Origin of the sequence: Aeromonas sp. s8 (genome assembly GCF_040907785.1) — a bacterium.
In the GTDB taxonomy this organism is placed as follows: Bacteria; Pseudomonadota; Gammaproteobacteria; order Enterobacterales; family Aeromonadaceae; genus Aeromonas; species Aeromonas veronii.
Genome location: NZ_JBFOCL010000047.1, coordinates 1 through 56,248 on the forward strand (window position 1 = coordinate 1; position 56,248 = coordinate 56,248).

General features: G+C 58.8%; 50 protein-coding genes, 2 tRNA genes and 1 riboswitch (1 of these 53 cut by a window edge). Of the genes, 36 read left to right on the forward strand and 16 right to left on the reverse strand.

Annotated elements, in window-relative coordinates; genetic code table 11:
* Nucleotides 1-85 (reverse strand) — tRNA-Tyr (locus tag AB5Y86_RS16065).
* 34 nt (nt 86-119) lie between these two features.
* Nucleotides 120-204, reverse strand: a tRNA-Tyr gene (locus tag AB5Y86_RS16070).
* Between the two features lie 124 nt (nt 205-328).
* On the opposite strand from AB5Y86_RS16070, the gene AB5Y86_RS16075 reads away from it, so the two are divergent.
* Entirely contained in the window at nt 329-838 is a 510-nt protein-coding gene (locus AB5Y86_RS16075) for a VC2046/SO_2500 family protein (RefSeq protein WP_368193413.1), read from the forward strand.
* A gap of 111 nt (nt 839-949) precedes the next feature.
* Here AB5Y86_RS16075 and raiA read toward each other — a convergent pair whose 3' ends face one another.
* Nucleotides 950-1,288 carry a ribosome-associated translation inhibitor RaiA gene (gene raiA, locus AB5Y86_RS16080; protein ID WP_005334257.1) on the reverse strand — a complete coding sequence of 113 codons (339 nt, stop codon included), beginning with the start codon at nt 1,286-1,288 and terminating at the stop codon, nt 950-952.
* A 368-nt stretch (nt 1,289-1,656) separates the two neighbouring features.
* Here raiA and AB5Y86_RS16085 point away from each other — a divergent pair, with 368 nt between their 5' ends.
* The 3 genes from AB5Y86_RS16085 (at nt 1,657) to AB5Y86_RS16095 (ending at nt 7,338) form a co-directional block, all read left to right on the forward strand.
* Nucleotides 1,657-4,161: a putative bifunctional diguanylate cyclase/phosphodiesterase gene (locus AB5Y86_RS16085; protein ID WP_368193414.1), complete on the forward strand. Its 2,505-nt coding sequence runs from the start codon at nt 1,657-1,659 to the stop codon at nt 4,159-4,161.
* Between the two features lie 99 nt (nt 4,162-4,260).
* Entirely contained in the window at nt 4,261-6,162 is a 1,902-nt protein-coding gene (locus AB5Y86_RS16090) for a transglycosylase SLT domain-containing protein (RefSeq protein WP_040066126.1), read from the forward strand.
* 177 nt (nt 6,163-6,339) lie between these two features.
* Nucleotides 6,340-7,338 carry a LacI family DNA-binding transcriptional regulator gene (locus AB5Y86_RS16095; RefSeq protein WP_040066127.1) on the forward strand — a complete coding sequence of 333 codons (999 nt, stop codon included), beginning with the start codon at nt 6,340-6,342 and terminating at the stop codon, nt 7,336-7,338.
* A gap of 77 nt (nt 7,339-7,415) precedes the next feature.
* Here the strand turns inward: AB5Y86_RS16095 and AB5Y86_RS16100 are convergent, their stop codons facing one another.
* The gene (locus AB5Y86_RS16100) at nt 7,416-8,480 is read right to left on the reverse strand and encodes a 3-deoxy-7-phosphoheptulonate synthase (RefSeq protein ID WP_368193416.1); all 1,065 of its coding nucleotides are present in this window, start codon (nt 8,478-8,480) and stop codon (nt 7,416-7,418) included.
* Between the two features lie 125 nt (nt 8,481-8,605).
* Entirely contained in the window at nt 8,606-10,558 is a 1,953-nt protein-coding gene (locus tag AB5Y86_RS16105; RefSeq protein WP_368193418.1) for a TonB-dependent receptor, read from the reverse strand.
* Between the two features lie 266 nt (nt 10,559-10,824).
* Between AB5Y86_RS16105 and AB5Y86_RS16110 the strand changes: the two genes are divergently transcribed.
* The 11 genes from AB5Y86_RS16110 (at nt 10,825) to AB5Y86_RS16160 (ending at nt 24,536) form a co-directional block, all read left to right on the forward strand.
* Complete coding sequence (locus AB5Y86_RS16110; RefSeq protein WP_335848566.1) at nt 10,825-11,973, forward strand: isochorismate synthase; 1,149 nt, start codon at nt 10,825-10,827, stop codon at nt 11,971-11,973.
* Nucleotides 11,970-13,616, forward strand: coding sequence for a (2,3-dihydroxybenzoyl)adenylate synthase (locus tag AB5Y86_RS16115; protein ID WP_368193419.1), 1,647 nt, complete (start codon nt 11,970-11,972; stop codon nt 13,614-13,616). The genes AB5Y86_RS16110 and AB5Y86_RS16115 overlap by 4 nt, the downstream gene beginning before the upstream one ends.
* Nucleotides 13,613-14,545 carry an isochorismatase family protein gene (locus AB5Y86_RS16120; RefSeq protein WP_368193420.1) on the forward strand — a complete coding sequence of 311 codons (933 nt, stop codon included), beginning with the start codon at nt 13,613-13,615 and terminating at the stop codon, nt 14,543-14,545. The genes AB5Y86_RS16115 and AB5Y86_RS16120 overlap by 4 nt, the downstream gene beginning before the upstream one ends.
* On the forward strand, nt 14,542-15,309 hold the full coding sequence (gene dhbA, locus AB5Y86_RS16125; RefSeq protein WP_368193422.1) for a 2,3-dihydro-2,3-dihydroxybenzoate dehydrogenase: 768 nt from the start codon (nt 14,542-14,544) through the stop codon (nt 15,307-15,309). The genes AB5Y86_RS16120 and dhbA overlap by 4 nt, the downstream gene beginning before the upstream one ends.
* A 125-nt stretch (nt 15,310-15,434) precedes the next feature.
* On the forward strand, nt 15,435-19,424 hold the full coding sequence (locus AB5Y86_RS16130; RefSeq protein WP_368193424.1) for an amino acid adenylation domain-containing protein: 3,990 nt from the start codon (nt 15,435-15,437) through the stop codon (nt 19,422-19,424).
* Entirely contained in the window at nt 19,421-20,290 is an 870-nt protein-coding gene (locus AB5Y86_RS16135; RefSeq protein WP_368193425.1) for a hypothetical protein, read from the forward strand. The genes AB5Y86_RS16130 and AB5Y86_RS16135 overlap by 4 nt, the downstream gene beginning before the upstream one ends.
* A gap of 267 nt (nt 20,291-20,557) precedes the next feature.
* Nucleotides 20,558-21,646 carry a pyruvate dehydrogenase (acetyl-transferring) E1 component subunit alpha gene (gene pdhA, locus AB5Y86_RS16140; RefSeq protein ID WP_368193427.1) on the forward strand — a complete coding sequence of 363 codons (1,089 nt, stop codon included), beginning with the start codon at nt 20,558-20,560 and terminating at the stop codon, nt 21,644-21,646.
* Complete coding sequence (locus AB5Y86_RS16145; RefSeq protein WP_041209833.1) at nt 21,639-22,625, forward strand: alpha-ketoacid dehydrogenase subunit beta; 987 nt, start codon at nt 21,639-21,641, stop codon at nt 22,623-22,625. Before pdhA ends, AB5Y86_RS16145 begins: the two co-directional genes overlap by 8 nt.
* Entirely contained in the window at nt 22,622-23,722 is a 1,101-nt protein-coding gene (locus tag AB5Y86_RS16150; protein ID WP_335817746.1) for a dihydrolipoamide acetyltransferase family protein, read from the forward strand. Before AB5Y86_RS16145 ends, AB5Y86_RS16150 begins: the two co-directional genes overlap by 4 nt.
* Before the next feature lie 208 nt (nt 23,723-23,930).
* Nucleotides 23,931-24,140 carry a cold-shock protein gene (locus AB5Y86_RS16155; RefSeq protein ID WP_005302803.1) on the forward strand — a complete coding sequence of 70 codons (210 nt, stop codon included), beginning with the start codon at nt 23,931-23,933 and terminating at the stop codon, nt 24,138-24,140.
* A gap of 90 nt (nt 24,141-24,230) precedes the next feature.
* Complete coding sequence (locus tag AB5Y86_RS16160; RefSeq protein WP_021231075.1) at nt 24,231-24,536, forward strand: hypothetical protein; 306 nt, start codon at nt 24,231-24,233, stop codon at nt 24,534-24,536.
* Here AB5Y86_RS16160 and AB5Y86_RS16165 read toward each other — a convergent pair.
* On the reverse strand, nt 24,523-24,771 hold the full coding sequence (locus AB5Y86_RS16165) for a TIGR02647 family protein (RefSeq protein ID WP_368193428.1): 249 nt from the start codon (nt 24,769-24,771) through the stop codon (nt 24,523-24,525). The genes AB5Y86_RS16160 and AB5Y86_RS16165 overlap by 14 nt on opposite strands.
* 245 nt (nt 24,772-25,016) lie before the next feature.
* On the opposite strand from AB5Y86_RS16165, the gene AB5Y86_RS16170 reads away from it, so the two are divergent.
* Both AB5Y86_RS16170 and AB5Y86_RS16175 read left to right on the forward strand, forming a co-directional pair.
* The gene (locus AB5Y86_RS16170; RefSeq protein ID WP_368193429.1) at nt 25,017-25,565 is read left to right on the forward strand and encodes a hypothetical protein; all 549 of its coding nucleotides are present in this window, start codon (nt 25,017-25,019) and stop codon (nt 25,563-25,565) included.
* A 159-nt stretch (nt 25,566-25,724) separates the two neighbouring features.
* Nucleotides 25,725-26,117: a DUF2750 domain-containing protein gene (locus AB5Y86_RS16175; RefSeq protein ID WP_005334204.1), complete on the forward strand. Its 393-nt coding sequence runs from the start codon at nt 25,725-25,727 to the stop codon at nt 26,115-26,117.
* 94 nt (nt 26,118-26,211) lie between these two features.
* Here AB5Y86_RS16175 and AB5Y86_RS16180 read toward each other — a convergent pair whose 3' ends face one another.
* From AB5Y86_RS16180 to AB5Y86_RS16195, 4 genes are all read right to left on the reverse strand, one after another.
* Nucleotides 26,212-28,062, reverse strand: coding sequence for an extracellular solute-binding protein (locus AB5Y86_RS16180; RefSeq protein ID WP_368193430.1), 1,851 nt, complete (start codon nt 28,060-28,062; stop codon nt 26,212-26,214).
* 127 nt (nt 28,063-28,189) lie between these two features.
* Nucleotides 28,190-28,936, reverse strand: a complete 747-nt coding sequence (locus AB5Y86_RS16185) for a DNA-binding transcriptional regulator YciT (protein ID WP_368193432.1) — start codon at nt 28,934-28,936, stop codon at nt 28,190-28,192.
* 94 nt (nt 28,937-29,030) lie between these two features.
* Nucleotides 29,031-31,463, reverse strand: coding sequence for a formate C-acetyltransferase/glycerol dehydratase family glycyl radical enzyme (locus tag AB5Y86_RS16190; RefSeq protein ID WP_368193433.1), 2,433 nt, complete (start codon nt 31,461-31,463; stop codon nt 29,031-29,033).
* Nucleotides 31,464-31,467: 4 nt separating this feature from the next.
* Nucleotides 31,468-32,364: a glycyl-radical enzyme activating protein gene (locus tag AB5Y86_RS16195; protein ID WP_368193434.1), complete on the reverse strand. Its 897-nt coding sequence runs from the start codon at nt 32,362-32,364 to the stop codon at nt 31,468-31,470.
* Between the two features lie 128 nt (nt 32,365-32,492).
* On the opposite strand from AB5Y86_RS16195, the gene fsa reads away from it, so the two are divergent.
* Together fsa and AB5Y86_RS16205 are read left to right on the forward strand one after the other, a co-directional pair.
* Entirely contained in the window at nt 32,493-33,146 is a 654-nt protein-coding gene (fsa, locus tag AB5Y86_RS16200) for a fructose-6-phosphate aldolase (RefSeq protein ID WP_064338299.1), read from the forward strand.
* Between the two features lie 134 nt (nt 33,147-33,280).
* The gene (locus AB5Y86_RS16205; RefSeq protein ID WP_128816504.1) at nt 33,281-33,460 is read left to right on the forward strand and encodes a hypothetical protein; all 180 of its coding nucleotides are present in this window, start codon (nt 33,281-33,283) and stop codon (nt 33,458-33,460) included.
* Between the two features lie 18 nt (nt 33,461-33,478).
* Here AB5Y86_RS16205 and AB5Y86_RS16210 read toward each other — a convergent pair whose 3' ends face one another.
* Complete coding sequence (locus AB5Y86_RS16210) at nt 33,479-34,678, reverse strand: HD-GYP domain-containing protein (protein WP_019446125.1); 1,200 nt, start codon at nt 34,676-34,678, stop codon at nt 33,479-33,481.
* 168 nt (nt 34,679-34,846) lie between these two features.
* Here AB5Y86_RS16210 and rsuA point away from each other — a divergent pair, with 168 nt between their 5' ends.
* Nucleotides 34,847-35,539, forward strand: a complete 693-nt coding sequence (gene rsuA, locus AB5Y86_RS16215; protein WP_128816503.1) for a 16S rRNA pseudouridine(516) synthase RsuA — start codon at nt 34,847-34,849, stop codon at nt 35,537-35,539.
* 18 nt (nt 35,540-35,557) lie between these two features.
* Here rsuA and AB5Y86_RS16220 read toward each other — a convergent pair whose 3' ends face one another.
* On the reverse strand, nt 35,558-36,457 hold the full coding sequence (locus tag AB5Y86_RS16220; protein WP_368193435.1) for a DMT family transporter: 900 nt from the start codon (nt 36,455-36,457) through the stop codon (nt 35,558-35,560).
* A 156-nt stretch (nt 36,458-36,613) separates the two neighbouring features.
* Between AB5Y86_RS16220 and AB5Y86_RS16225 the strand changes: the two genes are divergently transcribed.
* Nucleotides 36,614-38,251, forward strand: coding sequence for a peptide ABC transporter substrate-binding protein (locus AB5Y86_RS16225; protein ID WP_368193437.1), 1,638 nt, complete (start codon nt 36,614-36,616; stop codon nt 38,249-38,251).
* 10 nt (nt 38,252-38,261) lie between these two features.
* Nucleotides 38,262-38,804: a phosphodiesterase gene (gene yfcE, locus AB5Y86_RS16230; RefSeq protein WP_368193438.1), complete on the forward strand. Its 543-nt coding sequence runs from the start codon at nt 38,262-38,264 to the stop codon at nt 38,802-38,804.
* 36 nt (nt 38,805-38,840) lie between these two features.
* Here yfcE and AB5Y86_RS16235 read toward each other — a convergent pair whose 3' ends face one another.
* The 3 genes from AB5Y86_RS16235 to flgA all read right to left on the reverse strand — a co-directional run bounded on the left by AB5Y86_RS16235 (nt 38,841) and on the right by flgA (nt 40,349).
* Nucleotides 38,841-39,257, reverse strand: coding sequence for a flagella synthesis protein FlgN (locus AB5Y86_RS16235; RefSeq protein WP_368193440.1), 417 nt, complete (start codon nt 39,255-39,257; stop codon nt 38,841-38,843).
* Complete coding sequence (gene flgM / locus AB5Y86_RS16240; RefSeq protein ID WP_005334177.1) at nt 39,254-39,574, reverse strand: flagellar biosynthesis anti-sigma factor FlgM; 321 nt, start codon at nt 39,572-39,574, stop codon at nt 39,254-39,256. Before flgM ends, AB5Y86_RS16235 begins: the two co-directional genes overlap by 4 nt.
* Before the next feature lie 91 nt (nt 39,575-39,665).
* Nucleotides 39,666-40,349, reverse strand: coding sequence for a flagellar basal body P-ring formation chaperone FlgA (gene flgA, locus AB5Y86_RS16245; RefSeq protein WP_081042809.1), 684 nt, complete (start codon nt 40,347-40,349; stop codon nt 39,666-39,668).
* Nucleotides 40,350-40,493: 144 nt separating this feature from the next.
* On the opposite strand from flgA, the gene AB5Y86_RS16250 reads away from it, so the two are divergent.
* The 14 genes from AB5Y86_RS16250 (at nt 40,494) to mgtE (ending at nt 55,127) form a co-directional block, all read left to right on the forward strand.
* Complete coding sequence (locus AB5Y86_RS16250; RefSeq protein ID WP_005334174.1) at nt 40,494-41,405, forward strand: chemotaxis protein CheV; 912 nt, start codon at nt 40,494-40,496, stop codon at nt 41,403-41,405.
* Nucleotides 41,406-41,422: 17 nt separating this feature from the next.
* The gene (locus AB5Y86_RS16255) at nt 41,423-42,247 is read left to right on the forward strand and encodes a protein-glutamate O-methyltransferase CheR (RefSeq protein WP_005350656.1); all 825 of its coding nucleotides are present in this window, start codon (nt 41,423-41,425) and stop codon (nt 42,245-42,247) included.
* A gap of 296 nt (nt 42,248-42,543) precedes the next feature.
* Nucleotides 42,544-42,942 (forward strand): flagellar basal body rod protein FlgB, encoded by a 399-nt coding sequence (gene flgB, locus AB5Y86_RS16260; protein WP_368193442.1) that lies wholly within the window; start codon nt 42,544-42,546, stop codon nt 42,940-42,942.
* The gene (flgC, locus tag AB5Y86_RS16265) at nt 42,942-43,361 is read left to right on the forward strand and encodes a flagellar basal body rod protein FlgC (protein WP_005350658.1); all 420 of its coding nucleotides are present in this window, start codon (nt 42,942-42,944) and stop codon (nt 43,359-43,361) included. The genes flgB and flgC overlap by 1 nt, the downstream gene beginning before the upstream one ends.
* Before the next feature lie 15 nt (nt 43,362-43,376).
* Nucleotides 43,377-44,117 carry a flagellar hook assembly protein FlgD gene (locus tag AB5Y86_RS16270; RefSeq protein WP_368193443.1) on the forward strand — a complete coding sequence of 247 codons (741 nt, stop codon included), beginning with the start codon at nt 43,377-43,379 and terminating at the stop codon, nt 44,115-44,117.
* 10 nt (nt 44,118-44,127) lie between these two features.
* Entirely contained in the window at nt 44,128-45,489 is a 1,362-nt protein-coding gene (flgE, locus tag AB5Y86_RS16275; RefSeq protein ID WP_368193444.1) for a flagellar hook protein FlgE, read from the forward strand.
* A 145-nt stretch (nt 45,490-45,634) separates the two neighbouring features.
* Nucleotides 45,635-46,381, forward strand: a complete 747-nt coding sequence (gene flgF / locus AB5Y86_RS16280) for a flagellar basal-body rod protein FlgF (protein WP_005334159.1) — start codon at nt 45,635-45,637, stop codon at nt 46,379-46,381.
* Nucleotides 46,382-46,395: 14 nt separating this feature from the next.
* A complete protein-coding gene (flgG, locus tag AB5Y86_RS16285) occupies nt 46,396-47,184 on the forward strand; it encodes a flagellar basal-body rod protein FlgG (RefSeq protein WP_005334158.1) in 789 nt (262 codons plus the stop codon).
* A 14-nt stretch (nt 47,185-47,198) separates the two neighbouring features.
* Entirely contained in the window at nt 47,199-47,870 is a 672-nt protein-coding gene (gene flgH / locus AB5Y86_RS16290) for a flagellar basal body L-ring protein FlgH (protein WP_005350662.1), read from the forward strand.
* Nucleotides 47,871-47,878: 8 nt separating this feature from the next.
* Nucleotides 47,879-48,976: a flagellar basal body P-ring protein FlgI gene (locus tag AB5Y86_RS16295; RefSeq protein WP_005350664.1), complete on the forward strand. Its 1,098-nt coding sequence runs from the start codon at nt 47,879-47,881 to the stop codon at nt 48,974-48,976.
* A gap of 43 nt (nt 48,977-49,019) precedes the next feature.
* A complete protein-coding gene (gene flgJ / locus AB5Y86_RS16300) occupies nt 49,020-50,093 on the forward strand; it encodes a flagellar assembly peptidoglycan hydrolase FlgJ (protein ID WP_257690201.1) in 1,074 nt (357 codons plus the stop codon).
* 3 nt (nt 50,094-50,096) lie between these two features.
* Nucleotides 50,097-52,100 (forward strand): flagellar hook-associated protein FlgK, encoded by a 2,004-nt coding sequence (flgK, locus tag AB5Y86_RS16305; RefSeq protein WP_368193446.1) that lies wholly within the window; start codon nt 50,097-50,099, stop codon nt 52,098-52,100.
* A 4-nt stretch (nt 52,101-52,104) separates the two neighbouring features.
* Entirely contained in the window at nt 52,105-53,310 is a 1,206-nt protein-coding gene (gene flgL, locus AB5Y86_RS16310) for a flagellar hook-associated protein FlgL (protein ID WP_257690203.1), read from the forward strand.
* A gap of 181 nt (nt 53,311-53,491) precedes the next feature.
* A riboswitch (M-box (ykoK) riboswitch) is annotated at nt 53,492-53,661 on the forward strand.
* Nucleotides 53,662-53,783: 122 nt separating this feature from the next.
* On the forward strand, nt 53,784-55,127 hold the full coding sequence (gene mgtE, locus AB5Y86_RS16315) for a magnesium transporter (RefSeq protein ID WP_368193448.1): 1,344 nt from the start codon (nt 53,784-53,786) through the stop codon (nt 55,125-55,127).
* Nucleotides 55,128-55,187: 60 nt separating this feature from the next.
* On the opposite strand, the gene ppx is transcribed toward mgtE, so the two are convergent.
* Nucleotides 55,188-56,248, reverse strand: partial view of an exopolyphosphatase gene (ppx, locus tag AB5Y86_RS16320; protein ID WP_042052939.1) — the 3' portion only. 430 nt of this gene lie beyond the right edge of the window; only the last 1,061 of its 1,491 coding nucleotides appear in the window; the start codon falls outside the window, past its right edge; it ends in the stop codon at nt 55,188-55,190.

The following is a 56,248-nucleotide window of genomic DNA, read 5'->3' on the forward strand; positions in this document are numbered from 1 at the left end:
TGGTGGAGGGAGAAGGATTCGAACCTTCGAAGGCAGAGCCGTCAGATTTACAGTCTGATCCCTTTGGCCGCTCGGGAACCCCTCCACGGGGTATTGCTTTCAACTTGTCGCACTTGAAATGGTGGAGGGAGAAGGATTCGAACCTTCGAAGGCAGAGCCGTCAGATTTACAGTCTGATCCCTTTGGCCGCTCGGGAACCCCTCCACAAGTGCGAGGCGCATACTAACAGATCTTCCGGTTTTGTGAACCCCCAAGCAGGATTTTTCCATTAAAAGAATTGGATTTGTGGCCGATAACCAGTGAAATCGCCATTTTCGAGAGTTATCTCATGCTGCCCAGTTCAATCCGTAATCACCTGCTCGTCGATGAGGGCCAGTTGGGGCAGCGCCTCAACCGTGACCTGCAGCATGGGGATCGGGCGGATTTCCGGTTGCATCTGGCCCTGCTGACCGACGCGGTGGAGGAACAGCCCTGGTTTGATGCCAAATCGGCGGCCACTCCCCAGAGCCGTGACTGGCGTCTGCACTTTGCGCTGAGACCGGCAGAGGTGCTGGTGGCTGAAGGGGCGGGGTGTGACTGCAGTGCCATCAATGAGCGGTTGCAGCAAGGGGGAAGCATGGTGGATGTGCGGCTCTGGCTGGCGCTGCAAACACCGCCGCTGGCGGTCAAACAGCCGCTGCTGGATGAGGCTGTCTACGACAACCTGTCACCGCTGGCGCGGGAGCGGTTGCAAGGAAAGCTGGCCGATATGCCACGCCAGGAGGATCCGCTGGTATTGCTGCCGATCCTCGACCGTTTGCAACAGGGGGTGGATACCCGGTTGCACTGGCTCAGTTGATGGCGCCTGTTCACTGGTGTAACGCGATGCTTGTCGGCAAATCACAGGCAACAAAAAGGCGGGTGACCCCGCCTTTATGCTCTTTGGAATTTTTAGCCGTGCGGCATGCTATCAAGCGTCAGCTTCATCCGGTTGCGGCTGCTCTTTGAGCGCGGCATTGGCACGACGGGCAATCGGCTTTTCGGTGTGACGGTTGAGTTGGCGCTCCAGTTTTTGCCCCAGTTCGTTGATGGCGGCGTAGAGATCCTCATGCTCTGCCTGGGCAAACAGTTTGCCGTTGGGGATGCCAGCACTGGCTTCGACAGTGAACATCAGACGCTCTTTGGAAACAATCACATGGGGTGTGATGAGAGGCACCTGAAGACGTTCGAGCTTTTCAAAACGGGATTCGATGCGCTCGCGGATAGCCGGGGTGATGTCGATGATTTTGCTGGTAATTTCGATTTTCATATTGGCCCCCTTCGGGTCGTCTTGCTTGTGTCTTCACCTTCAGATTACTCATTGGTAAAGATTGAAATGTGATCTATGTCACATAACCTTCCCTTGGCTATTCAGCAACTTATAAATTGTGATCTTTTCCGGTTTCGTGCCAAAAACAGCTTGAGCTCCATGAAACTGGCAGGCAGTATGACGGGAATAGGATCGTTTCTGTCCCTTCTTGGCAGCACTTCGTGTCGACCTCATGTCCGGTTTCCACTGCTTGATATCGCATGTTTGTACTCTTCCCTCGCAACCTCTGATCTGATGAGCGGATGCAGGGGGCGTTGCTATGCCTGATTGGACATCAAACGTGGTTGGTTGTTGTGTTGGAGTGGTAAATGAAGCAGCAGGCCACGCAAGTCATGTGGTTTTTCGATCGGCAACACGATCAGTGGAGTCTCTCTGATCAGGGGGCCTACCAGCAGTGGCAAGGGGAGGGCAATCATCCCTGGGCCGCTCGCCTGTTACCGGAAGACGAGGCAGGCTTTGCCGACTTTCTTGTCCGGCTTCATGAATCACATCTGCCTGAACAGTTCATCGGTCATCTGAAAGATGATCAGGGGCAGCTCAACCATGTGCTCTGGAGCGGCCAGTTTGTGCCCACCCAGCAGATCTGCTGTGGCTGGCTGGCCCCTCTTGATACCGCCAACAGTTCAGTATCCTCTCTCAACCTCTCTTTGCCGTTGCTGCAAACCACCCTGCTCACCCAGTTGGCGCAGGCGCTCTCTGCCCGCACCGGGCTCGATTTCTTCAATACCCTGGTCAGCCAGCTGGCTCATATTCTCAAGGTGGATGCGGTCTGGGTGGGGGAGTTGTGCGGTGCTGACCGGGTCAAAGTGCTGGCCGCCGACGGGCTGGCGCAGAAGGACTATCCGCTGGCGGGCTCCCCCTGTCAGGAGCTCTACAAGCAGGGGGCCATCTGTTTCGAGGTGATCGACGAGTCGCAGGAGTATCAACCCTGGCTGGCGGCCGGGCAGACTTATTATGGTCAGCCGCTGTTTGATGCCAGAGGCCAACTTCTGGGCCATCTGGCGCTGCTCTATTCGGCCCCGGCAGATACCAGCAACCTCACCTCGGTACTCAATACCTTTTCGGTACGGATGGTAGCCGAGCTGGAGCGATTGCAATCAGATGCCCAGATGCGCCTCTCTGCCGTTGCATTCGAGACCCACGAAGGGATCATCATTACGGATCCGGGGTTCAAGATCCTGCGGGTCAACAACGCCTTCAGCCAGATCACCGGCTTCGACAGCCAGTCGGTGCTGGGCCTGCATCTGGAAGAGGATCTCTGGCCCAATCTGGGTGGGCTCGGCTACGAGCTCAATACCCTCAGCCGCTGGCAGGGGGAGACCCAGCGTCGCCATGTCGATGGTCACTCCTATCCCCAGTGGGAGATAGTGACGCCGGTGCAGGATGAAAAAGGGGTGATCAGCCACTTTGTCATCTGCTTCGAGGATATCTCCGAGCGCAAGGCGGCCGAGCGACGCATCCAGGATCTCGCCTATTACGACGAGCTGACCGGATTGCCCAATCGCCGTCAGCTCCACGAGACCCTGGTGCAGACCTTCAACGAGGCGACCCGCGACGGTCTGATTGGCGCCCTGCTCTTTATCGATCTCGATCACTTCAAGACTATCAACGACTCCCTCGGCCACGCCACCGGTGACTGGCTGCTCAAGGAGGTCGCCGCCCGTCTCAAACGGCTGGTGCGACAGGGGGATTGTCTGGCCCGCCTCGGTGGTGACGAGTTTGTACTGCTGCTGCCATCGCTCTCGGCCAGCCCGCCCCAGGCGGAGATGCAGGCCGATATCATTGCCGAGAGGCTCATCACCGAGATTGCCGCTCCTTATACCTATGTGGGGCAGGTGCTGCACATCGGTGCCAGCGTCGGCATTACTTTGTTTCCGGATCGGGAGCAGGGGGTCGATGATCTGCTCAAGCAGGCAGACACCGCCATGTATCAGGCCAAGTCCGCTGGCCGCAAGACCCGTCGCTTCTTCGATGCCTCGATGCAGCAGCAGGCGGATCGCCGTCTGCTCATTCACAACGAATTGCGCAATGCCCTCAGCCAGCAAGAGCTGACCCTCTACTATCAGCCTCAGCATATGGTCGATGGCGGCGATATCATTGGTGTCGAGGCACTCATTCGCTGGCAGCCAGCCGGTCGCTCGCTGGTTTCGCCTGCCGAATTTATCCCCATTGCCGAGGAGACGGACCTGATTGTCGATATCGGCAACTGGGTGCTGCACGAGGCGTGCGCCCAGTATGTGCTGTGGGAGGAGAACGGCATCCACATTCCGCAGATCTCGGTCAACGTCAGTGCCAAGCAGTTCCATGCCACCGACTTTGTCGAGCGGATCCACGATGTGTTGGCGCAAACCGGCATGGATCCGGCCTGCCTCAATCTGGAGATCACCGAATCCGTGGTGCTGGGTCATGCCGAGGACACCATCAGCAAAATGACCGAGCTCAAGGAGCTCGGCATCAGCTTTGCCATCGACGATTTTGGCGCCGGTTACTCCTCCCTGAGCTACCTCAAGCGGCTGCCTGCCGATGAGCTCAAGATCGACCGCTCATTCATTCAGGACATACCGAAAGATGGCGACAACATGGCCATCGTCGAGGCGGTGATCGCCATGGCGCGACATATGGGGTTCAACGTCACGGCAGAAGGGGTGGAGTCCCGTCAGCAACTGGAGTTTCTCAAGGCGCAGGGGTGTAGTTTCTATCAGGGATATCTCGCCTCCAAGCCGCTGCCGGTGCCCTATCTGGAGAAATATGTACAGCGGCTGACCAGACCGGAGCAACTGCGCGAAATGCAGCTGAGCGAGGCAGAAAAATAGTCCCAGCTCCCCGCTGTAGCGCCGCCCGGCAACGGGTAGAATGAGAGGCAGTAGACCCACCGCCACCGGGCGGTGTATTGCCCTCAATGGAGATGTTCAGTGAAAGCTGTATGGGGAATTGTTTTGTCGGCGCTGTTTGTGCCGACCCTGATGGCGCAGACTGCCGACCAGACGCTCTACCGTCAGGCGTATGACGCCGTACGGGCCAATGATCAGGCCCGTTTCCAGCAAATTCGTGCCCGTTTGACCCATTACCCCCTGCTCCCTTACCTCGATTACTATCAGCTCGCCTTTCGTCCGGGGGCGGCGGATTACAACGATGTGACCCGTTTTATCCGCCAGCATGGGGATACCCCCCAGTCCAACCGGCTGGAGCGCAGTTATCTGACCTATTTGGCCCAGAGCCAGCAGTGGTCGCAGTTCCTTCGCTTCTATCCGGCCAAGCCGAGCTCCACCGACCTGCTCTGCATGCACTATCAGGCGCTCTATTACACCGGCAAGCCGAAAGAGGCGTTGCAGGGGGCGGGCAAGATCTGGATGAGCGGTCAATCGCGTCCCGATGCCTGCTCCCCGCTGTTCCAGCTGTGGCAGGCATCTGGTCAGCGAACCCAGGAGAAGATCTGGCAGCGGATGACGCTGGCGTTCGAGGCGGAAAACCCCAATCTGATCCGCCACCTTGGCGCGACCCTGGGTAGCGGCTTGCAAAGCTATGGCGATCAGATGGTGACCCTGTTCGAGCAGCCAGCCAAGGCGATGAACCCGGCCTATTTCAGCAGCAATCCCTATTCCCGCAAGCTGCTCTCCCTCGGCTTGACCCGCTATGCCAATCAGGAGCCTGAGTCGGTGCTGCGCCAGCTTGCGCTGTTTCGCAGCCGTTTTGGCCTGACCCAGGCCGAGGTGAAACCGGTAGAGCGTGCCATTGCCCGCCGCCTGCTGCTGGATCGCTCCATTGCCCAGCGTAGCTGGGTCGACAGCACGGTGAAAAAGCTGGCGGACCCAGATATCACCGAGCTGCGGGCGCGACTGGCCATCTGGGAGCAGGATTGGCGTGGCCTCTCCGGCTGGGTGAAGATGATGCCGATGGCCCGTCAGAAAGAGGATCGCTGGCGCTACTGGATGGCGCGCTCCCTTGAGGTGCAGGGGCAGCAAAAACCGGCGCGGGATCTCTATCTGGAGACTGCCAACCTGCGCGGTTTCTACGGCTTTATGGCCGCCCAGCGCACCGGGGTGCCCTATCGCATCAAGAACCAGAGCGTCAAGCATGTACCGGACTGGCGCACGGCCAGCCAGCGCTGGCCCTTCCTGTTGCGGGTGCGCGAGCTGCTGTCGATGAACGAGATTGCGGCGGCCCGCTCGGAGTGGATCCACAATATGGATCGCAATCCGGTGGCCCAGCGCATCGAGTTTGGTCATATCGCCCTCAATCAGGGCTGGCACGAGCTGGCCATTCTCGCCAGCATTCGCGCCGAAGCGTGGGATGCCCTCGACCTGCGCTTCCCGCTGCCGCTCAAACGCACCTTCTCCCAGATGGCGCAAGAGCGCACCATGAACACCAGTTTGCTCTACGCCATATCCCGTCAGGAGAGTGCCCTCTATCCGCTGGCCCAGTCGCCGGTGGGGGCGCGCGGTCTGATGCAGCTGATGCCTGCTACAGCCAAAGAGACTGCCGGCAAGCTGGGGGTGCCCTATCGCAACGAGCAGCAACTGTTTGATCCGACGATGAATATTCGTCTGGGAAGCGCCTATCTCAAGCGCTTGCTGGATGTCTATGACGGCAACCGGATCCTGGCGGCGGCCGCCTACAACGCCGGGCCGGGACGGGTAAAACGCTGGCGAGAGCAGAGTGACAACAAGCCGATGGACGTGTGGGTCGAGAGCATTCCCTACAAGGAGACCCGCAACTACGTACAAAACGTGTTGTCGTTCGATCTCATTTATCAGCACAAGCTGCAGCAGCCGCTGCGCTTCATGTCAGAGCGGGAGCTCAATCACGCCTATTGAGTCGGGGGCCGCCAGCCGGCTCCTGTTTTCAAATTTCCCTGCTGCCGGGTATCATCGGGTAAGGTTTTGTTACCAAAGGAAACATGCCTGGTGACCTGGCTCCGGGAATTGCATCAGGCCGCAGGGTATACTCGGGCGTCGGCACCGACAGGTTCCCCCACAATAAAGGAATGGATAGTGGCAACGATTAAAGACGTTTCTCAGCTGGCAAATGTGTCTATCTCCACCGTGTCGCGGGTTATCAACAACACGGCACAGGTAGCACCGGAAAAGCGTGAGGCCGTACTGGCGGCCATGAAGGAACTGAATTTTCGACCCAACAGTTTTGCCCAGGCACTGGTCAGCAAGCGTTCCAACTGCATTGGCGTGCTGGTTGGCGACCTCTGCGGCGGCCCCTTCTTTGCCCAGATGATGCGTGGCATCGAAACCATGGTCGATCAGGCTAACAAGTTCACCATCGTCATGTCTGGCAACCACGATATCGCGCGCGAGCGTCATGCCATTCAGGCGCTGCTGCAGCGCCAGTGCGATGCGCTGATCCTCCACAGCAAGGCGCTTCCGGACGAGGAGCTGAGCGAGCTGGCGGCAGGCTCTACCCCCATCGTCTTTATCAACCGTCAGGTGCCGGGCTTTGAGGATCGCTGCGTCTGGCTCGATAACCAGGCGGGGATCACCACCGCGTGCCAGCACTTGTTGGATGCCGGTCATCGCAACATCGCCTTTATCACCTCCGATGATGAAGAGTTTGTAGATGGTCAGCAGCGGATGGCCGGTTACACCCAGACCCTGGCCAGAGCCGGGATCGCCTTTGATCCTGCACTCGTCAGCCGCGCCTTTGCCGACGAAAATGGCGGCTATGTGGCGATGAGTGAACTGCTGGCCCGTGGTGTCGAGTTCACGGCCGTGCTCGGTTTCAACGACGGCATGGTGGCGGGGGCGATCTCTTGCCTGCTGGAGCGGGGTTACAAGATCCCGCAGCAGGTGTCGGTGGTGGGGTTCGACGATATCCCCTACGCCCGCTACATCTATCCCAAGCTCACCACAGTGCGCTACCCCATCGAGGAGATGGGCAGCCGCGCTGCTGAACTGGCGCTGCGCCTGCTCGATCACAAGCCGGTAGACGGCCTGGCGCTCAAGTTTGAAGCCCAGCTGGTGGAGCGTGAGTCAGTCGCCTGACGTGCGTCAAACAGTGAACAACAGTGTGGCCCCATCGGGGCCACACTGTTTTCTGAGTTATCTCTCTAATCCGCCATTTATCCCGCCAGGGCGATCCGCTGCTGGCGGCGCACCTCCACCCCTTCTGCCACCATATCGAGCAGCTGCCTTGTCTGTTCCCAGCCGATACAGCTATCGGTGATCGACTGGCCGTAGCGCAGCGGTTTGCTGCCGATATCCTGACGCCCTTCGCAGATAAAACTTTCCACCATGATGGCGGCGATGGCATGGCTACCTGCTCCCAGCTGGTCGGCAATGTCACGGGCAACCAGCAGCTGGTGGGCATGTTGTTTCTGACTGTTGCCGTGGCTGCAATCGATCATCAGCCGAGGTGACAGATGATGTTGGCGCAGCAAGTCGCCAGCCTCTGTAACATGATTGCTCTGATAGTTGGGTTGGCGGCCACCGCGCAGGATCAGATGACAGTCGGGGTTGCCATGGCTGCGCACCAGTGCCAGCTGGCCATCACCGGAAGGTTGGGTATAGAGGTGGGCCGCCCGGCTGGCGAGGATCGCCTCGACTGCGATCCGGATATTGCCATCGGTGCCGTTTTTAAAACCGATGGGGCATGGAAGGGCCGAGGCCAGCTGACGGTGGAGCTGGGATTCGGTGGTGCGGGCACCGATGGCACCCCAGCTGATGAGATCCCCCAGATAGAGCATGCTGGTGAGATCGAGAAATTCGGTGGCACAGGCGAGCCCTTCCTGTCCAAGGGCCAGAAGTAACTCCCGGGCCAGGGATAGGCCCTTTTCCAGCCGATCGCTGCCATCGAGGTCGGGATCGAAGATAAATCCTTTCCAGCCGAGCGTCGTGCGCGGCTTTTCGAAATAGGTGCGCATCACCAGTTGCAGCTGCTCCCCGTATTGGCCCTGCAGTTCAGCGAGCCAGCCACCATAGTCGCGGGCGGCTGCCGGATCGTGAATGGAGCAGGGGCCGATCACCAGCAGCAGGCGATCATCCTCTCCCTGCAGAATATGGCGGGCTTGCTGGCGGCTGCGTGCGATTTGGCGAGCGAGCCGTGCCGGACAGGGTCTGGCCTTTAACATCTCGTCAGGGGTGGGCAGGGTGGCAAGGGGTGAAGCATTCAGAAGTGAGGTGAACATGAGCGATCCTGATGAAAATGGAAATCTGCATGCTCTTTGCTGTCCAGTGGGGATCTTCCCCTTATTCTCTTGGTTAACAGAGCGCGGGCATGGGCCCGCGCTCTGTTATATCGGCCTTGGCTACCTTAGAAGCGGGCTGAGCCGCTGACGTAGTAGCTGCGACCCGGTTCGACGTTCTGGAAGACGGTGTCTTTCTCTTGCAGGCGCACGTCGGTCAGGTTGTTGATCCCCAGTCGCAGGTCAAAGTTCTCGGTGACCTTGAAGCCGGTGCCGAGATCGAAGGTCTGATAGCTGGGCAGCTTGTGCAGTACGACAACCTTGTTGACGGTCTGCTCGGCAAACTGGGTACCGGTGTAGGTGGTGCCGACAAAGGCATTGACCCGCTCGGTGGCCTGCCAGGTGATCTTGGCGTTGGCCTTGTGCTCCGGCCGCTCGGGCAGTGCCTGACCCTGATCGCCTTCCGCCTTGAGGTAGGTGTAGTTGGCGCCGAGGTTGATATCGTTGGTCAGATCGAGCTTGCCGGTTAGTTCCAGCCCCTTGGTAGTGGCTTTCTCCAGGTTGTACCAGGTGCGGTCAGTGGAGTTCGGCAACTGCTTGAAGGTGAGCATGTCGTCGATGTCGGAGTAGAACAGGGTGGCGCTGGTTTCCCAGATCCCTTGCCCTGCGATAACGCCCAGCTCGTAGTTGGTGCTGGTTTCCGGCTTGACCTTGTCACTGCCATAGATGCGGCAACTGCCGCCGCAACTCTCGATGCTGTAGCCATTGGAGTACTGGTGCGGTGCCGGCGCCTTGAAGGCCTGGCTGACCCCGCCTTTGACGGTCACCACATCGTTCAGCTCGTACACCAGATAGCCGCGCGGGGTGAAGTGACTGCCGTAGATCTCGTGGTGATCGTAACGGCCGCCCAGAGTCAGGGTCAGGCTATCGGTCAGGCCGATCTCGTCCTGAGCAAACAGTGCCTCCTGGGAGTGACTCTCTTTGCCGCCGATATCCTTGTAGCTCACCGCATCCACCAGCTCCCGGTCCAGATATTCACCACCCAGGGTCAGGTAGTGGTTGGCCAGCGCCAGGTTGGTATAGCCCTTGAGGGTCAAGGTGTTCTCTTCCAGCTCCCGCTGCTGTGGGGCAGAGTAGCTGGTGTTGAAGTCGTCGATCTGGGAGGTCTCGTAGTTGGCCATGACGGTGGTGTCACCCCAGCTCCAGTTCCCCTTGTGGGTCAGCCCAAACAGGTTGCGATCGTTTTGCTGCTGGCGGCTGTGCACCTTGTTGCCGGTTTTGCGGAAGATATCGAGAGGCCGCTCATCCTGGTTGTAGAGGTAATCCAGCTCGAAGCGCTGCTGCTCATCCACCAGCCAGCTCAGGGTGGAGGCGAAGTTGCGGGTCTGTTTGGCTTCGATAAGAGGGATGCCGTCAGCAGCTTCGGTGGGGGTCCAGGCTTGACGGTCATACACCTCGCCGTTCATCCGGATCAGCAGGTTGTCGGTCAGCGGGCCGGTAAAGCCCAAGTTGGTTCTGTGCTGATCGCCGCCATCCTTGCCTTCGATAGCCTTGAAGTCGGCATCGGCCGCCCCTTGCCAGGTTTTGCCCGGCTGCTTGGTGATGATGTTGATGACACCACCGATGGCATCGGAGCCGTAAAGTGCCGACATGGGGCCACGGATCACCTCGACCCGCTGGATCATGCCAAGGGGCACGGGAGTGTTGTCGAAGTTGCCGCCGCGCCACAGGGCATTGGAGGAGGAGAGGCGTTTGCCATCCACCAGTACCAGGGTGTACTTGCCGGACATGCCGCGAATGCCGATATCGCTGCGGCCATTGGTGTCAGCTTCAGCCTGAATGCCCACTTCGTGGCGCAGCAGGTCGGCAAGGTCATTGACGGGCGCGGCGGCGATCTGTTCGGCCGTGATGACAGAGATGGAGGCTGGTGCCGAGCGGGTATTGTGCGCCGTGGTGGTGACGGTGATCACTTCATCGGCTTGAGGGGCGTTGCTGGCGGCGATCGCTTGCTGGGTCAGCAGAGTGACGATGGTGGTGGCCAGCAGGCTGGGAGCAATAAAACGGGAGGTTGAGGATTTCATTATTTACATCTTCCATAATATACAAATGATAAGCGTTATCATTATCAAGTTGAATTTGCTCCGATCGCAACTCTTTTTTATCGGCGAAGCTCAGTTTCGTTCGTCACCTTCTTTTGACTAAAAAGAAGTTAATGAAATTGATTCTCATTTGTATTGATCGTTTTTTCGCTCCTTGTTAGGATGCCGTTCACCCTGATATCTGGTGAGTCAAATGACTCACTTTAAGTGGTATCAGGCAGTGATTCATTCCAAGGAGTAGCACCGTCATGTGTGACCATGCACTGGAAGGAGAGTGGCCCGCCACAGCGGTCGGGCTGGATAAAGTGTGCTGTTTTGCCAGCGGTGACAGGGTACTGGTCGCCTCCGGTATCCACGACAGTTTTACCGGCATCCCACCGGAGAAGCTGCTCGCCCATCTACGTCAGTTGCGCCAGCAGGGGATGGCCAATCCCATCGCCATCGGCGCCATTCCGTTTGATACCCAATCCCCTTGGCATCTGGTGATCCCGGCGCAATCGCAGTGGGTCAAACGAGATGCGTTGTTACCCGCCCGCTGTTGCCAGCTCCATGGCGAGGTGAGCGAAGTGACCGGCTCTGCCCACTATCAGGGGGCGGTGCGGGCAGCGTTGCAGCAGTTCAGCGAGGGGCAGCTCGAGAAGGTGGTGCTGTCGCGCGCCATCGATGTGCAGAGCGCAGAGCAGACCTCCCCCGCACACGCCTATGGCTCTCTGCTGGCCCAGAATCCGGGCGCCTATGTGTTCCAGATCCCGCTGCCGGATGGGGAGACCCTGCTTGGTGCGAGCCCCGAGCTGCTGGTATCGCGCAGCGAGATGGCGGTGGTGAGCAATCCGCTGGCGGGCTCCCGTCCGCGCCACGCGTTTTCCGATCAACAGGCGGCCAGTGCCGAGCTGCTGGGGGCGCAGAAGGATCGCTATGAACATGCGCTGGTGGCCGATGCGGTCGCCGCCGCCCTCGCTCCCTTCTGCCGAGAGCTGGACGTCCCCCTGGAGCCGCAGGTGATCGCGACCCCTACCATGTGGCACCTCTCGACCCGCATCGCCGGGCGGCTCCATGAGCCCTCTCCCGTGCTGGCACTGGCGCTGGCGCTGCACCCGACACCGGCGGTATGCGGCACGCCGCTCTCGGCTGCGCGTCAGGCCATCGCCCGGCTCGAGGGGTACGATCGCCGCTTCTACTGCGGCGCCGTCGGCTGGATGGATGCCGATGGCAATGGCGAGTGGGTGGTCACCATTCGCTGTGGCGTGCTGGCCGGCAAGCAGCTGCGGCTCTATGCCGGCGCCGGGGTAGTGGTGGGCTCTTCGCCGGAAGCAGAGTGGCAAGAGACCGCCGCCAAGCTTGGCACCATGCTGCGCGCCTTCGGCCTCGAAAGCCGGGAGCCGGAGGTAACTGCATGAAGCCGCTGGTGCCCTTTATCCCCTGGCCCGCCGAGCTGGCGGCCCACTACCGGGCGCAAGGGTGGTGGTGCGGACAACCGCTCACCGCACTGCTCGATGACTCCGCCGAACGTTATCCCGAGCGCACGGCCCTGATCTGCGGCGAGCGAACCCTCCGTTATGGCCAGTTAAAGCGTGAGGTCGATGCACTGGCGGCGCGGCTGGCCGCGCGCGGGCTGGGCCACGGAGATACCGCGCTGGTGCAGTTGCCCAACTGCGCCGAGTTCTATATCTGCTGGTTTGCCCTGATCCGCTGCGGAGTAGTGGCGGTGCATGCCCTCTACAGCCATCAGCGGCGCGAGCTGGTGGCCTTTGCCCGCCAGATTGAGCCCGCCTTGCTGGTACTCACCCCCTCCCATCCCGGCTTTGCCGGTGAAGCGGGGAGCTTGGCGGCCCTTGATGAGCTGGTATCGCCTTCTTGCCAGACACTGCTGTTCGAGCAGGCAGAAGGCTCCGATCTTCAGTCAGGATTTGCATGGTGTCAGCCTGACCCGATAGCCCGTGCTGATGGTTCGCCGCTGACGGCTATCGAGCCAACTCCTACCCAGGCCGATCAAGTCGCTTTTTTCCAGCTCTCCGGCGGCAGCACCGGCACCCCCAAACTGATCCCCCGTACCCACGATGACTATGGCTACAGCGTGCGCCAGAGCGTAGCGGTGTGCGGCTGGGATGAGCGGGTGATCTATCTCTGTGCCCTGCCTGCGCCCCACAATTTTCCCCTGAGCTCCCCCGGCGCACTCGGGGTGTTTTATGCCGGTGGCTGCGTGGTGCTGGCAAAGGATCCTTCCGCAGCAACCTGTCTGCCGCTGGTGCAGCGCCATCGGGTCAACTGGGCGGCACTGGTGCCACCGGCTCTGGCGCTCTGGCTGGAGGCGGCCAGCCACTATCCGCAGACCTCTCTGGAGTGTGTGCAGGTGGGGGGCGCGCGCCTCAGCCCGGCTCATGCCGATGCGGTAGCGAGCCGCCTTGGTTGCCGCTTGCAGCAGGTGTTTGGCATGGCCGAGGGGCTGGTCAACTACACCCGCATCGAGGATGACCAGTGGCACATCGTCAATACCCAGGGCCGCCCGATGAGCCCGGGCGACGAGGTGGAGGTGCGAGACAGCGACGGGCGCCCCTTGCCCGATGGCGAGTGCGGCGAGCTCTGGACGCGTGGCCCCTACACCTTTCGCGGCTACTTCAAGGCCGATGCCCACAATCAGCGCGCCTTCGACCGGGACGGTTTCTACTGCACCGGCGATCTGGTCTGCCGCTTGCCCGGCGGCCATCTGATGGTGGTGGGGCGCAACAAGGATCAGATTAACCGGGGCGGGGAGAAGATCGACGCCCTTGAGATTGAAGAGCTGTTGCTGACCCACCCGGAGGTGCGGCAGGCGGCACTGGTCGCCATGCAGGATCCCATGCTGGGGGAGCGCAGCTGCGCCTTTTTGATGTGCCGCGAGCCCCTCAATCTGCCCCGTTTGCGCCGTTTCCTGCGCGAGCAGGGGGTGGCCGATTACAAACTGCCCGATCGCCTGGTGCTGGTGGAGCAACTGCCCCACACCCCGGTCGGTAAGATAGACAAACAGAGGCTGCGCGAGCAGCTCGCCAAGGAGTGTGCATGACCATTCAATCCCTCGCCGCCTATCCGCTGCCTACCGCCGAGGAGCTGCCCACCGGGCGGGTGAACTGGCCCTTCGAACCGGGCCGCGCCGCCTTGCTGGTCCACGATATGCAGCACTATTTCGTCGACTTCTACGGGGCGGACAATCCGCTGATCAATCAGGTCATCGACCATATCGCCACCCTGATCCGTCAGGCGCGTGCCCTCGGCATGCCGGTGGTCTATACCGCCCAGCCCGCCGAGCAGAGTCAGGCCGATCGGGCGCTGCTCAACGACATGTGGGGGCCGGGACTGACTCGAGCGCCGGAGCGTCAACCGATTGTTTCGGCGCTGGCTCCCGAGCCGCAGGATACTGTGCTGACCAAGTGGCGTTACAGCGCTTTTTGCCGCTCACCGCTGGCCGAGCTGATGGCCGAATGGGGACGGGATCAGCTGGTGATCTGCGGCATCTACGGCCATATCGGGGTGATGCAGACGGCGGTCGATGCTTTTATGCGCGATATTCGCCCCTTCCTGGTGGCTGATGCCATCGCCGACTTTTCCCGCGAAGATCATCTGCTGGCGCTCTCCTACGTCAGCCGCAATGCAGGTCGGGTGATTACCGTGGCCGAGGTGATGGCGGCCAGCAAACGCCCCCTGACTCGGGAGTCGCTACGTGCTCAGGTGTTGGCACGGCTGCCCGCCGAGATGCAGCAGGAGCAACCTGCCGAGAATGACAACCTGCTCGACTACGGTCTCGACTCGCTGGCGGTGATGGGGCTGGTGGAAGAGTGGCGTCAGCAGGAGCTGGTGGTGGAGCTGGCCGAGCTGGCCCGCACGCCGACCCTGGCTCACTGGTGGGATCTCCTCTCCCGTCAGCTTAAGGTCAGTCAGACCACGGCTTATCAGGTCAACGAAGTGCACGTCAGCGAACCGGAGTGCACCCCATGAGCGAGTGGCAAGGCAGAACCGTCTGGGTAACCGGTGCGGCGCAGGGAATTGGCCATGCGGTGGCGCGTACCTTTGCCGAGGCTGGGGCCAGCGTGGTGTCGTTCGATCTGCAACTGGCCGAGGCACTGCCCGGCAACGTGAAGGGGGTGGTGATCGATGTTAGCGACAGCGAGGCCGTGACCCGCTGCTGCGAGCAGCTGCTGGACGAGGGACTGGGGCCCGATGTGCTGGTCAATGTCGCTGGCGTACTGGCGACCGGCAGGCTCGATGAGGTGGATGACACCCTCTTGCTGCGCACCTTTGCCATCAACACCTTCGCTCCTTTCTACCTGATGCGGGCCCTGACCCCCTGGTTTCAGAGACGGCGCAGGGGCGCCATCGTCAATGTCTCCTCCAATGCCGGTCGGGTGCCACGAGTGGGGATGGGCATCTATGGCGCCTCCAAGGCGGCGCTGACCAGCCTCACCCAAACGGCGGGGTTGGAGCTTGCTCCCTACGGCGTGCGCTGCAATCTGGTGTCGCCGGGCTCGACCCGCACCCCCATGCTGTACGGCATGTGGCAGGAGGGGGAGGCGGCGCAGCAGGAAGGAGAGCTGCGTACCATCGCGGGTCTGCCCGGGCAGTTCAAGCTGGGGATCCCTCTTGGCAAGCTCGGGACACCCGACGAGGTGGCTGCCTGCGTGCTGTTTCTCGCCTCCGATGCCGCCAGCCATATCACCCTGCAGGATCTGGTGGTCGATGGCGGTGCCACCCTGGGGGTCTAGCCCGCGCGCTGCCGATCTGGCAGGCGTGACACTCTCTTTATGGAGGAGGCCAGGCCTCCTCGCTTTTCAGCCATGCGGGCAGGAGCAAGCCGCTGCCCGCTCGATGTTTGCGCAAGGACATTCCCATGGAACAGACAATGGCGATGCGCGCCACCCACCAGCGTGGTGAGCACCCGCGCTGGCCGCTTACCACTGCTCAGGCGGGCATCTGGTTTGCCCAGCAAAAATACCCGCAGAGCCCCGCCTGCAATACCGGCGAGTACTGGCTGCTGGAGGGGGCGCTGGCTCCCCATCACTTCACCCGTGCGGTGCGCCAGACCATCGACGAGATCCCCGGTCTGCACTGCGCTTTTGTTGCCACTGCCGATGGCCCGCAGATGGTGGCCAACCCCGCCTGCTGGCAGCTGGCAGAGCGGGATCTGCGCAGCGAAGCCGACCCGCTTGCGGCCGCGCAGGTCGAGATGCGTGCGCAGCTGGCCGTCCCCTTCAATCTGGCCGGGGGGCCGCTGTTTGCCACCACCCTCTATCGCCTTGGTGAGGGGCGGTGGGCCTGGTTTATCGCCGTGCACCATATCGCCATCGATGGCTTTGGCCTGAGCCTGCTCTGCCAGCGGGTGGCCAATTGGTATGAGGCGCTCTGCGTCGGCGAGCAGCCAGCACCCTGCCACTATGCGACCCAGCAGGAGTTGCTGGCCGAGGAGGTGGCCTATCAGGATTCGCCGCGCGCAGAGCGGGATCGCGATTTCTTCGTGCAGCAGCTGGCCGGGGTGGAGAATCCGGCGTCGCTCTCCCGCCGTCCGGCGCAAGGGCCGGGCCCCACATATCGTCTTGAGCAGCGGCTGGCTGGTCGCCAGTGGCAGGCATTGGTGGCACGGGCGAGTCGTTCGGCCTGTCACCCCTACAGCCTGCTGCTGGCGGCGGTGGCCAGCTATGTGCAGCGGATGAGCGGCGCTGGCGAGGTGGTGCTGGGTATTCCGCTGATGGGGAGGCTAGGCTCAGCGGCGGCCGATACCCCCTGCATGAAGGTCAATGTGGTGCCCCTGCGCATCGAGCTGAGCGGCACCAGCCGGGTAGGGGAGTTGCTGGCACAGGTCGAGCGGCAATTTGCCGCCCTGCGCCGTCATCAGGGCTGCCGTCAGGAGTGGTTGCAACAGCGTCAGCCGGGTCAGCCGCTGTTTGGCCCTCAGGTCAATCTGATGCCCTTTGCCCGCACCCTCAGCTTTGGTGAAGGACACAACCAGGTTCGTGGTGAGGTGCAGGTGCTGGCGGCGGGGCCGGTGGAGGAGTGCGCCTTCTACTTTGCCGAAGAGGCAGGCGCGATGACCCTGATCCTCGAAGCACATCAGGGGCGCTTCAGCCAACAGGAGAGTGAACGTCATCTGGCCCGGCTGCTGGCCTATCTGGCCGCCTGGAGTGAGGCGGATGATGAGGCCCTGACAGTGCGTTTGCCGCTGCTGCTGCCCTGCGAGCAGGCTGAGCTGACGCGCTGGAACCAAACCGACCATCCGTTGCCGACCACTACCTTGAGCGCTCTGCTGGCCGAGGGGCTGGCGGCGGCAGATCAGAGCGCCATCGCGCTGGAGTGTGGCGCCGAGCGCTGGCGTGTGGCCGAGCTGCGCCAGCGAACCCGCCAGCTGGCATGCTATCTGGCGGGGAGGGGCGTGGGCCCCGGTTGTCGGGTGGCGGTAGTGATCCCGCGCTCTCCCGAGCTGATTCTCGCCCAGCAGGCCATCATGGCGGTGGGAGCGGTCTACGTGCCCGTTGATCCGGACTATCCGGCGGAGCGGATCGGCTACATTCTCGCCAGCAGCGATCCCGCGCTGGTGTTGACCAGTCGCACCTTGCGGATGCCGCTCAATGTGGCCGCGCCACTTGTCTGCCTCGATGCCCCCGGTGTGGCAGAGCAGCTGGCGACGATAGACGTGGCGGCGATAGCACCTTGTGATCTGCCAGCCCCCAAACCGGAAGATGCGGCCTACATCATCTACACCTCCGGCTCGACCGGTCACCCCAAAGGGGTGGTGGTGAGCCATGGAGCCATCGTCAACCGGCTGCTCTGGATGCAGCACATGTATCCCATCGGCCCGGCGGATCGGGTGCTGCAAAAGACCCCGGCCGGTTTCGATGTCTCCATCTGGGAGTTCTTCTGGCCCTTTATGACCGGTGCGAGGCTGGTGCTCGCCAAACCGGGCGGCCACAAGGATCCCGCCTACCTTGCCGAGCTGATTGAGCAGGCCGGGATCACCACCTTGCACTTTGTTCCCTCCATGCTGCAGATCTTCGTCGCACAAGCCGAGCCTGCGCGTTGCCGCGCCCTGCGGCAGGTCTTCTGCTCCGGCGAGGCGCTGCCCGCGGATCTGGTGCAGCGCTGGTATGGGATATTTTCAGCTCCCCTGCACAACCTCTATGGCCCGACCGAGGCGGCGGTGGATGTCACCTGGTATCCCTGCCGGGCAGACGAGGCGGTGACCAGCGTGCCCATCGGTTATCCGGTCTGGAATACCTGTATCCACATTCTCGACCCCTGGTTGCAGCCAGTGCCGCCCGGTGTGGCGGGGGAGCTCTGGATCGGCGGCGTGCAGGTGGCGGAGGGCTACTTTGGCCAGCCCGAGCTCACCGCCGAGCGCTTTATTGCCAACCCCTTCGGAGCGGGACGGCTCTATCGCAGCGGCGATCTGGCCGCCTGGCGCGAGGATGGCGCCATCGAGTATCTGGGGCGCCTCGATTTTCAGGTGAAGATCCGTGGCCAGCGCATCGAACTGGAGGAGATCGAGCAGGTGCTGCTGCGCCATCCCCGAGTGGCGCTGGCGGTAGTGTTGGCCCCCGAATTTGCCCCCGGCGATCGCCGTCTGGTGGCCTACGTGGTGGCCGCAGATAGCAGCGAGTTGACGCTGACCGAGTTGGTACCCACCCTTGGCGCAGCCTTGCCTGACTACATGGTGCCGGGGCTTCTGGTAAACCTGGCCGAACTGCCGCTTACCCCCAATGGCAAGCTGGATCGCAAGGGGCTGCCGCTGCCCGACATGGCGTCGGCGGTGGGTCAGTCACTGCCGAAAACCCTGCTGGAGGAGCGGCTCTGTCGCCTCTTCGCCGAGATACTGGGGCTGGCGCGGGTCGGCGCCGACGATAACTTCTTTGCGCTCGGTGGCCACTCCCTGCTGGCGGCGCAGTTGGTGGTGCGTATTGAGGAATCAATAGGACAGGGTCTCACTCTGGCCAGCCTGTTCGAAGCACCGAGCCCTGCCCAGCTGGCGCGCCGTCTTGGCGGCGAGCGGGAGGCCATGCCCATGCTGTTGCCCCTGCGGGCGCATGGTACGCAGTCTGGCACATCGTGCCCCACCCTCTTTTGCGTCCACCCCGCAGGGGGGCTCGGCTGGTGTTATGCGCCGCTGGTGCCCCATCTGCCGACCGATATGGCGGTCTATGCCTTGCAGGCAAGGGCGCTCTGCCAACCGGATGCGCCGCTGCCTGCCAGCTTCGACGAGTTGGCACTCGACTATGTGACCGAGCTGCGTCGTCAGCAGAGCGAGGGGCCCTACTGGCTGCTCGGCTGGTCGCTCGGGGGCATGCTGGTGCACCGGATGGCCGCCATGCTGCAAGAGCAGGGACAGGAGGTGGCCATGTTGCTGCTGCTCGATGCCTACCCCTGCCAGCAGTGGCAGACCCAGCCGTTGCCCGACGAGCAGCGGATGCTCGATGCGCTGCTGCGGATGGGGGGCATTGCGGTTGCGGACGAGGCGATCGATTCCCTTACTCGGGGCGACGTGGTGGCCCGACTGGGGGCAGAGGGGAGTGCGCTGGCCATGCTCGACGAGCAGGTGGTGAGCGCCATGATTGAGCTGGTGGGCCACAACAACCGGCTGATCCGTGAGCCGGTCGACTACTGCTACCACGGGGAGGTGATCTTTATCGAGGCGTCAGCCTCCCGCCAGCCTTGGCTGGATGGACGTGGCTGGGATCCGCTGACAAAAGGGGAGATCCGCTATGAGCGCTTCCCCTGTCTGCATCAGGAGATGGTGCATCCCGACTGGCTGGCGAAGATCGGCGCCCTTATTTGTGAGCGGGTCGATGGGGTCGGGCAACAACCGCACATCCGGCAGGAGGGGGACGCATGACCCCGGTTGCCGCCATCCGGGAAGCTTTGTTGGCGGGCAAACTGGTGGGGCTGGGGGAACCGCATTGGCACCCAGATTTTATCCGGCGCCAGCACGCCTGGTTGTGTGATCCGGCGCTCTGGGGAGTCATGACCGATCTGGTGCTGGAGTGCGGCAACCGCCGCCATCAGGGCTTGCTCGATGCCTGGCTGACGGGGGAGGAGAGCTGGCAGGGTGAGCCGCTGACGCTGGCACGGCTCTATCCGGTCTGGCTTGACTCCTGCGCCTTTCCCGCCTGGATGGCCCCCGAGTTTCCGGCTCTCTTTTCCGCTCTGCGCCAGAGCAATCTGGCGCGCCCCGAACATGTGCGGCTGCGGGTGCATCTCTGCGAGCCCTTATTCGAGTGGCAGGAGATGAGCCCGGAGCTATGGCAGCAACACAACAGTGGGCGGGATCAGGCGCTGGCCGACGATCTTCTTGCACTTCCCGCCCGCGGCGTGGTGGTGCTGGCGGGGGCGCGCCATCTGCTCAAAGTCGCAGGGGACCCCCACTTTGCGCAGCCGACGCTGGGCCAGTTGCTGGAGGCGGCAAGACCGGGCTGGCTGCAGGTGCTTCATCCTTGGCCAATGGCTGATGGAAAGGGAGATGAGAAAGAGGAGCGAGTGTGCGAGCTGGCCGGGATCGCGACTGCCGACCTCTATCCCCACTGGCCGACGCATCCGCCGCTGGAGACTCTTATCGACAGGTTGGTGCGCGTGGCTGACCGGGGACGGGAGATGCGAATTTGCCCCACCTTGCTGGCCGAGCCCTGGCGCAGCCGCTTGCTAAGTCGCACTCACCTGCTGCCAGCTGGCATGGCCCGCCAGCTGCAACAGTGGCTGGCGTAACTGCTGGTTGGCGTAACCGCTGACTTGAGTAACAGAAGGGGGGCAAGGCTCCCTTTTTCAATATTTGGCATCCTGCATTCAGCGCTGCAAAGTTGCACCATTTACGGCATACCTTGCCACTCATCGCCGAAAATTCAGCTCCTTCGCTACTTTAAAGAAGTTTCTACTGGTCTTACCTGAGTAAATCCCTTTGCTTTTTATTTAACAAGGTATTTACATCTAAGTGTCACCAGCATCGGTGACGCCTACAACGGCAAGGAGCCAGTTATGACCCATGTCGACATCCCTTTCCTTCGTTACCTCGATGCGGAAGGGTGCCCGGTCGCCACCTTACCGACCTGGCTGGACAAGGCGATACTGCACACTTTCTACCGCAATATGGTGATGGTGCGCAGCTATGACAAAAAAGCGATTGCGCTGCAACGAACCGGCAAACTCGGTACTTTTCCCTCCCATCTCGGCGCAGAAGCCGTGGGGATTGGCATTGGGCTCGCCATGCAGCCGCAGGATGTCTACGTTCCCTACTATCGGGACATGCCCACCCTCTATGTGCGGGGCGTGCCGATGGAGAAAAACCTGCAATATTGGGGTGGTGACGAGCGGGGCAGTTTTTTTCTCAAACCCGATGGGACTCCCTCTGAAGATCTCCCCATCTGCGTCCCCATCGCCACCCAGATCACCCACGCCTGCGGTATTGCCTCGGCTTTCAAACTGCGTAATCAACCGCGGGTTGCCGTAGTCACCATCGGCGACGGCGGCACCTCCAAGGGGGATTTTCTGGAGGGGCTCAACTGCGCCGGGGTCTGGCACCTGCCGATGGTCATCATCGTCAACAACAACCAGTGGGCTATCTCGGTGCCGCGCAAGCTGCAATCGAGCGCTCCTACGCTGGCCCAGAAAGGGATTGGTGCCGGGGTGCGCAGCCTGCAGGTGGATGGCAACGATGTGGTCGCGGTCTACGATGCCGCGCGCAGTGCCGTCGAGCGGGCCCGCAGCGGCAAGGGGCCGACCCTGATCGAGGCGGTCAGTTATCGTCTCGGCGATCACACCACGGCCGACGATGCCACTCGCTATCGCGATGGGGCCGAGGTCGAAGCAGCCTGGGCGAAAGAGCCGGTCAAGCGGCTGCGCCAGTTTATGCATAGCAAAGGCTGGTGGGATGAAGAGCAGGAGCAGAGCCTGCTGGCGGAAGCCTCCCGGGAGGTAGAGCAGGCGGTCGCCCGTTATGAGGCGATGGCGCCCCAGCCGCCGGAGGCGATGCTCGATTATCACTACGCCAGCCTGCCCGCCGAACTTTTACCCCAGCGCGAGCGAGTGATTGCCAAGGGGATGAAGCAGGAGGTTGGCCATGAGTGAGATCAGTTTACTGGAAGCGGTCAACATGGCCCTTCACTACGAGATGGAGCACGACCCGGATGTGGTGGTGCTCGGCGAGGATGTCGGGGTCAACGGCGGGGTGTTTCGCGCCACTGTGGGCCTGCGCGACAAGTTCGGTTTCAAGCGGGTGATCGACACGCCGCTGGCCGAGGGATTGATCGCCGGGGTGGCGGTCGGCATGGCGACCCAGGGGCTCAAGCCGGTGGCTGAGTTCCAGTTTCAGGGTTTCATCTTCCCCGGGATGGAGCAGATCATCTGTCAGGCGGCGCGGATGCGAAACCGCACCCGTGGCCGCCTCTCCTGTCCTCTCGTCTATCGCTCCCCGTATGGCGCGGGCATTCATTCGCCTGAACATCACAGCGAGAGCGTCGAGGCGCTGTTTGCCCATATTCCGGGGCTACGGGTTGTGATCCCCTCCAGCCCGAGACGCGCCTATGGCCTGCTGCTCTCGGCCATCCGCGATCCGGATCCCGTGATGTTTTTCGAACCGGACCGCATTTATCGCTCGATGAAATCCGAGGTGGTGGATGACGGTGTCGGCCTGCCGCTGGATGTCTGCTTTACCCTGCGCCCGGGCCGGGATATCACGGTAGTGGCCTGGGGAGCCTGCATTCAGGAGGTGATGCGGGCGGCGAACCTGTTGGCCGAGCAGGATATCCAGTGCGAGGTGCTGGATCTGGCCACCATCAAGCCGCTGGATATGGAGACCATCCTCACCTCGGTGCGCAAGACCGGTCGCTTGCTGGTGGTGCACGAGGCGTGTGGCAGCTTCGGGGTCGGGGCCGAAATTGTGGCGCGAGTGACCGAGCAGGCACTTCCCTGCCTCAAGGCGCCGCCCAAGCGGCTGACCGGCGTGGATGCCGCCGTCCCCTACTATCGCAACGAAGCGTATTACCTCATCACCGAGCAGGATATCGCCGATGCGGCTCACCAGCTGATGGAGAACCAGTGGCTATGAAATTTTTCAAATTACCGGATCTGGGTGAAGGGTTGGCCGAAGCCGAGATCGTCGAATGGAAGGTGAGTGCCGGTGATACCGTCGCGGTCGATCAGGTGCTCTTGTCGGTGGAAACGGCCAAAGCGCTGGTGGATGTGCCCTCTCCGGTAGCCGGGGTGATTGCCCGTCTCTGCGGCGCCGAGGGGGATATCCTCCATATCGGTGCGCCGCTGGTGGAGTTCGAGGGGGGCGAAGATGATGGCACCGTGGTGGGCAAGGTGAGCGCCCATCAGCAACATATCGAGGATCACTTCGTGGTGGGGGCCATTGCCCCGGGGGGATCGCTGGTGCAAGCCATGCCTGCGGTGCGACTGTTGGCACAAAAACTGGGTCTGGATATCGACAGGATCAAGGGAAGTGGCAGCGGCGGCATGGTGACCGAGCTGGATGTGCAGCAGGCATTCGAGGCCCAGCAAAGCAGTGGCAACGAATTCCTCAAAGGGTCACGGCGGGCCATGGCCAAGGCGATGGAGCTCTCTCATCAGACTGTGGTGCCGGTCAGCATCACCGATGAGGTGGATTTACGTCACTGGCGCCCTGATGAGGATGTGACGGTGCGCCTTATCAAGGCCATTGGCGTGGCGTGCCGCGCCGAGCCCTCGATGAATGCCTGGTTTGATGGCGACACCCTGTCACGGCGGCTGTTCAAAGAGGTCAATGTGGCCATCGCGGTGGATTCAAAGCATGGCCTCTATGTGCCAGTGATGGAGAACGTGGCCGAGCGGGAGGGGGCTGATATCCGGCAGGGGCTGGATCGGATGATCGCCGATGTGAAGGCGCGCGCCGTGCCGCGCGAGATGTTGCAGGGGGCGACCATTACGCTCACCAACTTCGGTGCCATCGCAGGCCGTTATGCCAGCCCTATCGTGACGCCGCCGCAGGTAGCCATCATAGGAGCAGGCAAACTGTTCGAAAAAGTGGTGTTCATACATGGTGAAGCGCGTCCCGTCAGGGCATTGCCGCTGTCGATGACATTTGACCACAGAGCCTGTACTGGCGGGGAGGCGGCTCGTTTTCTCAGAGCACTGGTCGAAGCGTTGGAAGCAGCTACCTTATAACGGTTTGTGCCCTGTCATTGGCAGGGCACAAATTTGTTTGCGTAATCTACAAAGCCACGTATAATCCAAACCAGCTTGAAAGGGCGATAGTTATGTCAATGAATACGATGTTTCACATCTTGTCCTGTTGTTCATAAGTTAATCCCGTTTTTTGAGCTTTACCCGCTGAAAAGCATAAGTAATTATTTTGAATACAGGTTTAAAAGATATGTCTAACATGATCACCGGTACCGTTAAGTTTTTCAACGAAACCAAAGGTTTTGGCTTCATCCAGCAAGAAAACGGCCCGGACGTTTTCGTTCACTTCAGCGCCATTCAAGGTAACGGTTTCCGTACCCTGGCTGAAGGTCAGCGCGTACAGTTCTCTGTGACCCAAGGTCAGAAAGGCCCGCAGGCTGAGAACGTAACCGCTCTGTAATTCTTACAGAATTTAAGAAAGCCGTGGTACCTCTGGTGCCACGGCTTTTTGTTTATCTGGCTTCTGCTACTGACTCCCATGTGCTGAATCATGTTGTTATCGCTCCTGCTTGCTGCCACCTTGACTCCGACGTCCGATGCGCCGGTACCGGTTCAATCCGCGATGGAAGCACAGGTGATTTGCCAGCAATTTGTCCAGGTCCGGATAGGCGCTGCGCTGCAACCCGATGAGGTAAATGCGCGACTGGTACCTGAAAGGGAGGGGGAGTGGCTGGTGGATGGCAAAGTAAAAGGACCCGAAGGTCCTTTGCTGTTTGCCTGTCATCTTCACCAAGGGGAGCGCTGGGAGCTACTCAACTTTTCACTCTGGGCACCACAGCCGGTCAAAGCGGTTTGAGTGCGACCAGCAGATGTTGCAGGTGTTCAACCATGGTCATGCCAAACGGGGTGAGATAGCCACCATCTTCTGCGCTGATGAGCCCCTGTTGGTGCAGACGGGCTGCCGCCCGGCACAACTCTTCAGACATATCGCTGCGTAATTTAATCCCCAGGCTCATGTTGGCCGGATCAAAGCATGCCAGTATTTTCAAATCGTTCACGAATTCGTTAGAAACCTGGTCGATCCCAATCATGGATTTACTCCTTACGCTAAAGATGTATGCAAACTAGCATCCCCGGATCCACTTTAGTGGGCGCTGGCTCAAATTATTGACCTTTGGCTGGATGCTGCGTTTCAAATGCTGTTTTTTTCGGCGTAATCAGATGGTTGGCTGACAGCTTCGCCAAGGGCCGAGCCGGACCAAACGTGGTAGGATAGGGCACTTCTTTATATCGGACGGTCTATTGGTGGCTGTTCGCCCTGTTCAAGGTATCGCTCATGGTCAAGATCACTCTGGTATCCCTGCTGCATTCACTTTGTGCCCGCTTTCCGGTTTACCCCGCTGCTTCGTTGACGTCCCTGCTGGATGCCCATCAGGGCGAGGTATGGTTGCCTGCACGCAAGGGGGCCGACATTGCACTGTTGCGCAAGCATGCCAAGGGGGCTCATGAGCTGGCGTCACTCGATGCGGGCTGGTGTGATTTTGCCGCCAGCGACAGCGGTGATACACCCGAGCTGGATGCACTGGCCAACTACGATACAGAGATGATGGATAACCTGCTGATGTACTGGCACACCGCCGCCAAGATCAATAGCCCGATCACCGATAACCTGTTCGAGTTGCGCCGCGAGGTGGTAGGTGAAGCCCATGGCGGAAAGCTTGCCGCTCTCTGGGAGCAACAACAACAGCAGCGATTTGAGCAGTTGATGAAAAGTGCGGCTGACGGTCGGGATCAACTCTGTTTCGTCGAAGTAGAGTCTGCCTACTGGCTGCGACAGAAGTTGAGCGAGCAACCTGATGTAGAGCTGATCACCCCTGCGCTGTAAAAGGGGCAATATGATGGCTGGCGGTCTCGTTATCGAGGAGGCTGCTCTATCCTTATTGGCGTCATTGTCCTCCCCATCCGGTGCCAAGGGGCTGCAAGCTGGACAAGCTGACGACAAGATGTGAACATGGCGCCCTTTATCGAGAGAGAGACTTGGCCAATGAGCTATGAACTGAGCGACACCGAGCGCAATGCCGCGCTGCAACTGAACGCTGATTACCGTTACGATCACTTCATCAGCAAGCTGGTCGAGCATGAAGAGCTGTTCGTCCTGACTGACGAGCATGGCGTCATGATGCTGACCACCGACGATGAAGATTGCATCCCGGTATGGCCGCACCCGGAGTACGCCAAGGCGTGGGCCGAAGGCGAGTGGGCCGATTGCAAGCCGCAGTCCATCACCCTCAAGGTGTGGCTGGAGCGCTGGGTTGACGGTATGGAGCAGGACGAGCTGTGTGTTGCCGTGTTCCCGACCCCGGATCAGGAAGGCATCGTACTGGAGCCGGCTGACGTGGCTGACGCTATTGCCGAGAAGCAGGCCAAACGCGGCTGATCACCGAGCTATTCGCAACACCGGTTGCCAACAAAGACCCCGCTATCTGGCGGGGTCTTTGTTTTAGGTCTGTTTGCCAAACGAGTTGTGGCTATCAGGGCTGGCGATAGGTGGTGTCGATGATGGGCTCGGCCGGGAAAGTCTTGCCACTCTTAATGGCTGCTCTGGTCTCGGATTTTAGCTCTTCATCGATCCATAGCAGACCGCCATAGCTGTAACCGCTGTTGTCGCCACCGAGGGGCCAGTAGAGCTGCTCGCTCTTGGGGGGGGCGGGTACTTTTGGCAGTTTGATCCAGCGCCATGCCCCTTCCCGAGTGTAGGGCACCTGATAGGCGGGGACGAAGCTTGCCAGCTCATAGAGCCGCTGCTGGATCTGCCGTGACAGGGCCGCCTTTTTGGCAAAGTCGAACTCCTTGTCATACTGCTCCACCAGTGCTGTGATGGCATCGTCATCGATGTTCATGATGTTGTTGGTCTGGGGCTTGTTGGCGTTGACCTTGTGGAAGAACTCCCAATAGGCGGGATAGCGGCTGCCCGCCCAGGCCATCCAGGCGCTCTGGTGCTTTTTCTCCAGCATCGATTTGAAACCAGCCGATGCATCCATCAGGTTGAGCTCCAGATTAAGCCCCGCCTTCTTGGCCTCTTCCCGCAACAGCGTGAGCCGCTGGGCATGCTCTGCGGTGGTGTAGGTGATGGCGAGGGTCAGTGACTGCCCCTTGTCGTTTTGCAAAATCCCCTGTGGCCCCACTTTGTTAAAGCCTGCCTTGGCAAAGTATTCCCGTGCCAGTTTGGGATCGAACGGACGGGCCTTGATCTCGCTGTTGGTAAACTCACCCTGACCTGAGCCATAACTGTTGAGTCGCTGGTAATCCCCCCGCAGCAGGGTGGTGAGCATCTTGTCGAGGTTGAGGGCATGCTGGATCCCGAGCCGCACATCGAGATTATTCAGCAGCGGATCGGCGGTGTTGAGATAGAGCCCCATTGGCGATTGCGGGGTCTGGTTGTAGAACCAGGTACGCGCGATATAACCCTTCTCGAACTCCGCGGTGTTGGTCTTGTCGTGCCACCAGTTGGGCATCACCAGCGGGAAGGTGTCGAGATCGCCGCGCAGGAAGTGCTGCCAGGCGATGTTCAGATCCCTGAGCACCTTGATCTCGATCCGCGCAGGATTGAAGCGATGCTGGAAGTAGCGCTCGTCATCCCCCCACCAGTTTTCAATCCGCTTGAAGGTGACCGATTTACCCTTTTTCACCTGATCGATCTGATAGGGGCCGGTGACTGGCAACACCTTCCAGTTGTACTCCTTGACCCAGTTGGCGGTGAGCTTGATGGCGTGGCTCGGCTCCGGGCTGATGGGCAGTGACTCGAGCAGATCCTGGCGGCTCTTTTCGGTGCCGCTGGTGATGGCCAGGGTGTGATCATCAAACTTGGTGATATCGGCTATCTGGGTGCTGTAGTAGTTGTTGTACCAGGGGTCGTTGATCTCTTTGCTGCGCATCATCTTGAGGGTAAAGAGCCAGTCATCGGCGGTGACCGGCTGGCCGTCTGACCAGCGCGCCTTGGGATTGATGCGAAAATAGAGGGTCTTGTTGTCGGCGCCGAAAGCCCACTCGTTTGCCAGCATCGGCATGGGGTTGCCGGTAACGGGATGAGTGCTCAGCAGTGGCAGGTTGGTTTCCCGCACGTAACCGGCAAAGCCGCCGTTGGAGTCGGGGCCATATTTGCGCAGGGTCAGGGGGAAGCTGGTCATAAAGGTGCGAAAGGTGCCGCCGCGTTTGGCGGCCGGATCGGCATAGAGAGGATCCTGGTTGTTGCTCTCCCACTTCAAGTCGGCAGGCAGCGTGGCACTCCAGCCAAACGGGCTCCAGCACAGGGCCAGTGTGATGGCGGTGGCGCGAATGATAGGGGAGAGTCGGCGCTCCCCGGCGGTGATGGTCGATGGCATGTCCTTGCTCTCCTGAAGTCTGCTTCCTGCAGATCACGCACTGGTGATGTCAGTCCCGATGGGGACTGGCTCATCATGAAAATTTTATCCTGTCAGGTCAATGAAATAGCGTGAATTAGCGGGTGGCCTAGGCCGCAACGCAGTGCAGGGTGATCCCCTTGGCCGCGATGGCGGCCCGCATGGGGGCGGGCAGGGCATCGTCGGTAACCAGCTCGTTGATCTGGCCCGGCGCGCCAAGCTGGCTCGGGTGGATGGCGCCAAATTTGCTGCTGTCGGTGATCACCACATTGCTCATCCCCTTGGCCAGCACGCTGTTGACCACGTCGGCCCGCATCATGTCGCGGCCGGTGAAACCCATCTCGGGATGAAAACCGTCGACCCCGATAAAGGCCTTGGAGAAGTGCACCTGCTCGATGCAGAGGCGAGTGAGCGGCCCTACCACGCTCTCGCTCTGATGCTGGAACAGCCCGCCGAGCAGCACCACCTGAGCCGGGGTGTCTTTGAGCAGATGGGCGATATAGCTGCTGATGGTGATGATGGTGACCCGTTTGTGCAGGGCCAGATGGCGCGCCAGCATGGCGTTGGCGCTGCCCCCCTCGATAAAGACTGTTTCGCCATCCTCTACCAGCTGGGCTGCCCGCTCGGCGAGGCGCTCCTTGAGCAGGTAATTGATGTTCATCCGGGCATCCGGGTCATCGGTCTCCAGCGCCATGGCCGAGCCGTGTACCCGTCTGAGCAGTCCCTGCTTCTCCAGCGCGGTGAGGTCGTTGCGCACCGTCACCTCAGACACGCCTGTGTGTCGGGAGAGTTCACTCACGCTCATCTTGCGAGCCTGATGGACCAGAGTGAGGATCAGTTGGTGGCGTGGATTCATGGTGCGCTCACATGCAAGGTGGTGGATAGCGGCAAGCCACCCGTGGGGTGGCTTGCCAATCATATGACGTCACAGGCGCCATGGGGGCGCCCCGTCAGAGACTGTGCTCGGTGCGGGCGATGATATCATCTTGCGCATCCGGGGATAAGGCGGTGAAGAAGGCCGAATAGCCCGCCACCCGTACCACCAGATCCCGGTACTGATCGGGATGGGCCTTTGCTGCCAGCAGGGTCTCGCGCGAGACAATGTTGTACTGCACGTGCCACCCCTTGTGCACCTCGAAGAAGGTGCGCAGCAGGCTCATCAGCTTGGCCTTGTCCCGCTCGTTCTCAAGGCTCGTCGGACTCAGCTTCTGGTTTAGCAGCACCCCGCCGAGAATGGCCGCCGTGGGCAGCTTGCCGATGGAGTTGAACACCGCCGTCGGGCCGAGACGATCCGAGCCCGACGAGGGGCTGGCCCCTTCGGCCAGCGGCGTGCGGGCGTGGCGGCCATCCGGGGTGGCCATGGTGGCGGCACCGAAGGGGACGTTGGCGGAGATGGAGGAGGTGCCGGCATAGTAGGTACCGCCGATGGGGCCGCGGCCGAAGCGGGTGTTGTGCAGTCCCTTGAGCTCGTCGATGTAGCTCTGGTACGCCTGCACCAGCAGCAGGTCAACCTCGTCCAGATCGTTGCCATATTTGGGGGCGGCATTGGTGAGGCGCTGGCGCAGCTGCTCCCCCACCAGCCCGGCAAAGTCTTGTTCCAGTGCGGCAGCCAGCTCTTGCTGATCCACAATCCCTTGCTCGAACACCAGTTTCTTCAGGGCTGCGAGGCTGTTACCGAGGTTGGCGATCCCCACCTGCAGACCGGAGACCCAGTCATAGACGGCGCCCCCCTCCTTGATGGTTTTGCCGCGCTCGATGCAGTCATCCACCAAAGTGCTACAGAGGATGTCATGGGCCTGCGCCTCCAGCACGCTGTCGACCACGCAGTCGATCTCGATGGATTTGCGGGTGAAGTAGCGCACCTGCTCATCCCAGCGGGCCATCACTTCGTCAAAGTTGCCAAAGCTCCCTTCCCGCAGCGACTGGGGCTGGGGCAGGAATACCTGGCCTGTGGTGGCATCGCGGCCACCATCGAGGGAGGCCAGCAGGATGCGGGCGAAGTTGATAAAGCTCATGCCGGTGCAGCGGTAGCCCCACTTGCCGGGCACGGCGGTCTCGATGCAGCCGATGGCGGCGTAGTGGTGGGCATCCTCCACGCTTACCCCGAGCTTGATGAACTCGGGGATCACCACCTCGTCGTTGTTGAAGGCGGGCATGCCAAAGCCGCAGCGGATCACCTGAATGCAGGCGTCGAGGAAATCCTCGCTCATCCCGGCGTGGTAGCGCACCGACAGGTTCGGCTGGGTGGATCTCAGCTGGCCGCAGGACTCCAGAATCGCGTAGGAGAGGCCGTTGACTGCGTCATGGGCTGCACCATCCCGCCAGTTCTGGCCGCCGATGGTGACGTTCTGATAGAGCGGGCTGCCGGCGGAGGCCTTGGAGTGGGTGCCGGAGCGGATCTTGTTCACCTCCAGCAACTTGAGCCAGCACCCTTGCAGCAGTTCGATGGCGCGCGTCCGATGCAGGGATTCCGACAATTCCACCTCGCGGCGATACCAGGGGTAGAGGTACTGATCCATCCGGCCAAACGACACCGAGTGACCGTTGGATTCGATCTGCAGGATGAGCTGGATAAAGTAGCAGAGCTGCAGCGCCTGCCAGAAGGTCTCGGGGGGCTGGTGGGCGATGTGGGCGCAGTTGAGTGCGATGGTCTCAAGCTCGTTTCGGCGCTCGGGGCGAGATTCTTGTGCTGCCATATCATGGGCAAGTGCGGCGTAGCGCGAGATGTGAGCGCTGACCGCATCCAGAGTGATGGCGACGGCGTGCAGGAACTGCTCGCGCTGCAGATCGGCCCAATCCGCCAAATCCAGCCGACTGCGCCGCTCGGCCACCTTGGCCTTGAAGCCATCGAGCCCCAGCGTGAGCAGCTCCTCATAGTTGACCGCGAGGTGGGCATCCCCCGAGGTCATGTTGCCCTCGGCCTTGATGATGCCGCTCTCCAGCAGCGCTTTCTGCTCATCGGTAAAGAGGCCGAAGCAGCGATCCTGCACCGTCTGGCCACGCCAGAAGGGGGTGAGGGCGTGGATGATCGCCTTGTCGGTTTCGCTGACGGCAAAACCGGCGCCGGGACGGTCTGCCAGCTCGTCGATCTCCTTCTCAATCCAGCTCACCGTGTATTCGGGAAACAGCGGCGCCGCCCGTACCTGACTGGCCTGATTGCCGACGATAAGCTCGTCGTGCTTGATCCAGATGGTGCGCTCCTTGAGGTGATGGGCCAACGCCAGAGCGCGGCGCACCGGCAGCGGCCGGGCGAGATGAGCCTGATAGGCCTCGGTGTAGTGGCGGGCACGCTCGGTGCAGACCGGTGGCTGAACGATGTGGATTAGGCTCTCTTTGTGGGCGCGGATCCGTGGGCTGAGGGTATTGAGGTCGAGCTGGGTCATGATCTTATCCTCTGGTCACAGGGGTCAGCCCCTGACGTTGGGCGTATGCGTGGGCAAAGCTGAGTAAATCGGGATCGTCGAGCGGTGTCTCCGGCGCCTGATAGGGCAGATCCAGCAGGGCATATTTGCCCACGCCTAAGGTGTGGTAGGGGAGGAAATGGATCTCCTGCACCGTGCCGAGGCTGGCGGCAGTGTCGGTGATGGCGCTGATCGATGCGTGGTCGGCATTGAAGCCGGGAATGAGTGGCACCCGGATCTGCATCGGCACGCCGTGCTCGGCGAGGCGTTTGAGGTTCGCGATGGGCAACTCTACCTTGCCGCGGGTCCAGTTGAAGAAACGCTCCTTGTCCACGTGTTTAAGATCCGCCAACACCAGATCCAGTGAGGGGAGGCTTGGCTCAATCTGATGCCAGGGCACATGGAGGCAGCTCTCAACCGCCGTGTGCAGCCCTTCGGCCTTGCAGCGGGCCAGCAAAGCGGCGGCAAAGTCGGGCTGCATAAACGGCTCGCCACCGGAGAGGGTTATGCCACCGCCGCTGCGCTCGAAGAAGGGACGATCCCGCAAGATGGTGTCCATCAGGGTGTCCAGCGTTTCATCGCGGCCGCACACCTGCAGCGCTTCGCTCGGACAGAGGCCGCGCAACCGTTCCATATCATCGGCCTTGAGGTCAGAACGGCTGAGCTGGATGCCCTCGCTGTCACGCAAGATTGCCGGACAGGCCTGGCAGCAGAGCTGACATCCCTCGATGCACTGGCGCCGGTCGAGTAGTATGTCCGGCTTGGGAGAGCGGCTTTCCGGGTTTTGACACCACAGACAGGCCAGCGAGCACCCCTTGAGAAACACCAGGGTGCGAATGCCGGGGCCGTCGTGAGTTGAATATCGTTGCAGGTCGAAAATCATACCGCCTCCTTTTGTATGTGTATTCTATTTGCTTTCATTCGAAAGTTGATTTGATTTCGATCAAGCTGTTTGCAGATGTTTTATCGCTAGAATGGCGACATATTGAACATCCCGTTAAGGAGTTAGAGATGGAGCTGTATCTCGATACCGCCGATGTGGCGGCAGTGCGTCGCTGGTCACGGATCCTGCCGTTGGCCGGTGTCACCACCAATCCTTCCATTACCGCCGCCGGGGGATTGCCGCTGAGCGAGCTGCTGCCCGCCCTGCGCGACGTGCTGGGGCCCAAGGCGCGCCTGTTTGCCCAGGTGATGGCCAAAACCGAAACCGAGATGGTGCGCGAGGCGTTCGCCCTGCGTGAGCTGGACCCGGATCTGGTGATCAAGATCCCGGTATGTGCAGAGGGGCTGGCGGCCATCAAGAGCCTGACCGCCAACGGTGTGCCGACCCTGGGCACCGCTGTCTATACCCCGCTGCAGGGCTGGCTGGCGGCGGTGGCGGGGGCGGAATATGTCGCGCCCTACGTTAACCGGCTGGATGCCCAGGGGGGCGATGGCATTGCCACCGTGCAGGAGTTGCAACAGCTGCTTGCGCTGCACGCACCGAACAGCAAGGTGCTGGCGGCGTCATTCCGTACCCCGCGCCAAGCGCTCGACTGCCTGCTGGTCGGTTGCCAATCGATCACCTTGCCGCTCGATGTGGCGGAGCAGCTGCTGAACGTGCCGGCGGTGGATGCGGCGCTGGTGAAGTTCGATCAGGATTGGCAGCGCGCTTTCGGTCGCTGATCCCGGTGGCAAGCTGATTGCCGTGATTGAGGGGGGGGTGGGGTGAAGAAGCGCGGGTGATGGGGATTGACCGACTAGACTTGAAACAGGTGGCCACGTTCGCTGGCCGCCTCGCTGTCTACCGGAGGTATCCCATGAGCGACCATCTGCTACTCCCCCATGGTGAAGATTTGCGTCGTGCGGTGCGTTGGCTCAGCGAGCATCATCAGCACGATATCGCCGCCATTGAAGAGGCCAGCCTGCGTTTTGATCTCTCGCCGCTGGATGAGGAGTTTCTGATCCGGCACTGGCTCGACAGCCAGCGCCAATCATGAATATCTGAGGTGAGAGATTTAGAAGAAGTTGGCGAGGTTGATGCCAAACTCTTTGGGGTCGACCGTGTTTTCGATGCTCTCCTGCACCCCTGACTTGGCCAGATCCAGCCACTGTACCTCGAGGTAGTGACGCTGGGTGGCGTGATAGATCACCTTGACCACCGGCTTGAGCGGCTGCTGCTCGTTGCGCTGCATCACGATAGCAAGGCGCTGGTTTGAGAGCTGTACCAGAGTGCCCACCGGATAGACTCCCATGCACTTGATGAACTTGGTGACCAGTTCGGCATCAAAGTGCTGATTGATCCCCTTGAGCAGAATGCGGAAGGCCTGGGTCGGCTGCATACCTGCTTTGTAGACCCGATCCGCGGTGATGGCATCATAGACATCGACGATGCCGCTCATCCGGGTATAGAGAGAGAGCTGCTCCCCCTTGAGTCGCTGCGGGTAGCCGGAGCCATCGAGCCGCTCGTGGTGGTTGGCGGCCACCTCCAGCATGGTGGGGGTAATGCCAGGGGTATTGCTGAGGATCTCGTAACTGTGCACCACATGCTGGCGCATGATGGCGAACTCCTCGTCGGTCAGCTTGCCCGGTTTGTGGAGCACCTCGTCCGGGGTCATGATCTTGCCCACATCGTGCAGCAGGCCACCCAGGGTCAGCTCCTTGAGCACGCTGCGCTCCAGTCCCAGATAGCGGCCAAAGTTGGCCAGCAGAATGGCCACGTTCATGGAGTGCTCCATCAGGTAGGCATCCTTGGCGCGAATACGGGCCAGACAGAGCATGGCATCGCCGTGGGTGAACATGGTGTCCACCATCTCTTCGGCGACTTCGGCCAGCGGGGTGATGTCGATGGGTTCACCCGCTTTGAGGTGGCGAATGAACTTGCCTTGCAGCTCGCGCGCTTCCTGATAGAGGCGGCGGATTTTAAGCTCCCGTCCTTCGCCGTTGGCACTGGCACGGCGCCCTACCTGGGCGCTGTTGGCATTGAGGTCGGGGGAGGTAACGGCGTCACTCTCGGCACTGCCCAGCTTGCTGCGGGCCAGATCGATGCGTACCGTGAGCACCCCCTGACGCACCAGATTGGCAATTTGCGCCACGCTGGTCACCAAGCCCATCTGGGCGATCTCCATCCCACCTGTCTGGCTGGCGATAGCAATGACATACATGCCGGGTTTCAGCTGGTTGACGGGAATGACGGGATAGGATGCTTGAGACTTCATGAGGGCTTCCTGACTCTTATTATTATGAGTATCGTTCGGATGGATCACACCGGAGAAGTGTAACATCGGATGACCAGTTCGTCATAATTGGCAACCCCTTAACAGTGGCGTTGTCGCCCCCGCCCGATATAATGACGCCCCTTTACTTGTTGGACTCCGAGGTTGTGAATGCGGCTTGATAAATTTCTGTGCGATTGTTCCGATTTGACCCGCTCGCTGGCAGGCAAACTGATCCGTCAGGGCGAGGTCATGGTGGATGGTATTGTGGTCAAGCAGCCCGCCTTTCATATCAATGAGCAGAGCCAGATCGAGTTTGACGGCGTGCTGCTGACGCTGGAGCAGCGCAACCGCTATTTCATGCTGCACAAGCCGGAAGGGTATGTCTGCTCCAACGAGGATCCGGATCACCCGACCGTCTTCTTCCTGATGGATGAACCGGCGATGGGCAAGCTGCACGTAGTGGGTCGCCTCGACCTCGATACCACGGGTCTGGTGCTGGTGACCGACGATGGTCAATGGTCCCACCGCATCACCTCGCCGCGCCACGAGTGTGCCAAGACCTATCACGTCTGGCTGGCCGATCCGGTGAGCCCGGATGCAATCGAGCTGTTCGCCGAAGGGGTCTACCTGCGTAACGAGACCGATAAAACCCGTCCTGCCCAGCTGGAAATTCTCGGCGAGTGCGAGGCCCGCCTGACCATCCACGAAGGCAAGTACCATCAGGTCAAGCGGATGTTTGCCTCCATCGGCAACAAGGTCGTTGGCTTGCATCGCGAGCGGGTGGGCGGTTTGACGCTGGATGACGAGCTGGCACCCGGTGAATACCGCGAGCTGACCGCTGAGGAGATTGCCCTGTTCTGATCAGGGGGGGGCCGGGTGTCAGTGAGTGCTGAAACCCAGCACCAGCGCGGTGCCCAGGGTGGCAATCAGTGCCCCCGCCCAGGCGGCAATGGATGGCCGCTCCCCCGAGTGCCACCACAACAGCGGCAGCAGCAGTACCGGTGTGGTAGAGGAGAGAATGGCCACCATGCCCACCTCGCCCTGCCGCAGCGCCATCAGGATCAGCGTCATCCCCAGCCCCATCGCCAGAAAACCGTTGGTGGCAATCATAGCGAGGATCTGGCGATTGACCGGTTTGAGCGGCATGGCCAGCGGCAAGCGCCCAAGCCGCAGGACGCAGTGGGCCAGCAGGGCACTGCCCATCCGGATACCCGATGCACTCACCGCATCCACCTCACCACTCATCATCACCGGCTTGGCGATGATGGCTCCCACGCTTTGACACAGTGCCGCCGTCAGGCCAAGGCCTATTCCCAGCGCCAGATTGCCACGGATCTGCTCCCACTCGTTGCTGCTACTGCGTCTGCCAAACAGGATCGCCAGCATCACGCCAGCAAAGACCAGCATGGCTCCCAGCAGTCGCCAGCCCGTCAGCTGTTCATTAAAGAGCCAGAGCCCAAGCAGGGCGGAAAACAGCGCATGGCAGGAGAAGAGCAGGGCACTGCGTCTTGGCCCCAACCGGTTCATGCAGGCAAACAGCGCGGTATCGCCCACGAAGATGCCGACCAGCCCCGAGATGGCGAGCAGGGGCAGGGCGCTTGCGGTGAGGGTTTGCCAGCCACCGGTGAACAGACTCATGGTGCCGAGCATCAGGCTGACCAGAAACATGCGCCAGCGGCTGTAGGCAAATGCGCCGAGATGACGGGCCGGTTTGACCGAAATTAGCGCTGCAATTGCCCATAAACTGGCCGACGCGAGGGCCAGCCACTCATAACCCATAAAAACTCCTGAAAAAATTAACCCGAAAGACTCCATCTCCCGGGCAAGCCCGATACAATACGGGGCGTTTTCGGGGATAACAAGAGCGGCATCAGGCATTCATCAGGCGCGCCGTCGGCCTTCCCCTCCTGCAGTGGTTTTATTCGAGGTTTTGTCATGAGGTATGGTTTCTTCCCCAAGCTGGCGCAACGCTGGCTCTCCCCGCTATTGCTTGCCGTGCTGGCAGGGCCACTGGCCCATGCCACCACCGTTGAGCGGCAGCCTCTGCTTGCCGATCGGCAAACCCTGGTAAAGGGCAACGGTGCCGAGCCGGAGTCGCTGGATCCGGCGCTGGTGCGCTCCGGTTTTCCGGGGGAGGCGGTACTGGTCGATCTGTTTGAAGGGCTGGTCAGCGAAGATGGGCAGGGGAATATCGTTCCTGCTCAGGCACAGCGCTGGGAGGTGAGTGAAGATGGGCTGGAGTGGCGATTCTTCCTGCGCCCTCAACTGAAATGGTCCAATGGCGAGCCGCTGGTGGCCGCTGATTTTGTCTATGCCTGGCGCCGTCTGCTCGATCCGGCCATCAACTCCCCTTCTGCCGGATTGCTGCTGGCAACGGGGATCAACAATGCGCAATCTATCTATGCCGGTGCGCTGGAGCTCGGCAATCTTGGCATTGAAGCGCAAAGCGATCAGATTTTGAAAATCACTCTGGAGCGGCCGGCTCCCTATTTCCTGCAGCTCATCAGTCAGCGCCCCTTTGTGCCAATCAATCAGAAGGCGATAGCCAAATTTGGCAAGCAGTGGACCGAGCCCGGCAAGCTGGTGAGCAATGGTGCTTACCGGCTGACAAGTTGGACGCCAAACGAGCGGATAGAAGCCGAGCGCAATATCCACTACTGGGATGACCTTCACACCCGTATCGGGCGTGTCACCTATCTGCCTATCACCTCGCAACATGCCGAACGGCTGCGCTATGAGGCTGGTGAAATCCAGCTCACCAACAAGGTCTCCCTCGGCTATTACCAGAAGATGAAGCGCGAGTCTCCGGAGCGGCTCTGGGGCTTGCCGCTGTTTGGCACCTATCTCTATGCGTTCAATTTGAAGCGACCCGAACTGCAGGATGTGCGGGTGCGTCAGGCGCTCTCCATGGCGGTTGATCGACAGCAGCTCATTGGGTCGGTGAGCGGGCAGGATGAACAGGCGGCATGGTCGCTGTTGCCGGAGATGCCGGGTTACCCCCGGGTGATATTGCCTGTGGCGCTTGAAGATATGCCAACCCGCCAGGCCAAAGCGGCAGCGTTGCTGTCAGCGGCCGGGTATAACAGTGCCAATCCACTCAAGCTGAGCATTACCTACAACAGCGCAGAAACCCACAAGCAGATGGCGATGGCCATTGCCGCCATGTGGCAGAAGCTGGGGGTGCAGGTCACCCTCAACAGTCTGGAGTGGGGCGCCTATCAGGTGGCCAAGGATAGCGGTGATTTCCAGGTGGCCAGAAGCTTCCTGTTTGGCGATTACGTGGAGCCGTCAGCCATGCTGGGCAGCTTCCGTTGTCAGGATCTGCGCAACGAGAGCGGCTACTGCAATCCCGACTTTGATCTGCTGCTGGAGCAGGCGGCCAATACGCTGGACAGCGCGAGCCGGGTTGAACTCTACCGGCATGCCGAACAGTTGCTGCTTGAGGAGGCGCCGATCCTCCCCGTGTATCATTACAATCAGATGAGACTGGTCGATCCCGCGCTGCGAGGGCTGCCCAGCCAGAATTTGAAAGGGACGATTGCCACCAAGGATCTCTATTTCAGCCCGCAGTGAGGAGCATTTCATGAAACTTGCCATCATTTCCGACATCCACGGCAGCATCATTGCGCTGGAGCGGGTGCTGACCCAACTTGAGCCCTGGCAGCCGGATCACTATCTGCTGCTCGGCGATCTGCTCAACCATGGCCCGCGCAATCCTCTGCCGGGGGGATATAACCCGGCCGCGGTGGCCGATCGGCTCAACGAGTTGGCACCGCAGATCATCGCGGTGCGGGGCAATTGTGATTCCGAAGTGGATCAGATGCTGTTGCGCTTTCCCATCACCGCCCCCTACAACCAGTTGCTGATTGATGAGCGGCGCTGGTTTGTCAGCCATGGCCATCTTTATCGCCCGGACGAGGTTCAGCTTCCGGCGGGTAGTCTGTTCCTGAGCGGCCACACCCATGTGCCGGTGCTGGAGTGGCAGGGGGAGCGGGTATTGATGAACCCGGGGTCAATCTGTTTCCCGCGCGGCGAATTGCCTGCCAGTTACGGGAGCTATGAGGACGGAGTATTGCGCGTCAATGCGTGTGAGGACGGGCGAGAGTTGTTGCGACTGGTGCTTTAAAACGGAGAGCAAAAATGCAAGGCCTGATAAGAGATGTCAGGCCTTGATACCGTAGGAGCGGGTGCCAGAGCGAGTGTTACCCTTGGCGTCATAGGTGAGGCTGTTGCGATCGCGCAGCTGACTCAGAAAGGTTGCCAGACGACGGTTGGAGACGATGCTCAATTCAAGCAAGCGACCGTTGACATCATTTTGTGCCTGGCAAGCATCCAGTTTTGCACGAAGCTGTGCCATCTCGTCGGGATAGGCTGCCAGCTGCAGTGCCAGTTCCGGCATTTCTGCCAGTGTCTTGTCCAGCGTTTCTATCGCAGCAAGCAACTGCTGTTTGCGCTCGGTCAGTGCGGGCAGGGCCAGTGCCTGATGCTGTTCGAGCAAGCTGAACTCCTCTTCCAGAATGCCTTGCATCTGGCTGAGGTAATCATCTTGGGTGTGCAGTAACGAAGGTAAATCCATCATCCCAGAACTTTGTCCAGATTGGCCTCGAAACTGAACATCTTCTTGGCCACAGCGTCGCTGTTAACCTGATATTCGCCACTCGCGACGGCTTTTTTCAGCCGTTCGACCTTGCTCTCATTGCCGGTCGAGGCGGTATTGAGGTTTTGTTGCATCTTTTGCAATTGTTGCGCCTCACTGGTCAAGGAGACGGAGTCCAGCTTGACAGTAGCCGCTTTGTTTTCGGGCGATGAGGTGACTGACTTGCTGCCTGTCCCCTGGCTATTAGCGGTATTTTGCAACCGATTATTCGCCAAGTTGTTGATATTGTTGATGGCCATTTTAGTTACCTTCGTCTGCTTTAAGGTTTGCTTACCTGTTTATCGGTGCGGCAGATCAAAACTTTAGAAAAAAGTTGTCAAGGATCCGGATTTAAAAAGTGACCGATACGGCACCTACCGCACTGACTTTACCCTCAACGGTTTTGCCGGAGCGAATATTGACGAGTTTGATGATCTCTCCGAAGCTGCCATCTTGCAAGGCTCGGGCCATGGTTTTGATCTGGAAGTTGCTGTTTTCTGCCGTCAAGGTGACCTGATCCCCTTTGCACACGACACAAACCTGGCTCAAACGGATGGGTTGCCCCGGTTTTAGCTCCCGCTTGCTGCGTACTCCGACAAGAGGGGCGGTGTCAGTCAGGTAGTCGCCGCGGATCAGGGTCTGATCCTGATAGGCCAACACCAGCTGGCTTTCGCTCAGCAGGTCCCCCTTGGCGATGGGGTTGGTCACAGTGACATAGGGCTTTTGAATACTGACACGCACCGGGAGATAGACGTCCCAAGGTTTGTCTTCCTCACACTTAAGGTAAACTGTTGTATTGCGGCGAATTTCCATTTTTGCTGGTAAGCTGATGGTGAGCAGATCTTCGCAGCGGGTCAGTGGGAGCCGTTCATCCAGCGTGGCAGAGGTAACCTCGGCTCTGGCATCCAACGGAATATCCAGCTGGCTATAAACGAACTCTTGTGCCTTTTCTTGCAGATAAGTAGTGACGTCCGAGGCGTAGCTGGAAGATATGCTGCCAAAAAAGAGGCTGATGAGTAAAAGTCGGTTAATCATTTTCGCTCGTTGGTCGATAAGTTGTTCACGCATATCACCATATTTAACTATGATTGCTTCAGAATCTGTTCGTTGTCACATCGATAGTCTGACGCAATCCATCACGCATGCATGATTAATGCCAAGCGTTTTTAGGGAGTGTTTATGGCCAGTATCCTGGACTCGGTCAACCAACGTACCCAGCTAGTGGGGCAAAACCGGCTGGAGTTGTTGTTGTTTCGTCTCAATGGACGTCAAAGATTTGGCATCAACGTATTCAAAGTGCGTGAAGTGTTGCAGTGCCCCCCCTTGACCGTGATGCCAAAATTGAACTCCTGCATTCGCGGAGTGGCTCATATTCGTGGCCAGACGATCTCGGTTATCGACCTCAGCATGGCGGTTGGCAAACGCCCGATTGATGATCTGAGCAAATGCTTCATTATCATCTCCGAGTACAACCGCTCTATTCAGGGCTTTTTGGTGCATTCGGTCGAGCGCATCATCAATATGAACTGGGAATCCATCCTGCCTCCGCCCAAAGGTGCGGGTCGCATCAACTACATGACAGCAGTGACTGAAGTCGATGGCGAGTTGGTCGAAATCCTTGATGTTGAGCGGATATTGAACGAAATTTCGCCGGTTGCAACGGATGTTAGTGAGGAGTTGGTTCAGGCCAGTGTCGACCACCCGACTCTGGGGCGTCCTGTTCTTGTTGCGGATGACTCCTCAGTGGCACGCAAACAGGTACAACGTGCGCTTGAGGCTATCGGTGTCGAGTGCGTGTTGGCAAAAGATGGCCGCGAAGCATTGAACATGCTGCTGGAAATGACCAAAAATGGTCCTATCAAGGATCAGGTTGCGCTGGTTATTTCGGATATTGAAATGCCGGAAATGGATGGCTATACCTTCACTGCCGAGATCCGGAATAATCCCAATCTCAAGGATTTGCATGTTATTCTGCACACCTCGCTCAGTGGAGTATTCAACCAGGCAATGGTGCAGAAAGTTGGTGCGAACAATTTTATCGCCAAGTTCCAGCCTGATGAATTGGCCAAGGCCGTACAAAACGCACTCTAATAAAGAAGAACAGCTGCATGAAGACACTTTCGGACGACTTATACAAACAGTTCAGCAACTTTCTGGCGGTACAGAGCGGAATTGTGCTGGGGGATAACAAACAGTATCTGGTGAAGAGCCGTCTTTCACCTTTGATGGCTCAGTTTGGCATCGAGAGTCTGTCTGATCTGGTTACCCGTGCTATGAGTGTGCGAGAGCGTGACCTGAAAATGGCCGTGGTGGATGCCATGACGACCAACGAGACCCTCTGGTTTCGTGATACCTATCCGTTTCAGCTTCTTACTGACAAGATTTTCCCCGAGTTGGGGAAAAGTGGCCGCCCCATCAAGATCTGGTCGGCTGCATCCTCGTCAGGTCAGGAGCCCTATTCCATTGCCATGACGGCACTGGAGCAGCAGATGAAAAAGCCGGGGACCTTGCCTGGTGGCGTGCAGATTGTCGGGACGGATATTTCGACGACCATGCTCAATCAGTGTAAGGAAGGCGTTTACGATAGCCTTGCTCTGGCGCGCGGTTTGTCACCGGAGCGCAAGAAGATGTTTTTTGAGCCCTACGGTGACAACAAGATGCGGGTCGCTGAGCGAGTCAGAAAATTGACCACCTTCCGGCCACTCAACTTGTTGGAGAGTTATAGTCTGCTCGGCAAGTTTGACATTATCTTTTGCCGTAACGTGCTCATCTATTTTGCGCCGGAAGTGAAGTCGAAGATCCTCAACCAGTTTGCTGCCAGTCTCAATCCCGGTGGATATCTGATGCTGGGCGCGTCGGAGTCACTGGCCGGGTTAACCGATCGGTTCGAGATGATCCGCTGCAATCCGGGGATTGTCTACAAGGTCAAATAGGCCTGATGGCCTTGATATTCGGGGTCTGCCGAATATTGCCAGTCCATGCAAAGAGGGAAGCTACGAGCTTCCCTCTTTCTTAATCTACCGCTCAGTCTTTCTATTTACCTACACATATCTCGCCACTGCAAAAGTGGTTGAAACCTTAAGGTGGCCAAATGATGCCGTCTGACTCAGGGCACGAGATGCTCCTGTCGTTTTCGGTCTGAAATGTGCTCATACCCAAACCATCGAACTGAGTGATTTGCTTATGGCACACCTCTTGCAAACAAAATAAACCAAGCAGGAGGTGTGCTATGGCTCTTTCATTTGACAAGGCATTCGGTGTGCATCAACACACCATAAGCGTTCGCGCCAAGCGTGCTGAGGTGCTTTCCAGCAATATTGCCAACGCAGATACCCCGGGCTTCAAAGCCAGGGATGTCAATTTTGCTCAGGCATTGCAGGAGGCCCAGTCGCATCAGGGGTTTGGTTTGGCAACGACCAGCGAAAAGCACTTTGCCTTGAATATGGACGCCCCAGGTACCGTGCAATATCGCAACCCGCTGCAACCGGATACCGGTGACGGCAATACAGTCGATGTGCAGCAGGAGCGCAGCGAATTTCTGCGCAATAGCCTCGAGTATCAAACCTCCCTTGAATTTATGAATAGCAAGATCAGTGGCCTGCTCAAGGCCCTGAAAGGAGAGCAGTGATGAGTTTGTTCAAGGTCTTTGACATAGCAGGCTCGGCTATGAGCGCACAGTCAGTGCGCCTCAACACGGTTGCCAGCAACATGGCCAACGCAGACAGCGTCAGCTCCAGTGTGGAAAATACTTACCACGCCAGGCGGCCAGTCTTTGCCGCTCAGCTCGATCAGGCTATGTCTGACAAGCAGGGCTCGGTCGGGGTTGAGGTGAAGGGGATTGTCGAGAGCAAGGCGCCACTGCTCAAGGAGTACAACCCCAACCACCCGATGGCGGATAAAGACGGTTTTATCTTCAAGCCAAACGTCAATATGGTTGAAGAGATGGCCGACATGATCAACGCCTCGCGCAGCTACCAGACCAACGTACAGGTTGCAGATTCGGCCAAGAAGATGCTGCAGCAGACGCTCCAGCTTGGCAAGTCCTGATAGGAGGGATGCAGCATGGTCGATACAACCAATAATGTGAACGGCATCAGCCGTACCACGACCCAGACGACAGGCACCACTACAACGCCGAAGAAAGAGCTGGATCAGGCTTCGTTTATGAAGCTGCTAACAATGCAATTGTCGTATCAAGACCCATTCAAACCTGTCGACAATGCCCAGATGCTCTCCCAGATGGCCTCTATGTCTACGTCTGAGGGGATCAGTAGCCTGTCTACTCAAATGGGTAAGCTTAATGACCAGATGATTTCCAGCCAGGCTCTCCAAGCGTCTTCTTTGGTTGGACAAAATGTGCTGTTACAAGGCAATACAGGATTTCTAGACAAGGATGGTCCTTTATCTGCAGTTGTTGCTGTTGGCACAACGAATAAATATTCGAATGTCAAAATCACCGTTGAGGATGAAAAGGGGCAGGTTATCAAGGAGTTTCCCCTCGAAGGCGACCAAAAAGGTAATGTGGAAATTGCTTGGGATGGTAAAGACAAGGCCGGTAACCGAGTCGCTTCAGGCAAATATGTCATCAAAGCTAGTGGTGCGCTCGATGGGAAGTCGGAAAGTATTGCCACATTTGCTTATGCCAAAGTAGATAGCGTTGCTTTGGGCAATGCCACCAACCCGACTCGTCTCAACTTGAGAGGGCTGGGGAGCGAATATCTGAACAATATTCTGCAAATTTCAGGCACCAATTCAAATCTGACGGTTACACCGTCAAAAACCACGTCGACAGCATCGATCTAAGGAGCTGGATATGTCATTTAACAATGCCTTGAGCGGTGTCAACGCGGCACAAAAAGACTTGAACGTCACCGCCAACAACATTGCCAACGTTAACACCATGGGCTTTAAAGAGTCCCGTGCCGAGTTTGCGGATGTCTACGCCAACTCCATCTTTGTCAATGCCAAGACCCAGGTCGGTAACGGTGTAGCGACCGGGGCGGTTGCCCAACAGTTCCATCAGGGGGCGCTGCAATTTACCAATAACGCACTGGACTTGGCGATTCAGGGGAATGGCTTCTTTGTGACTTCGGATGGGTTGACCAATCTGGATCGCACCTATACCCGTGCCGGGGCCTTCAAGCTCAATGAAAACAGCTATATGGTCAATAATCAGGGCCATTATCTGCAAGGGTATGAGATTAACGAAGATGGGTCTCCGAAAGCAGTGAGTATTAACGCAACCAAACCTATCCAGATCCCAGATCGGGCGGGTGAGCCTGTGAAAACAAGTAAAATAGAAGCGAGTTTCAATTTACCTTCAACCTCAACAACTAAACCACAGTTATTTACACCTTCGAATTTTGATCCGAAAGATTCAAAGACTTATTCTTCATCTACATCAGTAGTGATCTATGACTCTCTTGGAGAACCTCATACGATTACGCAATATTTTGTCAAAGATGCTGACACAACAGATCCAACCAAGCCTGCGGATCCTCCATCTTGGCGTATGTACCTTTATCAAGGTGACAAGCCTATTGACATTGAAGGAGGCACGGCGCCCACCATGACGGGAACTTTGGCGCAAGCTCCGAAAGCTGCGCAGATTACGTTTGGTTCTGATGGTAAAATGAATGCGATTTCACCAGCAACATTAAAAACGGAACCTTTAGGTACAATTACTGGGCCTAATCCTGGGGCCGGTATTATTACAAATGGCGCAGATCCTACCCAACAGGTTGATATTGTGTTTGGGACAGTAACCCAATATTCATCACCATTTGAAGTCAGTAAGTTGACACAGGATGGTTCTACTGTCGGTCGTTTGACCAAGGTCGAGATCACGCCAGATGGTATTGTGTCCGCGACCTACAGTAACGCAACTACCATTAAAGTCGCCATGGTGGCGATGGCCAAGTTTGCCAACTCGCAAGGATTGACTCAGGTCGGCGATACCTCCTGGCGCCAATCCCTGCTCTCTGGTGAGGCGTTGCCGGGGACGCCGAACTCGGGTACTTTCGGGACCATCAAATCATCGGCGCTCGAGCAGTCCAACGTGGATTTGACCTCGGAGCTGGTGGATCTGATCACTGCTCAGCGTAACTTCCAGGCCAACTCCCGTTCTCTGGAGGTCAACAGTTCGCTGCAGCAAACCATCCTGCAGATCCGTTAATCGCGCAATACATGATAATGAGAGGGGGCTTGGCCCCCCTCTCTGTTTCTGTCGCATTCCCATCCTCCTTATCCCCCCATATTTCTGCTGTTGGCACTCTAATTGCATTTCTCCTGTCAGAGTCATCTGTTTGACGGAGAATTCCATGGATCACCTGCTTTATATCGCCATGTCCGGGGCCAAAGAGACCATGAACAGCCTGGCTGTTCGGGGCAACAACCTCGCCAATGCCAATACCACCGGCTTCAAGTCCGATTTTGAGCAGGCCAGAAGCATGCAGGCGTTCGGAGAGGGCTTGCCAAGCCGGGTCTTTGCCATGGCTGAGCGCCCGGGGCAGAACCTGCAGCATGGCATGCTGATGACCACCGGACGGGATCTGGACGTGGCGGTGGATGGTCCTGGCTGGATTGCCGTGCAGGATCCCAAGGGCGGTGAGGCCTATACCCGCATGGGGAATTTGCAGGTCAATGCGACCGGCAACTTACAAACCTCGACCGGCCTGAATGTAGTGGATGACGGTGGTCAGCCAATCGTGTTGCCGATGCCGATGGAGAAACTCGAGATTAATCGGGATGGCACCATCAGCGGTCGACCGGAAGGGGCAGCCGCCAACTTGCCGGAAGATTTTCAGCGGATCAAGCTGGTCAACCCGGCCGCCGATGCGGTGGAGAAGGGGCAAGATGGTCTGTTTCGCCGCAAAGATGGCCAGAATGAACCCGCCTCTGCCAATGTCGGCCTGATTGCCGGCTCCCTTGAGGGGAGCAACGTCAATGTGGTGGATGAGATGACCAACCTGATCCGGCTGCAACGCCAGTTCGAAACCCAGGTCAAAATCATGAAGACGGCCGAAGAGAATGATGAAGCTCAAACCCAACTGCTGCGAATCAGCTAATCAAGGAGTTACCTATGAATCCCGCACTCTGGATCAGCAAGACCGGGTTGGATGCACAGCAGACCAATATTTCGGTCACTTCGAACAACCTGGCGAACGCCAGCACCGTGGGCTTCAAAAAGTCACGGGCCATCTTTGAAGATCTGCTGTATCAAAACATCAACCAGCCCGGTGGCCGCTCCTCTGCCGATACCGAGCTCCCCTCCGGCCTGATGCTGGGGGCGGGTGCCAAGGTGGTGGCGACCCAGAAAAACCACAGCCAGGGCAACGTGCAAACCACCGACAACTCGCTCGATTTGATGATCAGTGGTCGTGGCTACTTTGAAATTCAGCTGCCGGATGGTAGTGCGGCCTATACCCGCAACGGTCAGTTCACCCTCAACGATGAAGGGACCATAGTGACCCCGGGTAATGGCTACCCGCTGCAACCGGAAATCCAGATCCCGGAAAACGCCCAGAGCGTTACGGTGGGTGAAGATGGTCAGGTCTCGGTGCAGCTCAAGGGCGATGGCGCTTCTCAGGTCGTCGGTCAGATCAACATCTCCGACTTCGTCAACGCCAGCGGCTTGCAGCCGATGGGGGAGAACATGTTTGTCGAGACCCAATCCAGCGGTGCTGCCGCTCAGGGGACTGCCGGTGCCGATGGCTTGGGGGTGATCAAGCAGGGGATGCTGGAGACTTCCAACGTCAACGTGACCGAAGAGCTGGTGAACCTCATTCAGGCTCAGCGGGTCTACGAGATGAACTCCAAGGTGCTCTCCGCCGTGGACGGCATGATGTCCTTCCTGATCCAGCGTACCTAATTAGGAGGTGCATGATGAAAGCCGTATGGATGCTGGGATTGCTGGTGCTGGGAGGGTGTAGCAGCACTCCCAATACGCCCAAGCCTGATGATCCCGAGTTTTCCCCCGTCTATGGGGAGTCGGAGCCGGTGTCGGTGCGACCGACAGGGGCGATTTTCCAGCCGGATCAGGTCAATGGCATCTATTCGGATATCAAGGCGCACAAGGTGGGCGACATCATTACCATCGAGTTGTCGGAGTCGACCTCCGCCTCGAAAAAGGCCAATACCCAGAGTGGCAAGAATAACAAGTTCAATCTGGACCCGGTCAAGTTGGGTGGCGTGCCCGTGACCGCCAGCCCCTATGATCTCTCAGCCTCCATTGCTCAAGACAGCGCGTTCAAGGGCCAGGCCAAGGCGGATCAGAGCAACAGCCTGCAGGGCAATATTTCGGTCAGCGTGGCCAAGGTGCTGCCCAACGGCAATCTGGTGGTGCGCGGCGAGAAGTGGATCATGCTCAACAATGGCAATGAATATATCCGGATCACCGGCCTTATTCGCCCGGAGGACGTGACGTCTGATAACAGCGTTTCGTCCCAGAAAGTGGCCAATGCCCGCATTTACTACGGTGGTACCGGCGATCTGGCCAATAGCCAGGAGCAAGGGTGGCTTACCAGCTTTTTCAATGGTCCCTGGTGGCCGCTCTAGGAGATGTTATGAAGTCACTCCGTCTTGTCACTCTGCTCTGCTGTCTGCTGCCCTTGGGCGTGGCCAATGCGGCCCGGATCAAGGACATCAGCTCGGTTGAAGGGGTGCGTAACAACCAGCTAATTGGTTACGGTCTGGTGGTGGGGTTACCCGGCACTGGCGAGAAGAACAACGCCTTCACCGAGCAGACCTTCCGTACCATGCTCAACAATTTTGGCATCAAGGTGCCGGATAATATCAAGCCCAAGATCAAGGATGTGGCACCGGTGGCGATCCATGCCGACTTGCCCCCCTTCTCCAAGCCGGGCCAGACCATCGACGTAACGGTCTCTGCCATTGGCGAGGCCAAGAGCCTGCGGGGCGGCACCCTGTTGCAAAGCTTCCTGAAAGGGCTCGATGGGCGGGTCTATGCGGTCGCCCAGGGCAGTCTGGTGGTCGGTGGTCTGGGGGCCGAGGGGGCTGATGGTTCCAAGGTAGTGATCAATACCCCGACCGTCGGGCGGATTGCCAACGGTGCGACCGTGGAGCGGGAGGTGCCCAACTCCTTCAGTCAGGGGGACACCATCACCTTCAACCTTAACCGACCCGACTTTACTACAGCGCGCCGTCTGGCCGATGTGGTCAACGATCTGGTGGGGCCCAATACCGCTCAGGCGCTCGATGCCACCTCGGTCAAGGTCTATGCCCCGCGGGATCCGGGTCAGCGTGTCTCCTATCTCGCCACCATCGAGAATCTGGAGGTGGATCCGGCCAACGAGGCGGCCAAGATCATCGTTAACTCCCGCACCGGCACCATAGTGATCGGCAGTCAGGTCAAGCTCAAACCGGCGGCCATCAGCCATGGCGGGTTGACGGTGACCATCGCCGAAAACCAGCAGGTCTCCCAGCCCAACCCGTTGGCGGGAGGAGAGACGACGGTGACTAACAACTCGACCATCAATGTCCAGCAAGAGCCGGGGCGGATGTTCAAGTTTGATACCGGTGCGACCCTAGACGATTTGGTCCGGGCGGTCAATCAGGTCGGGGTCGCCCCCGGTGATTTGATGGCCATCCTTGAGGCGCTGCAGCAGGCAGGCGCCATCGAGGGGCAACTGGTCATATTGTAACAAGCGGCAAGTGGTTGCCACGGGTGGCAATGAGGTAAGCAAAATGGCGGAGTTTGACAGCAACAGCGGCATGAATCTCGGGATGGTACAGGACATCAAGAACCTGGATCGTCTGCGCCAGATGGGCCAAAGCAAAGAGGGGCAGGCCGAAGCGCTCAAGAGTGCGTCACGCCAGTTCGAGTCAATCTTTACCCAGATGCTGTTTCAGAGCATGCGTCAGGCCAACGGGGTGTTGACTCAGGACAACCCGATGAACAGCAGCTATACCCAGTTCTATGAAGGGATGCTGGATGAGCAGAGGGTCGCCGACATGTCCAGCAAGGGGGGACTGGGATTGGCTGACATGGTGGCCAAGCAGCTCTCTCCCGAGACCTTTACCCATCAGGATGGACGGGTGCTCAAGATGCCACAGCGCACCGAACGGACCTACAAACCCTATCAGCCACCCACGGCCGCTGCCGATGATTTGATCGCGGCATCAAAAGTTGGCAAAGATTTTGCTGAAAGAGAGATGACCGAGGGGGTCAAGGAGAGCCACGCACTCACTATGCCCCGTCGACCGCACCGCAGCATTCCGCCCATGGGACGCATGGCCAGCGAAGAGGGCAGTGCCACCGGTAGTGGGGGCAAAGAGTTCGATACACCGGAAGAGTTCGTCAATCGCCTGATGCCGCTGGCCAAGAAAGCGGCCGACAAGCTGGGGTTAAGCCCGGCGGTACTGGTCGCCCAGGCGGCACTGGAGAGCGGTTGGGGCAAGCGGGTGATCAAGGATGGCGAGGGGCAGGTGACTCATAACCTGTTTGGCATCAAGGCCGATCCGCGCTGGGAAGGGCCAAAGGCGGTGGTCAGCACGCTCGAGTATGAGCAAGGCGTCGCCTCCCGCCAGAAAGCGGCATTTCGCTCCTATGAGTCGTTTGAAGAGAGCTTCAACGACTACGTGGACTTCCTCACTTCCGGCTCTCGCTACAAGGGCGCCCTGGCGAAGGTGGATAGTCCCGATCGCTACTTTGAGGCGCTGCAACAGGCGGGTTATGCCACCGACCCGCACTACGCCAGAAAATTGAAACAGGTATTGCGCAGTGATGCCATTGCCCAATACAACGAGATGGAGCTGTAACGTATGGCAAGCGACCTGCTTGGGATTGGTTCATCGGGCGTGCTGGCACAGCAACGCCTGCTGCAGACCACCAGTAACAACATAGTGAACGTCAATAGCCAGGGCTATGTGCGTGAGCGTACGCTGGTGTATACCAATACCATCGGTCTGGGGACCGGTGACATCAAGACCCAGCGGGTAATCAACGACTATATGCAGGGGGAGGTGCGCCGTGATACCTCTGCTTATCATGCCTCCCTGACCCATTATGAACAGCTGGCTGGCGTTGACAGCTTGCTTGGGGATACCAGCAACAGCGTGGGGGCAGCCATCACCTCCTACTTCAAGTCATTTCACTCTGCCAATGAATCGCCTGCCGAGATCGGTGGGCGCAAGGTGGTGATGACGGAGTTTAGTGGCATGGTCAACCGTTTTCATACCCTCTCGGCGCAGCTCGACAAGCAGAGCGATACCCTCAACACCCGTATTGAAGATGAAACCAAGCAGGTCAACAGCCTGCTCACCAGCATCAATGATCTTAATCAGGCCATCATCCGCACCCAGGGGTCACCCGAAGAGAACCTGATGCTGTTTGATCAGCGGGATGAGGCGATCCGCCAGCTGTCGGAGAAGATGGATATTCGCACCGTAGCCCAACCCAACGGCAGCATGCTGGTCAATATGAGCACCGGCCATTCGCTGATCCTCGATGGGGGCGTCGCCCAGTTCAAGGTGATTGCAGGAGATCCTGACTCCCGAGATCAGGAGCTGCAACTGACTCTGGGGGATAATCAGGCTACCATCGACCACGATACGTTTGGTGGCGCCATGGGGGGGCTGTTCAAGGCGCGTACCGACCTTGAGCCTACCAAGCGAGAACTGGGGCAGCTGGCCGTGGCGATGGCCGATGCAATGAACCAGCAGAACCGCCTCGGGATGGATCTGGATAATGAAATTGGCGGTGATATCTTCACCCTGCCAACCAGCAAGGGATTACCCTACGACGACAATACAGGAACTGTTGAGGCTAATGTCAGCTTCGTGCCGGGCAAGGGGACATCAGTGACCCCGTTTGATTACGAAGTGCGCTTTAGCAGCGCCACCGGTTATGAGGTGTTCTCGCTGGACAAGTCTGGTAATCGAACCTCTGTGGCGACTGGCACGACCCCTCCTGTAACGTTTGAACTCACGGGTCACGGCATTTCAATCGATCTCACCGGTGCGCCGGCTGCGGGTGACAGACTGTTGCTGCAACCCACCAAAAGTGCGGCCGCCGGTCTGGGTCAGCTGATCACCCGGCCGGAAGATTTGGCCCTGGCTTCTCCGCTTAAAGCGGAAAAGACCACCAATAATGGCGGCGGGGCTGATATCAAACTGGGTGGCGTATTTAATACAGGTGCAGGGTCAGGTTTTGGTACCAATAGTCTGAGCCCGACAGCGCCCCAGGTGGTCAAAATTGATGGCAGTGGTAACTATCAGGTTTTCCAAGCCGATGGTACTACCTTGATTGGCACGGCCCCCGCGAGCAGCAAGGGGCAAAACCTGATGTCGGCTATCGTTAACCCTTTCCCCGCCGGAGCTGCAGTCTATGCCAACCCGAAACAGGCGCCAGGCTACGAGTTCAGCATCACCGGAACGGTGGATGCCGGTGACAGCTTCAAGCTCAGTTACAACAGCAATGGCTTTGCCGATAACAGCAATGGCCTGGTTCTGGCCGAGCTGCAAAACAAGGATCTGGTGCGCAAGAGCACCAATGGTGGGACGACCAACGACAAGATGACCTTCAATCAGGCCTATTCCGGGTTGGTGATGGAAGTGGGTAACAATACCAGTCAGGCAAAAACGCTGCTCAAGGCCAATGAGTCCAAGCTTATCCAGAGCACCGGCATCTTTGAAAGCGTGTCTGGGGTCAATCTGGAGGAGGAAGCTGCCAATCTGATCCGCTTCCAGCAATCCTATGCGGCATCGGCGCAAATCGTCAGCACGGCCAAAACCATTTTCGATACACTGCTCTCTTCCGTGAGGTAACGTCATGCGCATCACCACTAACATGATCTACGACCGGAATTTATATTCCCTCAACAGTGTCAATGAGCGTCTGGAGAAGGCCTATCAACAGTTGCAAACCGGTAATAAATTTCAGACAGCCGGAGAAGATCCCGCAGGAATGAGCCAGAAGATGGCACTGACCAAGGAGATTGACCTGTTCAAGCAGTACAGTGTCAATGGCAGCTTGCTGGAAAACAGTTTGGGGCATGAGGAGACGGTATTAACGTCGATTAACAATGCGATGCTTAGTGCCCAGACCCTGATCCAGAAGTCAAATAATGGCGCTATCAGCATGGATGATCGCAAGGCTATTGCCAGCGAGCTTGAAGGGTTGCAGCAGCAGATGTTCGACCTGATGAATAGCAAAAACTCATCGGGTGAATTTATATTTGGTGGCAATCAGAGCAAGACCCAGCCATATATAAAAGACGTCAACGGAAAATATATTTATCAGGGTGATCCAGGTCAGCGAAATATTCAGGTCTCACCCACAGTACAAATCGCTGCCAATGATTCCGGGCAGGATCTGTTTGAAATCGTGGCGACCAGAAGAACCGCCAGTGCAACCACCGCAAATATCAAGGTCGGGATAGGCGATCAGGGTAACTTTGATAATTTCTATAAGTCCAATTATAACTCGGCACTGCCCAGCAACACTTATACCGTCTCAACCACCATAGGTCCGCCTGATACCTATGATATCAAGGATGCCGGTGGCAATACGTTGCAAACGGGTAACTACACTGCTGGCACCAAGATCCCTTTCAATGGGTTGGAATTGACCGTCAGCTCGCCTGCGGGCAGTTCTGAGCAGTTTGATCTTAATCCACCGAAGAATGACAACATATTGAATGGTATGTCGGATTTTATTACGGCTCTGCGAGATCCGGCTATTTCTGCCGAGGCCTTCGAGCAGAAAATAGCCGATGCCACCGTTCATATGAAAAATGCCCGCCTGAATATCGATCATGGGTTGGGTGAGTTGGGCGGCCGGATGAACAGTCTGGAACAGGCTATGGGCTCCAATGAGGGATTGAGTACCCTCAACGCCGAGGCGAGAGCCAAGGTGTCGGAAGCGGATCTCTATGAAGTGATTTCCGCGCTGTCAAAAGAGGATGCGGCATTGAGTGCCTCGCAACTCTCTTTCAGCAAAATAAGCCGTCTGACGCTATTTGACTATATTCGTTAATACAGAAGGGGCCCTTTGGGGCCTTTTCTTTATCCACGTTCTGTAAATTGGTTCCGTGTCATCCCCTGCCAATTGTAACAAGCTGTTGCCGTTGCCAACTTAATGGTGGTTGCGGGGTTGACCTCCCAGCGGGATTGGATAATCATGCCGCCCGCACAACAGAGGGTTGTGCGAATTATTTGCAGCATCTCGTTAGGCGAGGCTCCTGTATAAACACAGGCCACTGATCTCACGACGTCCAGAGACGCCCAAGATCAGGACAGTTTTCATCGGATTAAGGTGTAAACCCAAGTGGCTTCCGGCATGCCGGATACGTTATACAGTGCTAAAGCTGGTACGTGGGGATGATGACACGCCGAACGGCGTCATTTCCTGCCTATTACTCGTCAATCAAATTGCTGTTTTCTTGTCGTTGCCTCCGGCTATTTCCGGAGGCATTCAGGCTCGCCTGAAATCACATGAGGATATCTGTGATGAAGAAAACACATACCATTCTTAACCGTCACCAACTGCTCGATCTGGCCGCCCTGCAGGGTTGGCTGGAACATAATCTGGATCCGGTTCAGCGCGCCGATCAACTGCTGACCCTGCGTCCGGAAGAGCTCAACTGCATCTTTGATACCCTGCCAATTTCGCAAGGGGCCGAACTGCTTGGTTCACTCTCGGCCGAGAGTGCCGGGCGCCTGTTGCAACGGTTGCATGGCAGCATCGTCAGCGTGTTGCAGGAGGCCATTCCCCGTCGCGAGATGGTCGCTATCCTGCGCAAACTGAGCCGTCAGGATCGCACCATGTTGCTGGCTCGCTTCCCGACCCAGGCGCAGGCCATGTATTACTCCCTGCTGGATTGGCCCACCGAGTCGGTGGGGGCCAACATGCGCCACGAATATCTGGCGGTGCGGGAGGAGGACACGGTCGGTCACGCCAAACAGCTGATCCACGATGCCTGGGACAATGCCCAGCTGTTTCGCCATATCTATGTGGTCAACGGGGATGGTCGTCTGCAAGGGAGCCTCTCCCTCAAGACCTTGCTGATCGCCGACCCGCTGGCCAGAGTCGCGACCCTGATGGATCGGGAGACGGTGCGGATCAACGCCCGTGCGGATCAGGAGCTGGCAGCGCGCCTGCTCATCGACCGCGACCTGTCGGTATTACCGGTCGAGGATCAGGGGCGACTGGTCGGTATTTTCCACGTTGATGATGCGGCGGATATTCTGGAACTCGAATCCACCGAGGATGCCGAGATGCAGGGAGGATCATCACCGCTCGATACCCCTTACTTGCAGGCGACCCCCTGGCAGCTGTGGCGCAAACGGGTGGGCTGGCTGCTTATCCTGTTCGTGGCAGAAGCCTACACCGGCACCGTGCTGCGGGCATTTGAGGAGCAGCTGGAAGCGGCCATCGCGCTGGCCTTCTTTATCCCCTTGCTGATCGGTACTGGTGGTAACAGCGGCACCCAGATCACCACCACCATAGTACGAGCCATGGCGGTCGGGGAGGTGAGTCTGCGCAATCTCGGCACCGTGCTGAAAAAGGAGCTCTCCACCGGTCTGCTCATCTCGGGTGCCATTGCCATGGCGGCCTGGGTACGGGCATGGAGTCTCGGCGTCGGTCCCCAGATTGGCATGGTGGTGACCTTTACCATCATCGCCATCGTGCTCTGGAGTGCTACGGTCGCGTCCATTATACCCATGGTGCTGCGCCGTTTCCGCATCGATCCGGCGGTGGTCTCTGCGCCATTCATCGCGACACTGGTGGATGGCACTGGCCTTATCATCTACTTCGAGATGGCCAAGTGGTTGTTGCCCGAGTTGCAGTAACGGGTAGATTGATATGAAAAAGGCAGCCAGTGGGCTGCCTTTTGCATTTATCTTTCCGGTTTAGCCGAGCTGGAACAGCAGTGGCCAGCCCTGCTCCTGGCAATAACGATGCTCCTTCTCCAGATTCTGCATCAGGAGACGGTTCTCCTCGCACCAGTCGATCGGCAGGGTCACGACCAGCTGATCCCCTTGCACTGCGACTTTCCACTCAGGCAGCAGGTTGTCCTGACGCTTGTGGTGAGCGGCGACCGCGAGGCGCAGGATGCGGATGCAACGTAGCACCGTCTGCATGTCGTGGTTGGGCAGGGGCGGCAGCTCGGAGAGTTTTAGCCCCTTGCGCTGAAAGCGCACCAGCGCGGCCAGCAATGCCTGATCGTCCTGGTTGAAGCCAGGCAGGTCGGTGTGTTGCAGGATATAGGCGGAGTGGCGATGAATGCCGCTGTAGTTGATGGCAAGGCCAATTTCGTGCAGCCGCGCCGCCCAGCCGAGGATGGCGCGATAGGGCTCTATCTCCATCTGCCAGGGCTCTTGCAAGGCATCAAACAGGGTCAGCACGCTCTGCTCCACCCGGGCGGCTTGTTTGCGGTCCATCCGGTAGTGGGTGCCGAGCGCCTGTGCGGTACGCTCGCGAATATCGTGGTGCTGCAAGCGCTCCTCGAATTCATAAAGCAACCCTTCGCGCAGAGCACCATCGGAGTAGTCGAGCCGCTCGATGGGCAGCGAGGTAAACAGGCCGAGCAGGATGGCGACCGCAGCGGCAAACACCTCCTGGCGCTCCTCGGTAAGCCCTGTCAGCTTGAGGTTATCGACTCGCTTGCGCTCAATCATCAGCGCTTTGAGCCGCTCCAGCCCCTCCAGCGTAATACTGCCATCGGTCAGCCCCTCACCTTGCAGCACGTCGCGCACGGTGCGAATGGAGCCTGAGCTGCCAAGACAGCTCTGCCAGCCCAGCTTGCGGTACTGGTTGACGATGGGGGCGAGCTGGTGCTGCGCCTCCAGCACGGCATTGGTGAAGTGCTTGTCGCTCAGCTTGCCGCTGGCAAAGAAGCTTTGGGTAAAGCTGACGCAGCCCATCTTGCGACTGGTGAGGGCCTTGTGTTCAAACCCTTCACCGATGATGA

What these genes read in the sequence shown, in the direction of transcription:
- AB5Y86_RS16075 (WP_368193413.1), top strand. Translation starts at nt 329, where the DNA reads ATGCTGCCCAGTTCAATCCGTAATCACCTGCTCGTCGATGAGGGCCAG.
- raiA (WP_005334257.1), bottom strand. Translation starts at nt 1,288, where the DNA reads ATGAAAATCGAAATTACCAGCAAAATCATCGACATCACCCCGGCTATC.
- AB5Y86_RS16085 (WP_368193414.1), top strand. Translation starts at nt 1,657, where the DNA reads ATGAAGCAGCAGGCCACGCAAGTCATGTGGTTTTTCGATCGGCAACAC.
- AB5Y86_RS16100 (WP_368193416.1), bottom strand. Translation starts at nt 8,480, where the DNA reads ATGTTCACCTCACTTCTGAATGCTTCACCCCTTGCCACCCTGCCCACC.
- AB5Y86_RS16105 (WP_368193418.1), bottom strand. Translation starts at nt 10,558, where the DNA reads ATGAAATCCTCAACCTCCCGTTTTATTGCTCCCAGCCTGCTGGCCACC.
- AB5Y86_RS16110 (WP_335848566.1), top strand. Translation starts at nt 10,825, where the DNA reads ATGTGTGACCATGCACTGGAAGGAGAGTGGCCCGCCACAGCGGTCGGG.
- AB5Y86_RS16115 (WP_368193419.1), top strand. Translation starts at nt 11,970, where the DNA reads ATGAAGCCGCTGGTGCCCTTTATCCCCTGGCCCGCCGAGCTGGCGGCC.
- AB5Y86_RS16120 (WP_368193420.1), top strand. Translation starts at nt 13,613, where the DNA reads ATGACCATTCAATCCCTCGCCGCCTATCCGCTGCCTACCGCCGAGGAG.
- dhbA (WP_368193422.1), top strand. Translation starts at nt 14,542, where the DNA reads ATGAGCGAGTGGCAAGGCAGAACCGTCTGGGTAACCGGTGCGGCGCAG.
- AB5Y86_RS16130 (WP_368193424.1), top strand. Translation starts at nt 15,435, where the DNA reads ATGGAACAGACAATGGCGATGCGCGCCACCCACCAGCGTGGTGAGCAC.
- AB5Y86_RS16135 (WP_368193425.1), top strand. Translation starts at nt 19,421, where the DNA reads ATGACCCCGGTTGCCGCCATCCGGGAAGCTTTGTTGGCGGGCAAACTG.
- pdhA (WP_368193427.1), top strand. Translation starts at nt 20,558, where the DNA reads ATGACCCATGTCGACATCCCTTTCCTTCGTTACCTCGATGCGGAAGGG.
- AB5Y86_RS16145 (WP_041209833.1), top strand. Translation starts at nt 21,639, where the DNA reads ATGAGTGAGATCAGTTTACTGGAAGCGGTCAACATGGCCCTTCACTAC.
- AB5Y86_RS16150 (WP_335817746.1), top strand. Translation starts at nt 22,622, where the DNA reads ATGAAATTTTTCAAATTACCGGATCTGGGTGAAGGGTTGGCCGAAGCC.
- AB5Y86_RS16155 (WP_005302803.1), top strand. Translation starts at nt 23,931, where the DNA reads ATGTCTAACATGATCACCGGTACCGTTAAGTTTTTCAACGAAACCAAA.
- AB5Y86_RS16160 (WP_021231075.1), top strand. Translation starts at nt 24,231, where the DNA reads ATGTTGTTATCGCTCCTGCTTGCTGCCACCTTGACTCCGACGTCCGAT.
- AB5Y86_RS16165 (WP_368193428.1), bottom strand. Translation starts at nt 24,771, where the DNA reads ATGATTGGGATCGACCAGGTTTCTAACGAATTCGTGAACGATTTGAAA.
- AB5Y86_RS16170 (WP_368193429.1), top strand. Translation starts at nt 25,017, where the DNA reads ATGGTCAAGATCACTCTGGTATCCCTGCTGCATTCACTTTGTGCCCGC.
- AB5Y86_RS16175 (WP_005334204.1), top strand. Translation starts at nt 25,725, where the DNA reads ATGAGCTATGAACTGAGCGACACCGAGCGCAATGCCGCGCTGCAACTG.
- AB5Y86_RS16180 (WP_368193430.1), bottom strand. Translation starts at nt 28,062, where the DNA reads ATGCCATCGACCATCACCGCCGGGGAGCGCCGACTCTCCCCTATCATT.
- AB5Y86_RS16185 (WP_368193432.1), bottom strand. Translation starts at nt 28,936, where the DNA reads ATGAATCCACGCCACCAACTGATCCTCACTCTGGTCCATCAGGCTCGC.
- AB5Y86_RS16190 (WP_368193433.1), bottom strand. Translation starts at nt 31,463, where the DNA reads ATGACCCAGCTCGACCTCAATACCCTCAGCCCACGGATCCGCGCCCAC.
- AB5Y86_RS16195 (WP_368193434.1), bottom strand. Translation starts at nt 32,364, where the DNA reads ATGATTTTCGACCTGCAACGATATTCAACTCACGACGGCCCCGGCATT.
- fsa (WP_064338299.1), top strand. Translation starts at nt 32,493, where the DNA reads ATGGAGCTGTATCTCGATACCGCCGATGTGGCGGCAGTGCGTCGCTGG.
- AB5Y86_RS16205 (WP_128816504.1), top strand. Translation starts at nt 33,281, where the DNA reads ATGAGCGACCATCTGCTACTCCCCCATGGTGAAGATTTGCGTCGTGCG.
- AB5Y86_RS16210 (WP_019446125.1), bottom strand. Translation starts at nt 34,678, where the DNA reads ATGAAGTCTCAAGCATCCTATCCCGTCATTCCCGTCAACCAGCTGAAA.
- rsuA (WP_128816503.1), top strand. Translation starts at nt 34,847, where the DNA reads ATGCGGCTTGATAAATTTCTGTGCGATTGTTCCGATTTGACCCGCTCG.
- AB5Y86_RS16220 (WP_368193435.1), bottom strand. Translation starts at nt 36,457, where the DNA reads ATGGGTTATGAGTGGCTGGCCCTCGCGTCGGCCAGTTTATGGGCAATT.
- AB5Y86_RS16225 (WP_368193437.1), top strand. Translation starts at nt 36,614, where the DNA reads ATGAGGTATGGTTTCTTCCCCAAGCTGGCGCAACGCTGGCTCTCCCCG.
- yfcE (WP_368193438.1), top strand. Translation starts at nt 38,262, where the DNA reads ATGAAACTTGCCATCATTTCCGACATCCACGGCAGCATCATTGCGCTG.
- AB5Y86_RS16235 (WP_368193440.1), bottom strand. Translation starts at nt 39,257, where the DNA reads ATGATGGATTTACCTTCGTTACTGCACACCCAAGATGATTACCTCAGC.
- flgM (WP_005334177.1), bottom strand. Translation starts at nt 39,574, where the DNA reads ATGGCCATCAACAATATCAACAACTTGGCGAATAATCGGTTGCAAAAT.
- flgA (WP_081042809.1), bottom strand. Translation starts at nt 40,349, where the DNA reads ATGATTAACCGACTTTTACTCATCAGCCTCTTTTTTGGCAGCATATCT.
- AB5Y86_RS16250 (WP_005334174.1), top strand. Translation starts at nt 40,494, where the DNA reads ATGGCCAGTATCCTGGACTCGGTCAACCAACGTACCCAGCTAGTGGGG.
- AB5Y86_RS16255 (WP_005350656.1), top strand. Translation starts at nt 41,423, where the DNA reads ATGAAGACACTTTCGGACGACTTATACAAACAGTTCAGCAACTTTCTG.
- flgB (WP_368193442.1), top strand. Translation starts at nt 42,544, where the DNA reads ATGGCTCTTTCATTTGACAAGGCATTCGGTGTGCATCAACACACCATA.
- flgC (WP_005350658.1), top strand. Translation starts at nt 42,942, where the DNA reads ATGAGTTTGTTCAAGGTCTTTGACATAGCAGGCTCGGCTATGAGCGCA.
- AB5Y86_RS16270 (WP_368193443.1), top strand. Translation starts at nt 43,377, where the DNA reads ATGGTCGATACAACCAATAATGTGAACGGCATCAGCCGTACCACGACC.
- flgE (WP_368193444.1), top strand. Translation starts at nt 44,128, where the DNA reads ATGTCATTTAACAATGCCTTGAGCGGTGTCAACGCGGCACAAAAAGAC.
- flgF (WP_005334159.1), top strand. Translation starts at nt 45,635, where the DNA reads ATGGATCACCTGCTTTATATCGCCATGTCCGGGGCCAAAGAGACCATG.
- flgG (WP_005334158.1), top strand. Translation starts at nt 46,396, where the DNA reads ATGAATCCCGCACTCTGGATCAGCAAGACCGGGTTGGATGCACAGCAG.
- flgH (WP_005350662.1), top strand. Translation starts at nt 47,199, where the DNA reads ATGAAAGCCGTATGGATGCTGGGATTGCTGGTGCTGGGAGGGTGTAGC.
- AB5Y86_RS16295 (WP_005350664.1), top strand. Translation starts at nt 47,879, where the DNA reads ATGAAGTCACTCCGTCTTGTCACTCTGCTCTGCTGTCTGCTGCCCTTG.
- flgJ (WP_257690201.1), top strand. Translation starts at nt 49,020, where the DNA reads ATGGCGGAGTTTGACAGCAACAGCGGCATGAATCTCGGGATGGTACAG.
- flgK (WP_368193446.1), top strand. Translation starts at nt 50,097, where the DNA reads ATGGCAAGCGACCTGCTTGGGATTGGTTCATCGGGCGTGCTGGCACAG.
- flgL (WP_257690203.1), top strand. Translation starts at nt 52,105, where the DNA reads ATGCGCATCACCACTAACATGATCTACGACCGGAATTTATATTCCCTC.
- mgtE (WP_368193448.1), top strand. Translation starts at nt 53,784, where the DNA reads ATGAAGAAAACACATACCATTCTTAACCGTCACCAACTGCTCGATCTG.